43 protein-coding genes, 2 tRNA genes, 3 rRNA genes, 1 other RNA gene and 1 pseudogene (2 of these 50 running past the window's edge) are annotated in these 57,671 nt (G+C 43.2%); 38 read left to right on the top strand and 12 right to left on the bottom strand.

Annotated elements, in window-relative coordinates; all coding sequences use genetic code 11:
• From AB9N12_RS14060 to AB9N12_RS14130, 15 genes are all read left to right on the top strand, one after another.
• Positions 1 to 770, top strand: the 3' portion of a protein-coding gene (locus tag AB9N12_RS14060; RefSeq protein WP_369892643.1) for a polysaccharide biosynthesis protein. 1,159 nt of this gene lie to the left of the window's left edge; 770 of the gene's 1,929 nt are visible here — the last part of the coding sequence; its start codon lies beyond the left edge, outside the window; it ends in the stop codon at positions 768 to 770.
• Positions 771 to 787: 17 nt separating this feature from the next.
• The gene (locus AB9N12_RS14065) at positions 788 to 1,621 is read left to right on the top strand and encodes a polysaccharide biosynthesis/export family protein (RefSeq protein ID WP_369888919.1); all 834 of its coding nucleotides are present in this window, start codon (positions 788 to 790) and stop codon (positions 1,619 to 1,621) included.
• Positions 1,622 to 1,630: 9 nt separating this feature from the next.
• A complete protein-coding gene (locus tag AB9N12_RS14070; RefSeq protein ID WP_369892644.1) occupies positions 1,631 to 4,045 on the top strand; it encodes a GumC family protein in 2,415 nt (804 codons plus the stop codon).
• Between the two features lie 586 nt (positions 4,046 to 4,631).
• Entirely contained in the window at positions 4,632 to 5,606 is a 975-nt protein-coding gene (locus tag AB9N12_RS14075; RefSeq protein WP_369892645.1) for an SDR family oxidoreductase, read from the top strand.
• 18 nt (positions 5,607 to 5,624) lie between these two features.
• The gene (locus AB9N12_RS14080; protein WP_369892646.1) at positions 5,625 to 6,899 is read left to right on the top strand and encodes a nucleotide sugar dehydrogenase; all 1,275 of its coding nucleotides are present in this window, start codon (positions 5,625 to 5,627) and stop codon (positions 6,897 to 6,899) included.
• 78 nt (positions 6,900 to 6,977) lie between these two features.
• Positions 6,978 to 7,496 carry a DapH/DapD/GlmU-related protein gene (locus AB9N12_RS14085; RefSeq protein ID WP_369892647.1) on the top strand — a complete coding sequence of 173 codons (519 nt, stop codon included), beginning with the start codon at positions 6,978 to 6,980 and terminating at the stop codon, positions 7,494 to 7,496.
• A complete protein-coding gene (locus AB9N12_RS14090; RefSeq protein ID WP_369892648.1) occupies positions 7,493 to 8,875 on the top strand; it encodes a lipopolysaccharide biosynthesis protein in 1,383 nt (460 codons plus the stop codon). The genes AB9N12_RS14085 and AB9N12_RS14090 overlap by 4 nt, the downstream gene beginning before the upstream one ends.
• Positions 8,876 to 8,891: 16 nt before the next feature.
• Positions 8,892 to 10,352, top strand: a complete 1,461-nt coding sequence (gene wzy, locus AB9N12_RS14095; RefSeq protein WP_369892649.1) for an O-antigen polysaccharide polymerase Wzy — start codon at positions 8,892 to 8,894, stop codon at positions 10,350 to 10,352.
• Between the two features lie 7 nt (positions 10,353 to 10,359).
• Positions 10,360 to 11,442, top strand: coding sequence for a glycosyltransferase family 4 protein (locus AB9N12_RS14100; protein WP_369892650.1), 1,083 nt, complete (start codon positions 10,360 to 10,362; stop codon positions 11,440 to 11,442).
• A gap of 207 nt (positions 11,443 to 11,649) precedes the next feature.
• Positions 11,650 to 12,270 carry a hypothetical protein gene (locus AB9N12_RS14105; RefSeq protein WP_369892651.1) on the top strand — a complete coding sequence of 207 codons (621 nt, stop codon included), beginning with the start codon at positions 11,650 to 11,652 and terminating at the stop codon, positions 12,268 to 12,270.
• A 248-nt stretch (positions 12,271 to 12,518) separates the two neighbouring features.
• Positions 12,519 to 13,508, top strand: coding sequence for a glycosyltransferase family 2 protein (locus AB9N12_RS14110; protein ID WP_369892652.1), 990 nt, complete (start codon positions 12,519 to 12,521; stop codon positions 13,506 to 13,508).
• A gap of 552 nt (positions 13,509 to 14,060) precedes the next feature.
• A complete protein-coding gene (locus AB9N12_RS14115; protein ID WP_369892897.1) occupies positions 14,061 to 14,672 on the top strand; it encodes a sugar transferase in 612 nt (203 codons plus the stop codon).
• Positions 14,673 to 14,703: 31 nt separating this feature from the next.
• Positions 14,704 to 15,981 (top strand): DegT/DnrJ/EryC1/StrS family aminotransferase, encoded by a 1,278-nt coding sequence (locus AB9N12_RS14120; RefSeq protein ID WP_369892653.1) that lies wholly within the window; start codon positions 14,704 to 14,706, stop codon positions 15,979 to 15,981.
• A gap of 3 nt (positions 15,982 to 15,984) precedes the next feature.
• Positions 15,985 to 16,173, top strand: a complete 189-nt coding sequence (locus AB9N12_RS14125; RefSeq protein ID WP_369892654.1) for a DUF6016 domain-containing protein — start codon at positions 15,985 to 15,987, stop codon at positions 16,171 to 16,173.
• A 276-nt stretch (positions 16,174 to 16,449) separates the two neighbouring features.
• Complete coding sequence (locus AB9N12_RS14130; protein WP_369892655.1) at positions 16,450 to 17,775, top strand: ATP-binding protein; 1,326 nt, start codon at positions 16,450 to 16,452, stop codon at positions 17,773 to 17,775.
• A gap of 232 nt (positions 17,776 to 18,007) precedes the next feature.
• On the opposite strand, the pseudogene AB9N12_RS14135 reads toward AB9N12_RS14130, so the two are convergent.
• Positions 18,008 to 18,242: pseudogene (locus AB9N12_RS14135) on the bottom strand (virulence protein E); the annotation flags it as partial.
• Positions 18,243 to 18,675: 433 nt separating this feature from the next.
• Between AB9N12_RS14135 and AB9N12_RS14140 the strand changes: the two are divergent.
• Positions 18,676 to 19,050 (top strand): RidA family protein, encoded by a 375-nt coding sequence (locus AB9N12_RS14140; protein WP_004327226.1) that lies wholly within the window; start codon positions 18,676 to 18,678, stop codon positions 19,048 to 19,050.
• Here AB9N12_RS14140 and AB9N12_RS14145 read toward each other — a convergent pair.
• Positions 19,018 to 20,454, bottom strand: a complete 1,437-nt coding sequence (locus AB9N12_RS14145) for a folylpolyglutamate synthase/dihydrofolate synthase family protein (protein ID WP_369892656.1) — start codon at positions 20,452 to 20,454, stop codon at positions 19,018 to 19,020. The two genes, AB9N12_RS14140 and AB9N12_RS14145, sit on opposite strands and share 33 nt — an antisense overlap.
• A gap of 131 nt (positions 20,455 to 20,585) precedes the next feature.
• Here AB9N12_RS14145 and AB9N12_RS14150 point away from each other — a divergent pair, with 131 nt between their 5' ends.
• A complete protein-coding gene (locus AB9N12_RS14150) occupies positions 20,586 to 21,911 on the top strand; it encodes a PhoH family protein (RefSeq protein WP_369892657.1) in 1,326 nt (441 codons plus the stop codon).
• Positions 21,912 to 22,027: 116 nt separating this feature from the next.
• Here AB9N12_RS14150 and AB9N12_RS14155 read toward each other — a convergent pair whose 3' ends face one another.
• The 3 genes from AB9N12_RS14155 to AB9N12_RS14165 are packed head-to-tail and all read right to left on the bottom strand — an operon-like array spanning position 22,028 to position 24,179.
• The gene (locus AB9N12_RS14155; RefSeq protein ID WP_369892658.1) at positions 22,028 to 23,005 is read right to left on the bottom strand and encodes a dihydroorotate dehydrogenase-like protein; all 978 of its coding nucleotides are present in this window, start codon (positions 23,003 to 23,005) and stop codon (positions 22,028 to 22,030) included.
• Positions 23,006 to 23,024: 19 nt separating this feature from the next.
• Positions 23,025 to 23,693, bottom strand: coding sequence for a YggS family pyridoxal phosphate-dependent enzyme (locus tag AB9N12_RS14160; RefSeq protein ID WP_369892659.1), 669 nt, complete (start codon positions 23,691 to 23,693; stop codon positions 23,025 to 23,027).
• Between the two features lie 6 nt (positions 23,694 to 23,699).
• Entirely contained in the window at positions 23,700 to 24,179 is a 480-nt protein-coding gene (locus AB9N12_RS14165) for a DUF4494 domain-containing protein (RefSeq protein ID WP_369892660.1), read from the bottom strand.
• Positions 24,180 to 24,372: 193 nt separating this feature from the next.
• Between AB9N12_RS14165 and tpx the strand changes: the two genes are divergently transcribed.
• Positions 24,373 to 24,873 carry a thiol peroxidase gene (tpx, locus tag AB9N12_RS14170; RefSeq protein WP_369892661.1) on the top strand — a complete coding sequence of 167 codons (501 nt, stop codon included), beginning with the start codon at positions 24,373 to 24,375 and terminating at the stop codon, positions 24,871 to 24,873.
• A 21-nt stretch (positions 24,874 to 24,894) separates the two neighbouring features.
• Positions 24,895 to 25,779, top strand: coding sequence for a DUF3078 domain-containing protein (locus AB9N12_RS14175; protein WP_369892663.1), 885 nt, complete (start codon positions 24,895 to 24,897; stop codon positions 25,777 to 25,779).
• A gap of 168 nt (positions 25,780 to 25,947) precedes the next feature.
• Here the strand turns inward: AB9N12_RS14175 and AB9N12_RS14180 are convergent, their stop codons facing one another.
• From AB9N12_RS14180 to AB9N12_RS14190, 3 genes are all read right to left on the bottom strand, one after another.
• Positions 25,948 to 26,592, bottom strand: coding sequence for a DedA family protein (locus AB9N12_RS14180; protein ID WP_369892664.1), 645 nt, complete (start codon positions 26,590 to 26,592; stop codon positions 25,948 to 25,950).
• Positions 26,593 to 26,622: 30 nt separating this feature from the next.
• On the bottom strand, positions 26,623 to 28,071 hold the full coding sequence (locus tag AB9N12_RS14185; RefSeq protein WP_369892665.1) for a tetratricopeptide repeat protein: 1,449 nt from the start codon (positions 28,069 to 28,071) through the stop codon (positions 26,623 to 26,625).
• Between the two features lie 99 nt (positions 28,072 to 28,170).
• Positions 28,171 to 29,910 carry a glutamine--tRNA ligase/YqeY domain fusion protein gene (locus AB9N12_RS14190; RefSeq protein ID WP_369892666.1) on the bottom strand — a complete coding sequence of 580 codons (1,740 nt, stop codon included), beginning with the start codon at positions 29,908 to 29,910 and terminating at the stop codon, positions 28,171 to 28,173.
• A gap of 588 nt (positions 29,911 to 30,498) precedes the next feature.
• Between AB9N12_RS14190 and AB9N12_RS14195 the strand changes: the two genes are divergently transcribed.
• Positions 30,499 to 31,101, top strand: coding sequence for a riboflavin synthase (locus AB9N12_RS14195; protein WP_369892667.1), 603 nt, complete (start codon positions 30,499 to 30,501; stop codon positions 31,099 to 31,101).
• A 59-nt stretch (positions 31,102 to 31,160) separates the two neighbouring features.
• The gene (locus AB9N12_RS14200; protein WP_369892668.1) at positions 31,161 to 31,697 is read left to right on the top strand and encodes a nitroreductase family protein; all 537 of its coding nucleotides are present in this window, start codon (positions 31,161 to 31,163) and stop codon (positions 31,695 to 31,697) included.
• A gap of 81 nt (positions 31,698 to 31,778) precedes the next feature.
• Here AB9N12_RS14200 and AB9N12_RS14205 read toward each other — a convergent pair whose 3' ends face one another.
• From AB9N12_RS14205 to rnpB, 3 genes are all read right to left on the bottom strand, one after another.
• Complete coding sequence (locus AB9N12_RS14205) at positions 31,779 to 35,021, bottom strand: S41 family peptidase (protein ID WP_369892669.1); 3,243 nt, start codon at positions 35,019 to 35,021, stop codon at positions 31,779 to 31,781.
• 58 nt (positions 35,022 to 35,079) lie between these two features.
• Positions 35,080 to 36,399 carry a YihY/virulence factor BrkB family protein gene (locus AB9N12_RS14210; protein ID WP_369892670.1) on the bottom strand — a complete coding sequence of 440 codons (1,320 nt, stop codon included), beginning with the start codon at positions 36,397 to 36,399 and terminating at the stop codon, positions 35,080 to 35,082.
• A 42-nt stretch (positions 36,400 to 36,441) separates the two neighbouring features.
• Positions 36,442 to 36,828, bottom strand: an RNA gene (gene rnpB / locus AB9N12_RS14215) — RNase P RNA component class A.
• 98 nt (positions 36,829 to 36,926) lie between these two features.
• Here rnpB and AB9N12_RS14220 point away from each other — a divergent pair.
• From AB9N12_RS14220 to AB9N12_RS14240, 5 genes are all read left to right on the top strand, one after another.
• The gene (locus tag AB9N12_RS14220; protein ID WP_369892671.1) at positions 36,927 to 37,856 is read left to right on the top strand and encodes an NlpC/P60 family protein; all 930 of its coding nucleotides are present in this window, start codon (positions 36,927 to 36,929) and stop codon (positions 37,854 to 37,856) included.
• A 206-nt stretch (positions 37,857 to 38,062) separates the two neighbouring features.
• On the top strand, positions 38,063 to 39,598 hold the full coding sequence (locus tag AB9N12_RS14225; RefSeq protein WP_369892672.1) for a trypsin-like peptidase domain-containing protein: 1,536 nt from the start codon (positions 38,063 to 38,065) through the stop codon (positions 39,596 to 39,598).
• A gap of 180 nt (positions 39,599 to 39,778) precedes the next feature.
• On the top strand, positions 39,779 to 40,639 hold the full coding sequence (locus AB9N12_RS14230) for an RNA polymerase sigma factor RpoD/SigA (protein ID WP_369892673.1): 861 nt from the start codon (positions 39,779 to 39,781) through the stop codon (positions 40,637 to 40,639).
• Positions 40,640 to 40,858: 219 nt separating this feature from the next.
• Positions 40,859 to 41,260 carry a hypothetical protein gene (locus tag AB9N12_RS14235; protein WP_369892674.1) on the top strand — a complete coding sequence of 134 codons (402 nt, stop codon included), beginning with the start codon at positions 40,859 to 40,861 and terminating at the stop codon, positions 41,258 to 41,260.
• An 88-nt stretch (positions 41,261 to 41,348) separates the two neighbouring features.
• Positions 41,349 to 42,518 (top strand): clostripain-related cysteine peptidase, encoded by a 1,170-nt coding sequence (locus AB9N12_RS14240; RefSeq protein ID WP_369892675.1) that lies wholly within the window; start codon positions 41,349 to 41,351, stop codon positions 42,516 to 42,518.
• Positions 42,519 to 43,355: 837 nt separating this feature from the next.
• On the opposite strand, the gene AB9N12_RS14245 is transcribed toward AB9N12_RS14240, so the two are convergent.
• Positions 43,356 to 44,507, bottom strand: coding sequence for an IS4 family transposase (locus AB9N12_RS14245; RefSeq protein WP_369892676.1), 1,152 nt, complete (start codon positions 44,505 to 44,507; stop codon positions 43,356 to 43,358).
• A 500-nt stretch (positions 44,508 to 45,007) separates the two neighbouring features.
• Here AB9N12_RS14245 and AB9N12_RS14250 point away from each other — a divergent pair.
• The 12 genes from AB9N12_RS14250 to AB9N12_RS14305 form a co-directional block, all read left to right on the top strand.
• Positions 45,008 to 46,536, top strand: a 16S ribosomal RNA gene (locus AB9N12_RS14250).
• A gap of 221 nt (positions 46,537 to 46,757) precedes the next feature.
• A tRNA-Ile gene (locus AB9N12_RS14255) sits at positions 46,758 to 46,834 on the top strand.
• Positions 46,835 to 46,890: 56 nt separating this feature from the next.
• Positions 46,891 to 46,964 (top strand) — tRNA-Ala (locus tag AB9N12_RS14260).
• 159 nt (positions 46,965 to 47,123) lie between these two features.
• Positions 47,124 to 50,014: ribosomal RNA gene (locus AB9N12_RS14265) — 23S ribosomal RNA — on the top strand.
• Positions 50,015 to 50,090: 76 nt separating this feature from the next.
• A 5S ribosomal RNA gene (rrf, locus tag AB9N12_RS14270) occupies positions 50,091 to 50,201 on the top strand.
• The 16S, 23S and 5S rRNA genes sit together here with 2 tRNA genes alongside, the layout of an rRNA operon.
• 287 nt (positions 50,202 to 50,488) lie before the next feature.
• Positions 50,489 to 51,079, top strand: coding sequence for a hypothetical protein (locus AB9N12_RS14275; RefSeq protein WP_369892677.1), 591 nt, complete (start codon positions 50,489 to 50,491; stop codon positions 51,077 to 51,079).
• Positions 51,080 to 51,090: 11 nt separating this feature from the next.
• Positions 51,091 to 51,933, top strand: a complete 843-nt coding sequence (locus AB9N12_RS14280; RefSeq protein ID WP_369892678.1) for a DUF2764 family protein — start codon at positions 51,091 to 51,093, stop codon at positions 51,931 to 51,933.
• A gap of 15 nt (positions 51,934 to 51,948) precedes the next feature.
• Positions 51,949 to 53,709, top strand: a complete 1,761-nt coding sequence (locus AB9N12_RS14285) for a V-type ATP synthase subunit A (protein ID WP_369892679.1) — start codon at positions 51,949 to 51,951, stop codon at positions 53,707 to 53,709.
• Between the two features lie 31 nt (positions 53,710 to 53,740).
• Positions 53,741 to 55,066 carry a V-type ATP synthase subunit B gene (locus tag AB9N12_RS14290; RefSeq protein WP_369892680.1) on the top strand — a complete coding sequence of 442 codons (1,326 nt, stop codon included), beginning with the start codon at positions 53,741 to 53,743 and terminating at the stop codon, positions 55,064 to 55,066.
• A 46-nt stretch (positions 55,067 to 55,112) separates the two neighbouring features.
• Complete coding sequence (locus AB9N12_RS14295) at positions 55,113 to 55,718, top strand: V-type ATP synthase subunit D (protein WP_369892681.1); 606 nt, start codon at positions 55,113 to 55,115, stop codon at positions 55,716 to 55,718.
• Positions 55,715 to 57,532 (top strand): V-type ATP synthase subunit I, encoded by a 1,818-nt coding sequence (locus AB9N12_RS14300; protein WP_369892682.1) that lies wholly within the window; start codon positions 55,715 to 55,717, stop codon positions 57,530 to 57,532. Before AB9N12_RS14295 ends, AB9N12_RS14300 begins: the two co-directional genes overlap by 4 nt.
• Before the next feature lie 72 nt (positions 57,533 to 57,604).
• A protein-coding gene (locus tag AB9N12_RS14305) for a V-type ATP synthase subunit K (RefSeq protein ID WP_004316776.1) crosses the window boundary here: on the top strand, positions 57,605 to 57,671 show its beginning. The gene runs 398 nt beyond the window's last position; the window shows 67 of its 465 coding nt (coding positions 1-67); its start codon is at positions 57,605 to 57,607; its stop codon lies beyond the right edge, outside the window.

A 57,671-nucleotide genomic window follows, 5' to 3' on the forward strand; every position in this document is an offset into this window, starting at 1 on the left:
TGGAGGAGAATCCCTGCGAGGCTGTCCTTGTCAATGTGATAGGTTCGCGACAGGTTGCCGACATGGCGGTGGAATACGGTGCGGAGAAAATGGTCATGGTCTCCACGGATAAGGCTGTGAACCCCACGAACGTGATGGGCTGCTCCAAACGACTGGCTGAAATCTACGTGCAGAGCCTTGGCTGTGCCATCGGTGAGGGAAAGGTGAAGGGTCGTACCCGATTTATCACGACCCGCTTCGGTAATGTGCTGGGCAGTAACGGTTCGGTCATTCCCCGTTTTAAGGAACAGATCGAGAACGGCGGGCCTGTGACGGTCACCCATCCCGATATCATCCGCTTCTTCATGACCATCCCCGAAGCCTGCCGCTTGGTGATGGAGGCCGCCACGATGGGACAGGGCAATGAGATCTTTGTCTTTGAGATGGGACAGGCGGTGAAGATCGTGGACCTGGCTACTCGCATGATCGAATTGGCGGGTTACCGTCCGGGTGAGGACATCAGGATCGAGTTCACGGGTTTGCGCCCGGGAGAGAAGCTTTACGAGGAAGTGTTGAGCGACAAGGAAAATACGATTCCGACTGGGAACAAGAAGATCATGATAGCGAAGGTGAGAAGATATGAATATGCCGATATCCTTGACACGTATGAAGAGTTCGAGAATCTGTCGCGTGCGGTGAGGATCATGGATACAGTCAGACTGATGAAGAAGGTAGTTCCTGAATTTAAGTCAAAGAACTCACCGAGATTTGAGGTATTGGATAAAGAATAATAAACCAAATGTTTTTTATGAATAAATCATTTTACATGTATATGAATATGCAAAGTGTGGGACGCCATGTATTTGCCTGCCTGGTTGTGATATTATTGCTCGCTTCCTGCCAGTCATATAAGAAAGTACCTTATCTTCAGGATGCGGAAGCTGTGCAGCAGACCGTGCAACAGGAGAGTCTGTATGATGCCAAGATCATGCCCAAGGACCTGCTTACCATTGTGGTCTCATGTACCAGTCCGGAATTGGCTGTCCCTTTCAATCTGACAGTGGCCAGCCCTGCGGGTGTGGCTGCCGGTACTACCCAGCTGACTACCCAGCCTGTCCTGCAGCCTTACCTGGTGGATAATGAAGGGAAGATCAACTTTCCTGTCCTGGGTGAGTTGAGAATCGGAGGACTGACCAAAAGAGAGGCCGAACAACTGATCATAGACAAGCTGAAACCCTATATCAAGGAGACTCCGATCGTGACCGTCCGTATGGTGAACTATAAGATCTCCGTACTGGGTGAGGTCACCCGTCCCGGCACGTTTACAATCAGCAATGAGAAAGTGAACCTTCTGGAAGCCCTTGCCATGGCTGGTGACATGACTGTCTGGGGAGTCCGTGAGAATGTCAAGCTGATCCGTGAGGGTGCTGACGGTAAACAGGAGATCATAACGCTGGATCTGAACAAGGCGGAAACCATCCTTTCTCCGTACTACTGGTTACAGCAGAATGACATCGTTTATGTGACCCCGAACAAGGCGAAGGCACGCAATTCCGATATCGGTAACAGTACCAGTCTTTGGTTCTCCGCCACCTCTATCTTAGTATCACTGGCAAGTTTATTAGTAACAATCTTCAAATAATATCACTGTATGGTTGAGGAAAAGAACGAAAATCGTATGGAACAGTCTGAAGACCAGGTTAATATTCAGGAAATCCTTTTCCGCTGCCTGGTCCATTGGCCCTGGTTCGTGGTTTCGGTGATTGTGTGTATCGCTTGTGCATGGGGATACCTGCGCCTGGCAACGCCCGTTTATAATATATCCGCCACGGTCTTGATCAAGGATGACAAGAAAGGCGGCGGTACCAGCATGTCCTCCGAACTGGAAAAAATGGGACTGGACGGTTTCGTTTCTTCTTCAAGCAACGTGGACAATGAGATCGAGGTGCTGAAATCCAAGTCACTGGCAAGAGAAGTGGTCAATCATTTAGGTTTATTCGTAACTTACAAGGATGAAGACGGGTTTCCCGTCAGGGAACTTTACCGCACCTCTCCCGTGGTGGTAAGCCTGACTCCTCAGGAGGCGGACAAGCTTCCTCATCCGATGGAGGTGAATATGACCTTGCAGCCTGCCGGTTCGATGGATGTTCGGATTGCTGTAGGGGAAAAGGAATACCGGAAACAGTTTGATAAACTACCTGCCGTATTCCCTACCGATGAGGGTACGGTCGCTTTCTTTGCGAATACCGATACGCTGTCATCGGTCCGTCCGGACAGCGTGACACAGGAACGTCGTATCACCGCTTTCATCCACAGGCCTTCTTCCGTAGCGAAAGGATATGCCACTGCTCTCTCGATATCTCCCACATCGAAGATGACTTCTGTAGTGGTGATTTCATTGAAAGATTCAGAGATTCATCGTGGTAAGGATTTCATCAACAAGTTGCTCGAGATGTATAATGTGAATGCGAATAATGACAAGAATGAGGTTGCCCAGAGAACGGCGGAGTTCATCGATGAGCGTATCGGCATTATTTCCAGGGAACTTGGCAGTACGGAACAGGACCTGGAGAACTTCAAGCGTAGCGCGGGGATTACGGATCTGAGCAGTGAGGCACAAATAGCCTTGACGGGAAATGCCGAATACGAGAAGAAGCGGGTGGAGAACCAGACCCAGATCAATCTGGTGATGGATCTGCAACGCTATATGAAAGGTTCGGAATACGAAGTATTGCCCAGCAATATCGGACTGCAGGATGCCGCATTGGCGGGTGCGATAGACAGATACAATGAGATGCTTGTCGAGAGGAAACGCCTGCTCCGCACCTCTACCGAGAGCAACCCTACGATCATCAATCTGGATACGGGTATCCGTGCGATGCGTAGCAATGTTCAGGCTACGTTGGATGCGACCTTGAAAGGACTGCAGATCACCCGGGAAGACCTTGCCCGTGAGGCTAACCGCTATTCGCGTCGTATCAGTGACGCCCCTACTCAGGAACGCCGTTTCGTGAGCATCGCCCGCCAGCAGGAGATCAAGGCAGGCCTTTATCTGATGCTGCTTCAAAAACGTGAGGAGAACGCCATCACCCTGGCCGCTACCGCGAACAATGCCAAGACGATCGATGAGGCGCTGGCGGATGACGATCCGGTTTCTCCAAAGGGACTGATGGTGTACTTTATTGCTTTAATCGCAGGAGTGGGTCTTCCTGCCGGTATCATCTATCTGATCGGCTTGACCCGCTTCAAGATCGAGGGACGTTCGGATGTCGAGAAGCTGACCTCTCTTCCTGTGATCGGTGATATCCCGCTGGCGGATGAGAAGTCCGGTTCCATCGCCGTATTCGAGAATCAGAACAACCTGATGAGCGAGACCTTCCGTAATGTGCGTACGAACCTCCAGTTCATGCTTGAGAACGGAAAGAATGTGATTCTGGTGACCTCCACCATCAGCGGTGAGGGCAAATCCTTCGTCTCGTCGAATCTGGCAGTCAGCCTTTCGCTGCTGGGTAAAAAAGTGGTGATAGTGGGTCTTGACATCCGTAAACCGGGGTTGAATAAGGTTTTCAAACTTTCCACCAAGGAACGTGGCATCACCCAGTTCCTGACCAACCCGAGTATGGACCTGATGGAGCTGGTCCAACCGTCTGATGTAAACAGGAACCTGTTTATCCTTCCGGGTGGGACAGTCCCTCCCAATCCTACGGAACTGCTTGCCCGTGACGGACTGGACAAAGCCATTGAAATATTGAAGAAGAATTTTGATTATATCATATTGGATACGGCACCGGTTGGTATGGTCACCGATACATTGCTGATCGCACGTGTGGCAGATTTGTCGGTCTACGTCTGTCGTGCCGATTATACCCACAAGGCGGAATTCACATTGATCAATGAACTTTCCGAGAACAAGAAACTGCCTAATCCCGGTATCGCCATAAACGGTCTGGATTTGAATACCAGAAAATACGGGTATTACTACGGTTACGGTAAATACGGCAAGTATTACGGCTATGGCAAGCGTTACGGTTATGGCTATGGTCATGGAGAGAAGCATGCCGAGTAAACCTTCACACCCTGATGTGGGCGGAAAGATAAACTTATATTTACATTTTACCATGATAACCATAGAGAACACCGAATTGAAATCGGCCATAAAACTTTGTACCGTGCTGAATGTGCTTACAAAGGACAAGATTGTGGACTTCTGTGCCCTCCCTTGCATAAACTATCAATTTTTGTAGCAAACAACAATTCGTTCCACAGATGTAGAACTAAACAATAACAGATGTGGAACTAAAGGGAAACAACTGTGGAACTAAAGAATAACCTTGGTGGAACGAATTAATAGTAGTAATTAATCTATTAATAATCTAATATTGGGCGTGAGGAAGATTCACACAGATTGAACCCTGCATGAATGTAGGTCTCAATGCCCGTGACTATATTGCAACTACAATCAGGCTGCTGATGCACGGAAATGATAATTATGAATAGCTCGTTCCTATGTCAATGGCTGTATAAATATTATAAATCGTTAAATTTTAAAATACTCAAAAGTTCATTTTCTTGATTTCTAAGAGGGTGGACGCTGTTGAGTGCTTACCTTGATTAACGCAATTCATAAATAAAAAATACGATATTAAGAAATAATGGTAACAAAAGTATTAGTGACCGGGGGTGCTGGCTTCATCGGGTCAAACCTCTGTGAGCATCTGCTCGAAAACGGCTACACGGTGCGTTGTCTCGACAACTTCGCTACCGGTAAGTGGCAGAATATCATTCCGCTTATAAATCGCTTCCCCGAAACGTTTGAGATGCTTGTCGGCGACATCCGCAAAATCGAAGACTGTCACAAGGCTGTCGATGGTGTCGAATATGTTTTCCACGAGGCTGCCCTCGGCTCGGTGCCTCGTTCGATCAACGACCCGATTACAACCAACAATGTCAACATCGGCGGTTTCCTCAATATGATTGTCGCCGCACGCGATGCCGGCGTCAATCGTTTCATCTTTGCTGCGTCATCATCGACCTATGGCGATTCCAAGACGCTCCCCAAAGTCGAAGACGTAATCGGCAAACCTTTGTCACCATACGCTATAACCAAGTATGTTGACGAGCTTTATGCCGACGTGTTCGCACGTACCTATGGAATAGAATATATCGGTCTGCGCTACTTCAATGTGTTCGGTCGTCGTCAGGATCCGCACGGAGCATACGCCGCCGTTATTCCGTTGTTTGTCAAGAAATTCATGAATCACGAAGCACCGAATATTAACGGTGACGGTGAATACAGCCGTGACTTTACTTACATCGACAACGTCATCCAGATGAATATGTTGGCGATGACAACAACAAACCCCGAAGCGGTCAACCAAATCTATAACACCGCTTTCGGTGAGCGCACCACGCTCAATCAGCTTGTCGGGTACCTGCGCGAGTTCCTCGGTGCCAAGGATGACGCTATCAAGTCCATCGAAACGACACATGGCCCGAATCGTACTGGCGATATCCCTCACTCATTGGCTTGCATCGACAAGGCCAAGCGATTGCTTGGCTACGCACCTAAGTTTTCGATGCGCGATGGTCTTAAAGAAGCTGTCGACTGGTATTGGGATAATCTATAAACAAAATACATAACTATAATGGAAAAAGAGATTAAAATCTGCGTAATCGGTCTCGGTTACGTAGGCCTACCGCTTGCACGTCTGTTTGCAACCAAATATCCTACCGTGGGCTTCGATATGAACATCAAACGTTGCGAAGCCCTTATGGCCGGACATGATGCAACGTTGGAAGTAAGCGATGAATTGCTTCAGGATGCTATCAACAACCACGGATTCCGTTGTACTGCAAACATCGATGACATCCGCGACTGCAACTTCTACGTCGTAGCCGTGCCGACCCCTGTCGACGAGAACAAGAACCCCGACTTGCGACCACTTTGGGGTGCATCAGAAACTGTCGGAAAAGTCATTTTGAAAGGCGACATTGTAGTCTACGAATCGACCGTTTATCCCGGCGTGACTGAGGACGAATGCATTCCCGTAGTAGAGCGCGTCAGCGGCATGAAATTCAACTGCGATTTTTTCGCCGGCTACTCGCCTGAGCGCATCAATCCCGGCGATAAACTACACACTGTTGAAAAAATCAAAAAAGTTACTTCCGGTTCCACTCCCGAAGTAGGCAAACTTGTCAATGAGGTATATTCATCAGTTATTACTGCCGGGACGCACCTTGCGCCCTCAATCAAGGTTGCAGAAGCCGCAAAGGTAATCGAGAACTCGCAGCGCGACATCAACATCGCCTTTGTTAACGAATTATCGAAAATCTTTACCCTTATGGGCATCGACACTATGGACGTACTCGAAGCAGCATCAACCAAATGGAACTTTCTACCCTTCAAGCCCGGACTTGTTGGCGGACACTGCATCGGCGTTGACCCATACTACCTTGCGCAGTGCGCACAACGCTACGGCTACAACCCCGAAATTATCCTTGCCGGACGACGCATGAACGACGGCATGGGTGCATACGTAGCCAACTGCGTCATCAAACTGATGCTAAAGAAAGGTATACAAGTACTCGGTAGTCAAATTATTATCTTTGGTTTCACATTCAAGGAAAACTGTCCTGATGTGCGCAACACCAAAGTCGTTGATATCGTCAAAGCCCTTCAAGAATACAATCTTGACATTACCATCTTCGACCCTTGGGCAAACTCCGAAGCTGTCCATCGTGAATACGGTCTTAAAGTCGTCAACGAATTACCCACCGACAAGAAGTTCGATGCTGCCATAGCTGCCGTTGCCCACCATGAGTTCGACGGAATGGATATGACCGCCACCCTCAAACCCTTACATGTCATCTTTGATGTAAAGGCTACCCGCCCCATCGCAGAAATTGATGGCAGGTTGTAACATTATAATTCCACATGTGAGTTTCAAGCTCTGTTTGTCAGGAACTCACATGTGAAAATATGCCATATTATATAATTTATGAACCCGTTTAAACTCTTATCAATTATTTATTGGCGCTTTATTGCTTCTCCGCTTAAATATGCGCGACATATTGGAGTTAATATAGGAGAACATAACTTGATTGGTAAGGACCATTGGTCTTCCGAACCGTATCTAATAACAGTTGGTAGTAATTGCCAATTAACTGATTGCAAAATTTTTACACATGGGGGGGGAAATGTCCTTCGCGATAAATATCCCGATTTCGATTGTTTTGGTAAAGTAGTAATTGGAAACTATGTGTATATAGGCTCAAACGCCTTGATAATGCCGGGTGTAACCATTGGGGATAATGCCTTAATTGCTGCTGGCAGTGTGGTTACAAAATCAGTACCGCCACGTATGGTAGTAGCTGGAAATCCCGCTAAAGTTATTTGTACAATAGACGAGTATTACGAACGAAACAAGCGATTCGATGTTCATTCCAAAGGTCTTAGTTATACTAAGAAAAAAGAAGTTATCATGAATGCCTCTACCGCACATCTGATAAATAAATGAGAAACAAAAGCGCTTATATTTGGGGTATTCTCGGTAAAATCGGTCCGCAAGGGATTAATTTGATTATTAATATGATATTGGCCCGATTTTTAACTCCCGATGATTTTGGAAAAATAGGTGTTTTAGCTGTATTTATTACTGTTTCTATGACTTTGTCTGAGTCCGGACTTGGAGGTAGTTTAATTAAAGAAGATAATATTTCTAAGAAAGACTGTCAAACAGTTTTTACGTTTAATTTGGGCATTAGTATATTTTTTTACATTCTATTGTTTTTATGTGCATATCCTATCCAATATTTTTTCAATATACCGAGATTGGAAAACGTTGTGCGTTCTCTTGCATTGGTTTTTATTTTAAGTGCGATATGTATTGTGCCTAAATCTATAATGATAAGAGAGTTAAGATTTAAGGAGCTAACTATAATCTCTATAATTTCATATGTTATTGGTGGGATTGTTGCAATTACAGGCTGTCTTTTTAATTGGGGGGTATACGCTTTAGTAGCTTTTCAGTTGTCATTAGTTGCAACCACGTCCATTTTAACAAATTATTTTGCAAAGTATCATATTTCAATCGGGTTTAATTATCATTCATTTAAAAGGCTATTTTCATTTGGAGCATTCACTACGTTATGCAATATAATCGATTCTTTTTATGAAAATATTATATCTATTTTATTTGGCAAATTTGCTGGTTTGAGTATTGTTGGATATTATGACCAAGCAAAAAAAATAGAAACCGGGTCTGCTAATTCTATCGTTACAACGGTTAATTTAGTGTCATTTCCAATTTTGGCAAGACTACGAACAGATAAAATAGCTTTTAAATATGAGGCCGACTCAATCTTTAAATATCTTTTACAATATCTTGTTCCGATATTATGCATAATATCAATTTATTCTAAAGAAATCATAGTCATACTATGGGGAAGGAACTGGATTGATGCAGCTCCGATTTTGAGTATTTTGATGTTGAATGGCATAGTGTTTTTATGTGAATCTCTTGTACGAAATAATATAAAGTCATTAGGCTCTGTCAAATTCCTTGCGAATATTACCATTATAAAAAGATTCATAGGTATTGGAATCATATGTAGCTTTTTGTTTATATCCGACTTTGCATTACTTTATGGTTTGGTAGTTAGTACATTATTGGGGTTTGTGATGAATGTTTGGCTATATTGTAGAATTATGTGTATTTCATTCGTTAAACAATTATCTATGTATTTTCAGTATTTATTGCCCCCTGTTTTACTGAGTGGGGTGTGCTTTGTTATTTATAGTTATTCTCCTTATAATTTAATCTATAATATAATAATATGTGCGGTTCTTTTGTGTACATATTATGGATTTATTTATAGGTATATGAAACGAGTTTAGGTATAATTTTAACTCTATGAATATGATTTTTTCAGTTTTCGGAATAATACTTAGTCTTTTCTTGTGGCTTTTTAGCATTACAGGCAAAGATGATAGCCTTTCAGGTTTATATCCTCTTTTTCTAGTATTGATAATATGCTATATTATACTATTTTATATCTCGGATAAAAAAAATGATGGTTCATTATCCAACTGGGGGTTAAGACCTACCTATATTTGTCTTATCGGATTAATAATAGTAAATCTTCAATTCTTCTTTGACGAATCATTTTGTGCTAGAAAAATTGGCGACTTTATACCGGTAAGTTGGGCAGAACAATATTATGACAAGTGCTTTTTTGGAGGTTGCTTATTTATAGTTTTATTTTTATTAGCGAACTATCATACCAGGAATTTCCCTTCTGTAAAATGTAAGACAGGTTTATTGCCAGTTAAATCTTGGGTTTATATCCAACTTGTATTCTTCCTATTATTTGTTATTACTATTGATATAGAGTCATTTTTGACCGGCACTATATATGTAGGCTCTGGAGCTTCTAACGCTGACGGAGGACTGTCTGCTTCTTTCGAAAGATTTTACGATGCTACAAGTTTAATAGCATTAGCATTATATACTCAGAAAATGGTTCGCAGTGGTGAATGTGTATCTGTAAAAAAATATATTAAATCAATATCTATAGTATTCTGGCTTCCATTATGTGTCTATGTAATTTTGCGATTATTCAGTGGAGACCGAGGGCCGGTAATATATTCTACACTTTCGATTATTTATTCATATACTTTTGTCTCAAAAAAAATTATAAATATTAAAGTTGCAGTTCTATTCATAGCTGCTGGCGCTTTCGCAGTTACTTTACTAGGGTTTATTCGTAGTCGGTCTACTGAGTTGTCGTTTACAGAAAAGGTAGAGCAGTCACTGATAAGAATGAATGAGAAGAAGAATACCGAGATACAGTCGTTTTCTCCGTTTACCAAAGAGTTAGCCTCAAGTTTGAGATGTAACTTTGTAGCGGTGAGGGCTATTGAAGAAGGTGATGCAAATCTTTCTTTTGGAAAATTTACCATACTTAGTTCAATATCCTCATTTCCAGGTGCTCGGAAAGAATATTTTAAGCCCTTAGGCCTTTCCGATGAGGATTTTTCAAGCGCTGTATATCTAACACAGTTGTCTAATAAATCGAAAACGTATACATATGGTATTGGTTCATCTGTTTTTGCTGAGGCCTATTTAGATTTAAATATATGGGGAGTGATAATTGTGGCTATATTGCTGGGACGTATTTTCAAATGCATTGACTTGAGTTATAGATATAAAGAGCTTTCTCCGATTGTAATTATTGTTATAATAAGATTGGCAGCTATGGCTATATATGTATCGCGTGATTCATTTTCACATTGGGCATCATATATATTATCAGTCCTCATTATTTATTGGATTATTAATCCATTCCTAAAGATATTCCTAGATAAAGGTTGATTTTATTATGAAAAAAATATTGTGTTTTATAGATGAATTAGGACCTGGTGGTGCAGAACGTCAATTAGTCGGATTAGCATCTATGCTAAAAAATCATGGTTACGATGTTTCTGTCTATTGTTATCATCCTATTTATTTTTATGAACCCATACTAAGTGAAAACGAGGTTAGCTTAATTAAAGAAAATAGTTTACCCCAAAATGTATTTCAAAAACTATGGCGTTCTTTCCGGGTCTTAAAAAACGGAGGGTATGATTTTATCATTTCATTTTCTCCGGGTTCTTCTTTAGCGGCCTTAATTTGTAAGCCTTTCTTTCGGAAGACCAAATTACTGGTATCCGATAGAAATATGACTCCAGTCATTTCTCTTAAGCAAAAGGTGATATTCAATTTATATAGACTTGCAGATTATATTGTCCCAAATTCTTATACTCAAACAAAAATATTGGCGAAACATTATCCTTTCATGCAACCAAAATTGCGCACAATTACTAATTTCGTAGATTTTTCTAAATTTCAACCGAGTCTCCCAATATGTAGAAGTCGTAATGGAATTTTAAATATGATTGTTGTCGCTAGGCATGCCGTCGATAAAAATATTTCTAATTTTATTAAAGCTGTTTATATAGCTAAATCAAGGGGGCTTAGATTTAAAGTTGATTGGTACGGTAATTACAATAATCGAATTGGCGAGCAAAATTTGGGTCTTATAAAAGAATATGCAGTTGACGATATTATTCGTTTTCTTCCTCCGCATAATAATATAAAGGAATGTTACGCCAAAGCTGATGTCATGTGCTTACCCTCCGTGAGAGAGGGCTTTTCTAATGTTATTGGGGAGGCCATGTGTATGGGATTACCTGTAATTTGTGGGTGTATATCGGATAACGTAAAAATGATTGAAGATGGCGTAAACGGTTATTTATTTGATCCCACCAGTCCTGACGATATAGCCGAAGCTATTGAAAAAATGATAAATACTGACGACAACCTTTTCAAAACTTTCAGCAACAATAATTTAAAGAAAGCACATGAGATGTTATCAGCGACATCTTTTTTAAAGAAATACGTTAACATTATAGAATCTTAAATTATGAACTTATTTGTTCTAATCTCTTGTATGCACCAAACTGATTTCAGTATAGTACAACGTACTAATGTTCAAACGGACTGTGTAGTTGTTAATCAGTGTGACCACAACATGGTTGAAGAGTTTGATTTCGTAAATAAATTCGGGCAAATAAAGCATTGTACGTTTGTGTCAACCACCGAACGAGGATTGTCACGAAGTCGCAACATGGCAATAGCTTTTACTCCAGACGATGCCATTTGTAAAATCTGTGATGATGATGAAACCCTTGATGACAGTTATGAGTCTACAATAATAAACGCATATCGTGATTTAGAAGATGCAAATATAATAGCTTTCGAAGTAAAACGGAAGAATTTAAGTAGGCCATATCCTACATTAGCCAAGAAACTGAACTTCTTATGGTGCAATCGGGTGTCTTCAGTTCAAATTACTTTTAGAATAGATGATATTAGGAACAAAAACATATGTTTTGACGAACAAATAGGAAGCGGAACTGGCAATGGAGGGGGTGAAGATAACAAATTCATGGTTACTTGTTGGAGAAAGAAACTTAAATGCTATTTCTATCCACAAAATATCTCCACGCTTGCAGAAGATTCCGAAAGTCAATGGTTTAAAGGATATGACAAACGGTATTTTAAAAATTATGGATTCACTGCCCGAAGAATATATGGGTTGTTGCTGAGTTTAATGGTTATACCATATTATATATTCTCGCATTATAAAAGTATTAGTGCCAGTATTTCGGTATTAAAAGCCTTGTTCTATAGCTATTGGGGTATAATGGAGAAAAGAAATAGAAATAGGCGTCCAAGCACTAACTGAGGAATAATGATTCCTTTCGTGGCTGTAACATTCCTAATTGATTAAATATTACAGTAGCGAAGATTTTTAAAACTTATACGTCCGGATATGCTGTCACAGATGACATGACGGCTGACAATATTATGTCACTTATATCGTCACCATTCGTTCGATTTAAAAAGGCATTACGTTGGAATTGCCTGTCTGTTGCCAAGGTCGTGTTAGGAGATACATACTTTCAATAAGAACTAAACTTACAAAATAGAGCAATGCTATCCGTAATTTGTCCGATATATAACGAGGAAAAGTATATCGGGGCATGTATTGAGTCGATTTTGGCGCAGGATTACCCCAAGGATGACTTGGAGGTAATTTTTGCCGACGGGATGAGTACCGACCGTACGCGCGAGATTGTTGCCGCATACATGGCAAAATACCCTTGGATTCGTCTCATTGACAATCCCGACCGTATTGTTCCTCCGGCACTTAACAAAGCAATCGAGGCATCATGCGGTGACATTATTATGCGTCTTGATGCACATGCCTCGTATGCTGATAACTATTTTTCCGCATTAGTTAGTGGAATTGACAAATATGAAGCTGACAATATTGGTGCGGTATGTAAAACTGATGTACTGAATAAAACCCCAAGGTCATTGGCAATAAGAGCAGTGTTGGCGCATCCTCTCGGTGTTGGAAATTCGACATTCCGAACCGGAATCTCGGAAGTAAAGGAAGTTGATACTGTACCATTCGGGTGTTGGAAACGTTCTGTATTTGAACGCTTTGGTCGCTTTGATGAAAGGCTGGTCCGCAATCAGGACATTGAATTTAATAAGCGTATTCATCGGGGAGGCGGCAAAATAGTGATTATTCCCGATACATATTCGACCTATTATGCTCGCGAAACATACAGCAAACTTGCCAAGAACAACTATGGTAACGGTAAATGGAATATCCTCACCGTGTGGTACACACGACAGTTTAAGTCGCTGAGCCTTCGACATTTTATTCCATTGGTGTTTATCCTTTCCCTAATATTGCCGGTGGTTGCCGCACTATTTTGGACTCCGATGATATGGCTTGCTGTTTTCTCCCTGCTCGGTTACACTATCGTCATCTCTGCTGTCAGTTTGGATATTGCCAAAAAACAAAAACTAAGATTTATAAATCTTTTCAAAACTTTTTTTGTTTTGCATCTCTCTTACGGGTGGGGTTCTCTTTCGGGTATTATCGAAACACCATTTGTAAAAATATAACGCATGACAATAACCGAAATAGTTTATAGACTTATCTACCGTAAGAGATTTAGAGGGAGTGGTATAATCCCATATTACTGGAAATACTCTGTTTTTACGATTGTTGCTAAGCCGATAAGAAAATTTTTTTCTGCGGTGCTTATTCCGAATATCCCATTCAATGGTCTCCGAGTTCTATTTTATCGAATGTGTGGTTATAAAATAGGAAAGTCTGTTTTCATTGGAATGAAGTGCTACCTTGATGATATGTGCTATGATAAGATTGTGATTGAGGATAATGTGACAATCTCATACGGTGTCTATTTCGCTTGCCACGGAAGAAAACAAGGACATAATGCAATAGTAATAAAACAAGGTGCCTACATCGGAATGCGTGCAAGTATCATTGCACGACAAAACATCGAGATAGGCGAAGATTCCATTATTGGAGCATGTACATTCGTAAATAAATCAGTGCCTGCTTCGTTCATTTCGGTTGGTATTCCGAATAAAAATCTCCCCCCCCCCCCCCATAATCAACTGTATTTCAATTGTTTATTACATAAAAGGACTATGTGCATGAAATTCGTTTTTGACAGGCTGATGGCGACAGTCGGGCTGTTGGTCCTGTGGCCAGTGTTAGCTGTTGTGGCGGTTCTAATCCGCGTGAAGATGCCGGGTGGTCCGGTAATTTTCAAGCAGAAGCGCGTTGGGCGCGGCGGTCGGCTGTTCACGATGTACAAGTTTCGGTCGATGACTGTCGGTCATGGCGGTAGCTCGGTGTCGGTGGCTGGCGAGAGTCGCATAACGCTGCTTGGTGCAAAGTTGCGCCGCTACAAGCTTGATGAGTTGCCCGAGCTGTGGAATGTGCTTGTCGGCGACATGAGTTTTGTCGGGCCGCGACCCGATGTACCAGGCTATGCCGACAACCTCACTGGCGATGACCGTGAAGTGCTTCGCCTTCGCCCCGGCATCACTGGACCGGCTTCGCTCAAATACCGCAACGAGGAAGAACTGCTCGCGCGGCAGTCTGATCCACAGCGATATAACGATGAGATTATCTTCCCCGACAAAGTACGCATTAACCGCTATTACCTCCATCACTACAGTTTTATCAAAGATATCGAGATGATCTTCGCGACTGTCCTCGGATTTAAAGTGAAGTTTGCCGGTGAAGAAGTTTAACCGATACGATTTTCAAAATACATAACATATTATGGAAGAAAGAAAAACAATTTATCTCTGCCTTGCCCACATGAGTGAGTCAGGTCTGGAACAGAAATACGTGAAGGAAGCATTTGATACCAATTGGGTAGTGCCGCTTGGTCCGAATGTGAATGGTTTTGAGGACGACTTGAAATCATTTGTATCGAAGAATTCGGATGGCTCGGAAACTCCTCGTGAAGTTGTTGCATTGTCTGCCGGTACGGCTGCCGTACATTTGGCGTTGCTGGCATGCAGTGTAGGCAAAGGTGATGAGGTATGTGTACAGAGTTTTACGTTCTGTGCTTCTTCACATCCGATAACCTATCTTGGCGCAACTCCTGTATTCATTGATTCTGAACCTCATTCATGGAACATGGATCCGGAATTGTTGGAGAAGGCCATTCTCGATCGTAAGGCGAAGACCGGCAAATATCCGAAGGCTATTGTGCCCGTGGCGCTGTATGGTATGCCATACGACTGTGACAGGATTATGGCGATTGCCAATAAATATGGAATTCCTGTTGTTGAGGATGCAGCAGAGGGGTGTGGCTCCCGTTGGAAAGGTCAGGTACTTGGCACATTTGGCAAGTGGGGTGTGTTGTCATTCAATGGCAACAAGATGATAACGACTTCGGGTGGTGGTGCTCTTATCTGCCGTGATGCCGAAAGCAAGAACAATATCATGTGGTATGCGACACAGGCTCGCGATGCTTATCCTTATTATCAGCATACGGCAATCGGTTACAACTATCGTATGTCTAATATCTGTGCCGGTATCGGTCGTGGTCAGATGAGTGTCTTGAACGAGCATATCGATCATCATAAGCACGTACAGTCTCTTTACAAGAGGTTGCTGAAGGACGTGGATGGGGTTACTTTGCATGAGGCTCCCAATGCCGATTATGATTCAAACTATTGGCTTTGCACTGTTACGCTTGATGAGAATCTGAAGATTAAGAGTCAGGAAAATGCCTATAAAGAGGTTATAACAACTGCTGTAGGTGGTGCTGCCGGAGTGATCCATGCAGTGGATTGTCCGACTACAGATTGTCAGCCTAACAATAATGTGGAAGCGTTGCGTGTATTTATGCTTTCAAAAAAGATAGAGGCTCGTCCTGTATGGAAGCCGATGCATAAGCAGCCGGTGTATAGCGATGCTCCGGCTTATGTGAACGGGGTGTCGGAAGCAATATTCAAGGTTGGGATGTGTCTGCCTGCAGGTCCTTATGTGACGGATGAAGACGTTCGTTATATCGTTGACTGTATCAAGGAAGCTATCGTGAAGTAATATATGGAATCTGGCAGCACAGGTGGAACAGTAGTTACCCTTCACCGATATCTAAATACCAGTGAGACGCTGGTCTGTATGTGTGGTAAGATGGATGAGGTACTGTTCACGGACTTTCATCCGAAGACCAAGGTGTTTTCTGTGAGAGAAGTACGGCTGATTACCTATTACTTGGGAAAGCCGGGAGTATAAATGATATAAAGATCAAAAAGAACTACGGGAGTCGACGAAAGTGCAGGCTCCCGTAGTTTTTTTATATATTCACATACTCCCTCCTTGCGACTGTCAAAACAGGGCGGTAGGAATTGAAGTGCTTTTTTTGCCATCTCGGCTTCAAATTCTTTGCAGAAATCATCTGCAATACAAAAAAAAAATCGGTAACTTTGTTGTCGGTTGTAAAGTTTACGGTGGTAAAATTTGCTATGGTAAACTTTACAACAGTGAAATCGAATATAAAAAGATAAGGATATGAAATTCTACAATAGAGAAAAAGAGTTAGCATCATTGGAAAGGGTTCGCCGAGTATCTTTTTCTGTACATTCCCAAATGACTGTGCTTACCGGTCGGCGACGTATCGGCAAGACCAGTCTTATATTCAAGAGTTGCGAGGACACTCCTACGGTGTACTTGTTTGTCAGCCGAAGCAATGAAGCTGATCTTTGTTCACGCTTTACTTCTGAGATTCGGCAGGCACTTCATATTTATGTACCGGAATTTACCCACTTTGCAGAAATGTTTCGCTTCTTAATGGATTTGGGAACACGGATGGAATACAACCTGATTATAGACGAATTTCAGGAGTTCTATTACATAAATCAAGAGATTTACAGCTTGATGCAGGATGCTTGGGATCGGCTAAGGAAACAGAGCCATGTCAATCTTATTGTGAGTGGTTCGGTTTATACTCTTATGAATAAAATCTTCAGGGATTCAAAAGAACCGCTGTATGGCCGTGCTGACAGTATAATGAAGTTAGCTCCTTTTACTACTTCCGTATTAAAAGAAATTATGTCGGATCATAAGGCTGACTATACTAAAGATGACTTGTTGGCACTCTATGCTTTTACCGGTGGTGTTCCGAAGTATATCGAGCAGTTTATGGATAATGGATGTACGAGTATGGAAAGCATGGTCGATTTCATGTTGCAACCCGATTCATCCTTTCTGACTGAAGGACAGGCTTTGCTGATACAGGAGTTCGGAAAAAAATACGGTAATTACTTTTCTATCTTATCAGCAATCTCCAATGGAAAGAATACTCTACCGGAAATGGAAACGGTTATGGGTGGTATGAGTCTGGGCGGACAATTGAAGAGATTGGAAGAAGATTATGATCTGGTAGAGAAGAAACGGCCTATACTCTCAAAAGAGGGTTCCCAGACCGTCCGTTATGAAGTGTCGGATATGTTTCTACGTTTCTGGTTTCGGTATTTTATCAAGTATCAAAATTACATAGAGATACAGAATTTTGAACGTTTGACTGATATTATAAAAAAGGATTATCCGACTTTCTCCGGTTGGGTTTTGGAAATGTATTTCCGTCAACAGATGATGGAAAGTAAGGAATTTGCAGATATAGGTTCTTGGTGGCAAGGCAAGAATAATAGAGATCAGGATGAAATAGATATTGTCGGACTATATGCGGAAGAGAAAAAAGCTCTGGTGGCAGAGGTGAAAAGACAATCCAAAAATTTCAAGCCGGAATTGTTCGCACTCAAAGTAGAGGAATTACGGAAAAAAGTCTTGTTTAAATATGAGATAGAGAGCAGGCTTTTTTCGATGGAAGATATGTAGGTATTCATATCAGATTATCATCTCCACCAATGGCAGGAAGCGGCTCTTTATCCGAATCCGTGAAAGCTGCATGACGCGTAGTGACGCACAGAAAAAACATTAGGAGATTTGTATTGAAATATCTCAATGTTTGATTTCAATTATTGAGATGTTTTTTTCAAACCTCCCTATGTTTTTGGGGAGGCTTCAAAAGGACAAAAGGACAAAAAGGACATATGGTACTATCATTTTTTATCTTGGTATAAGAATTGTAGTATATTTTATTGATTTGTAGTTTGTTAGGCGATTTTTGCGGGCGTGTCACCTTGCGATGATTGAAATCTTATTTTGCGCCAATCCGAATCGCTTCATCTGTTGTGAAACTGTCGGGCAATTCTTGCACGAAATTACGAATAATGTACAGATTATTTTAGTGGACGGGTAGGCAGAGGCGGCATGGATGAGTGTAACAGTCGGCTGTGCTCGTAACCCAATAGGTTTCGTCATCGGCATTGGAATTTTCCATAGTACCATATGTCCTTTTGTCCTTTTGTCCTTTTGAAAGGAAGGGAAGCAGGTGGGGAGGAAATAGGTGTCTGTTCGTTAACTTGCTTATATTCAGATGATAAAACGCTTTTCAGCTCTTCAATACTGAAATCCGTGTGCTCGAAAAATGCGCTAAGTTCACGTAACATGCCTTCTTGGGGATAGTGGCGGCATGGTCTCCTTCTGTATGATATCAGCGGATGGCGCTGATAAATATTGATGCTATTGGGTATAATATAGCAGTAGTTGGATATGGGACAGGATTCTTGTAATCCTGGTTTTCTATAGCCAAGAGCTTTTTTGTTGGCTATAAACATATTATTCAGTAAATTAGTTGTATCTTTGAAACCTGATAAACAGAAAAAGAAAATAGATATGAAAAAAGTAATTTGCAGTGAGAAAGCTCCGGGGGCTATCGGCCCTTATAGTCAGGCAATAGAAGCCAATGGTATGGTATTTGTATCCGGTCAGTTGCCTATTGATGCCGCTACGGGACAGATGGCGGAAGGCATAGAAGGACAGGCGCGTCAGTCATTGGAAAATATCAAACACATTCTTGAAGAAGCAGGATTGACAATGGGAAACATTGTCAAAACTACTGTATTTCTTCAGGATATGTCTCTGTTTGCAGGGATGAACGGTGTGTATGCCACGTATTTTGACGGAGCCTTTCCGGCACGTTCGGCGGTTGCCGTAAAAGCGTTGCCGAAGGATGCGTTAGTAGAGATCGAGTGTATCGCGGTTCGCTAATAAATCTGCTACAATGAAACTGCTGCCTCCTACAAAGATCAGATCTTTGGGGGGGCAGTTCTTTTTTGCCGCCTGTACCGCTTCTACAACAGTGGGGTAGGTGGTGCCTTTCAATCCGGCTTTCTCCGCTAAGGCCAGTAGTTCGTTTTCCGGAAGTGCACGTTTCACACTTGCTTTGGTAAAATAATAGGTAGCATTTCTGGGTAAGATCTGCAGGACGCCGCTGATATCTTTGTCGTTCACCATTCCGAATATAATGTGAATATTCCGATTGAGATTTTGGTGAATAAAATCAAGTTGTTTACAGATATATTTGATTCCATCCACGTTATGTCCTGTGTCACAAATAATATCCGGATGACTGTAAACTTTCTGCCAACGTCCCATCAGGCCGGTGAGTCTGCATACATCGGAAAAGCCATTGAGACAGTCTTTGCGTTGGATCTTGTAACCTAATTTTCTCAGTTCTGTGAGGGCAGCCATGATGGTGCGACAATTCTCGAATTGGTAATAGCCGTTTAACTCCATGAAAAATCCGGTATCAATCGCCGAAAGTCTGATTTTGATAGCATCTTTTCTTTTGTCGAGTATTTTGTCCATAGCTTGTATGCTGCTCATGGGATCCGGGTGTTCGGGTGATATGGATGCGTCATGTACCATTTGTGCTAAGTCTGTTCTCTCTTTTTGAAGCATCGAATAAGAGATCCATTCTATGTAAATATGCGGAGTCTGTGTTTGAGCATATAGAATGGGGACTTGCTTTTCTTTGGCTTTCATTGTGAATACCCTTTTTACACTGCCGTTGGCTCTGCCGATGACTACGGGGACTCCTTCTTTGATAATTCCAGCTTTTTCTTTAGCTATTTTTGTCAGGGTATCTCCCAAATATTGCATGTGGTCGAAGCTGATATTGGTAATGATACATAGATCGGGATGAATGATGTTGGTGCAATCCAAACGCCCGCCCATTCCTACTTCGATAACGGCTACATCTACTTTCTGATCTGCAAAATAGCGGAATGCCATGGCGGTAGTCAGCTCAAAAAACGAAGGATGGAGCGGTTCGAAGAAAGAGCGGTGTTTTTCTACGAAGTGGACTACATACTCTTCCGGTATCATTTCTCCGTTGATACGGATACGTTCGCGGAAGTCGATTAGATGAGGGGAGGTGAATAGACCTACTCGGTAACCGGCGCACTGTAATACGGCTGCGATAGTATGCGAACAGGAACCTTTTCCGTTGGTTCCGGCGATATGTATCGTTTTGAACTGTTGATGAGGATGTCCGAAATGTTCGTCCAATTGGTGTGTGGTTGCTAACCCCGGCTTATATGCTTTGCCTCCTACTTGTTGAAACATGGGGGCACTCTCATATAAGTACTTTATAGTGTCTTGATAGTTCATATTTTATAATATTTAACATCGGTCGGTTTTTATTGCCCGCTAATTTGTTTATCTTTAAAACCGTTAATCAGACAATAAATGAAGGATTGACGAATGAGATTGCAAATATCAACATTTAATTCCAAGAAATCATGGGAAAAAAGAAAAATTTTGTGCTGGACACAAATGTGATTCTTCACGACTACAATTGCTTGAAGAATTTTCAGGAAAATGATATTTACCTCCCTCTTGTTGTGCTCGAAGAACTGGATAAGTTCAAAAAAGGAAACGAGCAGATAAATTTCAATGCTCGTGAGTTCGTGCGCGAGCTGGATGTGCTGACAAGCGATGAGCTTTTCTCCGACGGGGTGAAGCTGGGCGAAGGATTGGGACGTCTGTTTGTGGTGAAGAGCAATGTGCCGGCTACCAAAGTATGGGAATCGTTTCCTATAAAGAAACCCGACCATTTGATTTTGGCGGCAACCGAATATCTGACCGAAGAGGATCCGGACATGATGACTATCTTGGTGACCAAAGATGTGAATCTGCGTATGAAAGCCCGTTCCATCGGTCTGCTTTGCGAGGATTATATTACGGATAAGGTGGTGAATGTAGATGTGTTCGAGCAATCTAATGAGATTTTTGAAGATGTGGATCCGGCATTGATCGACCGTATTTATTCTTCCAAGGAGGGCATTGATTTGAGTGAATTCGACTTTAAGGATTTGATTCACCCCAATGAATGTTTTGTATTGAAGAGTGACCGGAATAGTGTGCTTGCACGCTACAATCCTTTTACTCATTCCATTATCCGCGTGATAAAGGGTAGGAATTATGGAATCGAACCACGGAATGCGGAACAGAGTTTTGCTTTTGAGATTTTGAATGACCCGGAAATCAAACTGGTGGCTTTGACAGGAAAAGCGGGAACAGGTAAGACTTTGCTGGCTCTGGCTGCTGCTTTGGGCAAATTGACGGACTATAAACAGATCTTGCTGGCACGTCCCATTGTGGCACTTTCCAATAAGGATATCGGTTTCCTTCCGGGAGACGCGCAGGAGAAAGTGGCTCCTTATATGCAGCCGTTATTTGATAACCTGAACGTGATAAAACGTCAGTTTGCTGCAAACTCTACCGAAGTGAAGCGTATAGAAGATATGCAGAAAAGCGGACAGCTGGTGATTGAAGCCTTGGCATTTATCCGTGGGCGTAGCTTGAGTGAAATGTATTGCATTATCGATGAAGCGCAGAATCTGACCCCGAATGAAATAAAGACAATCATCACCCGCGCAGGTGAAGGTACGAAGATGGTATTTACGGGAGATATCCAACAGATCGACCAACCTTATCTGGACAGCCAGTCCAATGGATTGGTATATATGATTGACCGTATGAAAGATCAGAATATCTTTGCACATGTCAATTTGCTGAAAGGTGAACGAAGTGAATTGAGTGAACTGGCAAGCAATCTGTTATAGCAGGTTGCTCTGCTAAGCGAGATAAATGAATAAGTGATTAAAAGTAAACGGTGAACAAATGGTGCTATTTGCAACAAGATGTCCACCGTTTCTTTATTGATTCAGTATGCTTTCCCTTATTCTTTCTTTCCGAAATATTTCAGGAATTGTGTACGTTCGAATGTATTGATACCCTGAACATCTTTACTGTTCAGTTTGCCTTTGAATTGAGCTATATTCGTGAATCCTTTGCTCTCCATCCATTCAGAGAGGAAGCGGTTGGCTTCTCCGATGAAGGCGTTGGTGTTCAGGTAGACTGCACTGCAAACTTCCACGGCTGAAGCACCGGCAAGAATAGCTTTCACTACTGATTTTGCGTTGGCAACGCCACCGGAAGCGGCATAGTCGATCTTGTCTACTACTGCAGATGAAATTCCGATCCAACGGAGCGGAGTGGCGAGGGCGGAAGCATTGCTGAATACTTCTCCTGAAATATGCTCCATCTTTTCAATGTCGATGTCCGGTTGATAGAAGCGGTTGAAGAGGACAACTGCTGATGCACCGTTGGCATATAACTGATTGATTAATGCAACGGGATTTGTCAGATTATCGCCCAGTTTCATGATTACAGGTATCTTGACCGTTTTTTTGATGTGACGGAGAATGTCGATGTGGCGTTGTTCGAATGAACCGTATGTATATTGCAATTCCGATTGCAGAGCAAGGATATTGATTTCCAATGCATCGGCACCGGCTTCTTCAATCTTCTTTGCAAAGTCAATCCATTCGGAATCAGTGTAGCAGTTGATGCTGGCAATGATGGGAATGGGGCATACCTTTTTGCTTTCTTTTATTAAAGTCAGGTATTCGGATAATTTGTGCTCCCGGATATATTCTTTAAGGTAGTCACTGGCTTCCGGATAGAAAGCCGGATCTTTCAGTTGGTCTGCTTCCAGCATGATTTGTTCTTCAAACAGTGATTTCAGAACAATCGCACCGGCACCATCTTCGGCCAATTTTTTGTTTTTGCCGGCACTGTTGGTCAGTCCCGAGCTACTGATGATGATAGGGTTTCTAAGGGAAAGCCCTGCGAAAGTAGTTTTTAAATCGGTCATAGCAATATGTTTTTAATGATCAGTAAATTCGTTCTCCGAAAATCTTGCTTCCTACTCGTACCAGCGTACTTCCTGCGGCAATGGCTTCGCAGTAGTCATGTGACATTCCCATCGATAGCTCACAGAAAGTATCGGAGTGGGGGAACCAAGTTGTTTTTATCTCGTTAAAGAGCCTGTTTAATAAACTGAATTCTCGGTTGATTTGTTCAGTACAATCGGTGTTGCTGGCCATACCCATTAATCCGCAGATGCGCACATGAGTCAGCTCTTTCCATTCTCCGGCGTTCAACATCTCCTTACATTCTTCGGGGCTGAAACCGAATTTGGTCTCTTCCTGTGCAACGTGAATCTGCAACAGGCAGTTCACAGTACGTCCTGCTTTGACAGCTTGTTTGTTGACTTCGGCCAGTAGTTTGTAACTATCAATTCCATGAATCATCGCTACGTATGGTATCATGTATTTGATTTTGTTCGTCTGCAGGTGTCCGATAAAATGCCACTCGATGTCTTTGGGCAAACTTTCGTATTTAGCTGTCATTTCCTGCACTTTGCTTTCTCCAAAAATACGCTGTCCCGCCTGATATGCTTCTTCTATCGCTTCATTGGGATGGAATTTTGAGACGGCAACCAGCCGGACTCCTTGTGGGAGGTCGGCCAGCACTTGCTTTAAATTGTCAGCAATACTCATTATTACTCATGCTTTTGACGGATCAAACTCCGGTTTGTCATTCGGTTCGGCGCTGTAAGGATATACATCCATGAGCGGAGTTTCGGATACCATACCGATCTGATAATCTGCCATGGTTCCTTTCATTCCTTCGTCCAGTTTCTTGACTGCGTCACGCAAGTCGGCAGCTTGTACCAGTACTTGAGTGGAAGTCTTTTTTTCAGCACCGGTTTTTTCATCCAGCGTGATGAAAATAAGTTTGCATTTGAACCAGCGGTCGGCACTTTCTTCGTCACTGGGGAAAAGCTCGCTATAGTTGGCACGTTTGATATCCGAAACGGTAAATTCTCCGGAGATAAACGGAGTCATCTCTTCGATAATCCGTGCTTCTGCTTCTGTAAAACTGAGTGCGTCGACCAGATAAGGTTCAGTTACTTTCTTCTGCATTCCGTTTTCCATTACTTTTTCATAACGGATTTTGCACTCAAACCATGTATGCATTGCCATAATTTTCTTTCTTTTTAATTCATTGATTGATGTAAATCGCCTGCAAATATAGGAAAAATCCTAAAGTAAGTGCCGAAAGCTTTTTATTTTCTTTCTATGCAAACTTTTTCAACTCAAATGAAAGCATGCCGTGAACATATTTGAGGGAATAGTTGTTTTCTATGCAAAAGTAAATTTTAAATATAGATGCATTATGGCAACAACAAATTTCAAAGGACAACCGGTGAAGCTGGTTGGTGAATTTATACAAGTAGGTAAGGTAGCTCCTGATTTTGAGCTGGTAAAGACTGATTTATCTTCTTTTTGTCTGAAAGATTTAAATGGTAAAAATGTGATTTTAAATATTTTCCCTAGTTTGGATACCAGCGTATGTGCCACTTCTGTACGTAAATTTAATGAGATGGCTGCCAGACTCGAAAATACGGTGGTATTGGCTATTTCTAAGGATCTTCCTTTTGCTCACAATCGTTTTTGTACAACAGAAGGTATTGAAAATGTAGTTCCATTGTCTGATTTCCGCTTCTCTGATTTCGACGAAAGTTACGGAGTGCGTATGGCAGATGGACCGTTGGCAGGACTTCTGGCGCGTGCAGTAGTCGTGATTGGTAAAGATGGTAAAATTGCATATTCGGAACTTGTTCCGGAAATCACCCAGGAGCCTGATTATGATAAAGCCTTGGCTGCTGTAAAGTAAGATGGAGTTTTAAGTAGTATCATGAACAAAATAACGATTCTATTCATCACCCTGTCGTGTATGGGTGCTGGAACCTTGTCCGCCCAAACTGCCGATAGTACACAATCCTCCCCATGGACAAGAGAAGGATTTGCCGGACTGAAACTGACGCAGGTGAGTTTGACTAATTGGGCTTCCGGAGGTGATAATTCTGTTGCCTTTGATTTGCAGGGCACTTATCAGATTAACTATAAGAAAGGAAAGCATCTGTGGAACAACCGTATTGAACTGTCTTATGGATTAAATAAGACCGGTGATGACGGGACCCGGAAAGCGAATGATAAGATCTATTTGAATACGAATTATGGCTATTCTATGGCCAAAAACTGGTATGCCAGTGCATTCGCCACTTTCCAGACACAGTTTTCTCCGGGATATGACTACTCTGTCAATAAAGAGGTTGCTATCTCCGAATTTATGTCTCCTGCCTATTTGACTACCGGTTTAGGCTTTACGTATGATCCGGGTAAGATATTTACCGTTGTATTGTCTCCGGCTGCGTGGCGCGGAACATTTGTACTCAATGACCGTCTCTCTGATCAGGGAGCTTATGGAGTTGATCCGGGCAAACATCTATTATCCAGCTTCGGTGCTAACTTGAAAGGGGAAGCCAAATATGAATTTTTGAAGAATATGACGGTATATTCACGTTTGGAACTTTATTCCGATTATCTGCATAAGCCACAGAACATAGATGTGAACTGGGAAGTACAGGTAAATATGATTATCAATAAATGGTTCTCAACCACGCTCACTACCAACCTGGTGTATGACGATGATGTGAAAATTGTGCAAAAGGACGGTACAAAAGGTGCTCGTGTGCAGTTTAAGGAGATATTGGGAGTAGGAGTGCAGTTTAATTTCTAATGAGTCCCTATCTACCGTAAAACATAAACTATAGAGGACGCAGAATACACAAAGAAGTAGGACGTTAACGGGGAATAGCCGGTTTATAGTAATAGGCACCCCGGTCACTCTAGGTCCTTGCTTTGTGTTCTCTGCGTCCTCTGTGGTCTGTGATGAGTCTTTTACTACTTATTTTCTTTTTTTCAGTCCTTTATACGCCAGAAAACCGATGACAATGACCACCACTGCTATCATGACATAGCCAATTTCGTGACTGTATTCGGTTGCCTTAACATAGACATCATTCGTTGTTTTGAGATCTGTAAAACGGTAAATCAGGTAACCGAGCAAAGCTAATATGCTGTTCCAAATGGCAGCACCGAGAGTGGTATAAAGCAGGAAAGAACCTATTTTCATGCCGGCCAATCCTGCAGGAATACTGATAAGCTGGCGTACAGCCGGAATGAGGCGACCAAAGAAAGTGGAAGTTGCACCGTGTTTTCTGAAATATTCTTCTGCATGATGTATTTTTTCTTCATCGATAAGGCATATATGTCCTAAGCGACTGTTGGCGAATTTATAAATAATAGGGCGACCCAGCCAGCGGGCCAGGTAATAATTGACCAATGCACCTATATCTGCTCCTACAGTTGCAAATAGGATAACAAGAAAGATATTCATACTGTCGTCTGCCATAGCTTTCCATGCGGCGGGTGGCACTACGGCTTCCGAAGGGAAGGGAATAAAAGAACTTTCAATAGCCATAAAAAGAGTGACTACCCAATAGTTCAAGTTTTCCAATACCCATTTAAGAAGTTCTGCTACTGATTCCATGTTTTTTGAGGATAGAATTTATAAATCGGTTTATTTTTTTCCTTTCGTATTCTTCTTCTCTTTTTTCATACGTTCCCACACTTCTTTGAGCATTCTTTTGTCTTCCTCCATGTGTTCGGGGCAATTCAATAGTTTCAGGATCGTATCTTCTTCCAGTGGCTGTTCACATTCTTTGTTATATTTGAAGAAGTTGTCGATTTCACCATACATGAGGCTAAGCACGCTCAATTTCTTCGTCACATCTTCGTATTTCGGATTCATCCGATACACTTTTTCAAAGTATTCTTTCGCTTCGGGCAGATAGTCATTTTCCGAATAAGCAGAGGCAACCATATACCACATTTCTATGTCAGGGGCGGTCTTTATCGCTTTGTCGAAAGAGATGGCTGCTTCGTCTTCCAGTCCTTCTGTGAGGTACAGTTTCCCCTCTGTCAGATAAATCAATCCCTCATTCGGGTTTATCTCTTTGGCTTTTTCGCATGATTCATGTGCTTCTTCATACCTTGACAGACGGGACAGGGCGAAAGCTTTGCTGGTATAGGTGTCTATTAATAAAATAGACAGTTTGTCTCCTGCTTCTTCAAAACATGCGATCACTTTATCGTAATACTCATTGGCTTTCTGCCATTCTTCTTTATTGCCGTAGGATATTCCCATAAACATATAGCCCAATTCGGGGGGGATAGCTTTGAACTCAATCGCTTTCTGGTAATTCTTGATGGCATCATCCGGATTGTTCAGATAGAAAAAACAATGCGCCTTGTAAGCGTAAGCTTCTCCGTACTGATCGTCGGCTGCCAATGCAAAATCACAGGCTTCGATGGCTTTGTCTATTTGTTCCTGAATAAAGTAGCATCTCACCAGCCCCAACCAGTAGGAGGGGTTGAACGGAGATTGGTCGATGAGTTTGTTGTAATAGGTGATGGCCGGTTCCATCTGATGGGTCGATGTCAGATAATCGGCTGTGAGAGCCATGTATTCTTCATTTTCGGCATAACGGGATTTTCCCCTGTCGATCCATTCTTTGGCCGCTTCCGGATATCCCGTGTCCAGATAGAGAAAGACGACATCAGTGATTGTTGCCAGTTCGTCGGCATCCTCTATGGTATTTAATAGCCATTGAGCTTCTTCCAGTTTCCCTTCATTCAGCAATAGTTCGGCTTTCAGCAGTTTCACTTCGGAATCAAAATCTTCGGTAATGGAATCTGCCACTTTCTTTGCTTTTTGCGGTTTTTGGGTGTCCAGATAAAGATAGGCTTGTTCGATGAGCAGATCTGTATTTCCCGGATGTATTTTAAGTCCGTACGTGATCACTTCTTGCGCTTCTTCAAATTTTCGTCTGAAGGCATACCAGTCGGCGATGTCGGCCAATTGATCGGCGTCCAGATAAAGTTGGCGGTTTTCTGCTTTTGCTTCTTCGTAGTGTGTGATGAGTGTAGCTAGTTTCTTTTTGGCTGATGGTGAATTTTTTCTGCCCATTTTTCTGTTGGATTTTTAATTACTAAGATGGGGCTGTTGCAAAAGTTTGATGATGACCCTTTTGACACAGCCCCCCAAAAGTTAAGCTTGAAAGCTTCGTTATTTATTAATCTTGCTCCATGTGTCTTTCAACCCTACTGTGCGGTTGAAGATTAGTTTTTCAGGGGTTGATTCTTTATCGATATTAAAGTAACCGATCCGTTGGAACTGCAGGTAAGAGAGTGTAGGCAGGGTTGCTGCGAACTTTTCTATGTAGCAGTTAGGCAGAATTTTCAATGAGTCCGGATTCATGATTTCTTTCATGGCTTCCAGTGCTTCGCATTTTTTGGCTTCGCGGATGGCGGCCAGTTCGTCACGTGGATTTTCTACTTTCCACAGACGGTCGTACAAACGTATTTCTGCTTGCAGGCAGTGCTTGCAGCTTACCCAATGGAGTGTACCTTTCACCTTGCGGTTGGCATCCGGCATACCGCTACGGGTATTTGCGTCATATTCGCAATATACTTCTGTGATTACACCGTTTTCATCTTTCTTGCAACCGGTACATTTCACGATATAAGCATTTTTGAGGCGTACTTCCTGTCCCGGTGTCATGCGGAAGTATTTTTTAGGAGCGTCTTCCATGAAGTCTTCTCGTTCCATCCACAATTCGCGGCTGAATTCGATGAGGTGACTTCCTGCTTCCGGATCTTCCGGGTTGTTGATTGCTTCCAGTTCTTCAACCTGTCCTTCCGGATAGTTGGTGATGATCAGTTTTACGGGGTTGATCACTGCGGATACACGGGTAGCACGGCTGTTCAAATCTTCCCGGACAGAGCTTTCCAACAGGGCGATGTCGTTCAGGGCATCGTAGGTGGTATATCCGATTTTATCAATAAACTTATGAATGGACTCCGGTGAATAACCGCGACGGCGGAAACCGCAGATAGTCGGCATACGGGGGTCGTCCCATCCGTTTACCAACCCTTCTTTCACCAGCGTGAGTAAGTTACGTTTGCTCATCAGCGTGTAGCTTAGGTTCAGTTTGTTGAATTCGGTCTGACGGGGACGGTGGTCGTTCAGGTCTTTTCCTTCTTTCAACCAATCGATGAAGAGGTCGTAAAGCGGGCGGTGTACCACAAATTCAAGTGTACACAGAGAATGAGTCACTCCTTCGAAGAAGTCGCTCTGTCCGTGAGCGAAGTCGTACATCGGATAAGCTTTCCAGGTAGTGCCCGTACGGTGGTGCGGATGTTTCACTACACGGTAAATAATCGGATCGCGGAAGTGCATATTCGGATTAGCCATGTCAATTTTGGCACGGAGCACCATGGCGCCCTCTTCGATCTCACCGCTATTCATTTTCTTAAAAAGTTCGAGGCTCTCTTCGATGGGACGGTTCCGATAAGGGCTTTCCACTCCCGGTTGGGTAGGAGTCCCTTTCTGCTGTGCGATCAGCTCGGAGCTTTGTTCATCGATATATGCTTTTCCCTCCTGTATCAGGCGGATAGCGAAATCCCATAATTGCTGGAAATAGTCGGAAGCATAATATTCATTTCCCCACTGGTAGCCAAGCCATCGGATATCTTCTTTAATGGCTTCTACATATTCCACATCTTCCTTGGTCGGGTTTGTGTCGTCGAAACGAAGGTTACATACACCGCCGTGTTTTTTTGCGATGCCGAAATCAAGGCAAATAGCTTTGGCATGGCCGATGTGAAGGTAACCGTTGGGCTCGGGTGGGAAACGTGTCTGTACCTTTCCATCATTTTTGCCTTCTTTCAAGTCTTTCTCTACAGCCTGTTCAATAAAGTTCAAGCTCTTCTTTTCACCTGTTTCTTCGTTTTTGATATCTGTCATAACGGTTAATGTTATCTGTATTTAGGCTACAAAAGTAGGATATTTTTTTTATTAAATCGGAATATAACCGTTCTTTTTTACAATGTCTTGTCCGTGGAATGAAAGAATAAACTGAATCAGGGGATGGGGTGCTCCTTAATCATTGATGCGGAAATGTTAAGGTATGGCGGAAAAACGGATGAAAATGATCTGGGAAAGTGATTTGCTGCGGATTTTTAAACAGAAATTAGGGCTCCTTTAAAAAAATATCTTATATTTGTCTCCTGTAGCGGACAAGTTACAGGAGATTTTGCTTCAAATGATAATAAATCCAAAGAATTTTCAAAAAGATGTTATATGACATGTTTTATAATTTGGATAGTATCGGTAAAAGCGCCTATATTTGCACCGTTATCCTGAAAACAATCTTTTTACCTTAAAAAAAAACTAATACCTATTGAGAACTGAAAAATGGGGCTTTGTGAAAAGCCCTATTTTTTTTGTTCTTATTTTCGCTCTTATTTTCTAAGTTGCTTCCTTATTCGTATCTTTGACCCTTGCATGAAGAGAGTACTTTCAATTGTAAAATCGTAAATAGTAAATAGAATTATGTTTTCTGGAATCGTAGAAGAATATGCTACTTTGGTAGCACTGGTGAAAGACCAGGAGAATATACACTTTACATTTAAGTGTTCGTTTGTGAATGAGTTGGAAATCGACCAGAGTATTTCTCACAATGGTGTGTGCCTGACGGTGGTGGCTCTGACGGATGATACGTATACGGTGACTGCCATGAAAGAAACGTTGGAACGTTCTAACCTCGGCCTGCTGAAAGTGGGGGATAAGGTGAACGTTGAACGTAGCATGATGATGAACGGTCGGCTGGACGGACATATCGTTCAGGGACATGTGGATCAGACTGCCACTTGTATCGATATTAAAGATGCGGAAGGTAGCTGGTATTTTACATTCCGATATGCGTTTGACAAGGAGATGGCACAACGCGGATATATCACTGTGGACAAAGGTTCGGTGACTGTGAACGGTGTCAGCCTGACCGTATGTAATCCGACAGATGATACTTTCCAGGTAGCTATCATTCCTTATACGTATGAGCATACAAACTTCCATACGTTTGAGATCGGCAGTGTGGTTAATATCGAATTCGATATTATCGGTAAGTATATCAGCCGGATGATTCAGTATAAATAGTCGGTGGTCGCGAAAGCGAATTTCGATTGTAATTTGTAAAACATAAAATCGCAAATCTGATGGATTTTCTTCAATTGGTGCAGGATCGTCAGAGTGACCGTTCGTATGATAAGGAGCGTCCGGTGGAGCCGGAAAAGTTGGAACGGATACTTGAAGCTGCCCGTTTGGCGCCTTCGGCTTGTAATGCACAGCCTTGGAGGTTTGTAGTCATCACGGATAAGGAACTGGCTCAAAAAGCGGGGAAAGCTGCTGCCGGTTTGGGAATGAATAAGTTTGCCAAAGAGGCTCCCGTGCATATTTTGGTGGTAGAGGAATCTGCCAATATTACTTCGTTGCTTGGTGGAAAGGTAAAAGACAAGCATTTCCCATTGATCGACATTGGAATAGTTGCTGCCCATATTGCTTTGGCGGCTGAAGCCGAAGGACTGGGCTCTTGTATTCTGGGTTGGTTTGATGAGAAAGAGATGAAACTGCTTGCCGGTGTTCCGGCTTCCAAACGTTTGTTGCTGGATATTGTCATTGGTTATCCGACAAAGGAAAAACGCAAGAAGAGGAGGAAGCCCCAAGAGAAAGTGATTTCGTACAACCGTTATTGATTGAGAAAGGAAATACTCTAAAGTGTTGATATCTAATTGATCATTAATGCCGCTGGATAAGCGGCATTAATGATGCGGTACTTATTTCTTTTTTGACAAATCTTTCAATAGGTAGTCTACTGCTGCTTTCAGTTGGGCGTCTTCTCCTTTCAGACTGGCTTCGGGTTCATTATAGATAAGAATATCAGGTTGCAAAGTCTGATTTTCGAGATAGTTGCCTTGCATATCCATGCAACCGACCTGCGGAATACCGAATACAATAGACGGGTCTATCTGGCGTTCCCACCATACGGCTGTCATGGTTCCTGCAACCGGAGCACCTATCAGTTTGCCGATACCCAGCGTCTTATATACGTATGGAGTGCCATGTGCATTGCTGTAATTATCTTCGCAAGTAAGCATACAGGAAGGTTTCAACCATTTGTTGAAAGGGTCGCTACCGATATATTGCCCGCGCGGCACGAAGCGTTGATATTCCTTTCCGCTAAGTAAGGTGACCACATCATCATGCAACCATCCGCCACCATTATGACGAGTGTCTACCACTACGGCTTCTTTATTGCGATAGCGGCCGAGCAGTTCGGAATAAGTCTTACGGAAGCTGGGGCTGTCCATTCCTTTGATATGTACATAGGCAATGCGTCCACCGGAAAGCTCTTCAACTTTCTTGGCACAGCGTTCCACCCAACGTTTATAAAGCAGTTCGTTTTGAGTTCCATAGCTGATTGCCTTTACCGTTTCCTCAAAACGTTTTTTAGTAGCAGGATCGTATATGGTCAGTACTACTTTGCGGCCGACTTTGCCTTCAAATAGCGGGAAGTAATCGGCACCGGCTTCAATCGTTGTGCCGTCTATTTTTTCAATGATGCATCCTGCCTTCACCTCTGTCTTCTTCCGGGTGAAAGGACTTTGCTTCATGATTTCCTTGATTTTTAACCCGGCACCGTCGTATGACTCGTCATAAAAGACTCCCAGAGTAGCGGTAGGCATTGCGCTGCCTGCTGCTGCAAATCGGGCTCCGGTATGGGAACCGTTCAGTTCGCCGAGCAATTCACTTAACATTTCCGTGAAATCATAATTGTTGCTGATGTGAGGCAGGAAGCGTGCATATGCTTTTTGGTATCCTTTCCAGTCCACTCCATGCAGGTCGGTAACATAGAACTTGTCTTTTATTTGTTGGCAAACGTGGTCAAAGATGTATGCGCGTTCATCGTAAGGGCGGTAATCAAAGAATGCCTCAAATTCTATCGGTGTAATTTTGCTACCGGCAATCTCTATTTTCTTCAACCTGCCACCTGTGCACATAAAAATATTCTTTCCTTCCTTATCCGGTATGAGTGAGCCACCGCCCACGCCTTTCAATAATATTTTAGTTGTATTTTCTTTTAATTTATGTTCCCAAAGGTCATAGCCTCCTTCAAAAGCTGCCAGGTAATAAAGGACATCACCTTTCGGACTCATGACGGCATCACCTAAGCGGGAGGAATTAACTGTTAAGCGGACAATACGGTCAAAACGATTCTCCAAATCGAATGTAAGAGGCTTCACTCTCGTGCTGTCTTTTTTCGCATCCTTATGGGGGAGTGTTTTCTTCTTGGCTTTCTCTTTTTCCGCTTTCTCGGCCTTTTCCGCCTCTTCAAGTAAGGCTATGTCTTCTTTGCTCATCAGGAAGCGGTTGTAGGCATCGACGTCGAAAAACATAATATAGGCATCGCTTTCACTTCCCCAACTGCCATGGCTACGGTATCCGGCGCGGTCGCTGTTCCAGATCATTGCTTTTCCACCCAACACCCATTTGGCTTTGCCGTCGCTGTATCCGCTTTCGGTAAGATTGACCATTTCGCCTTTTCCGTCGGCTTTCAGTAGAACGACGTCTTTATTGTTCCACCCTCCTATGCCAATGAAATCTGATAAAATCCATTTGCTGTCAGGACTCCATTGAAACCATTGGTCACCATCGGCGTAAGAATACTGATATTTGGCATCCATTACGGTGCGTACAGCCTTACTTTTCAGATTGATGACGCGGATAGCGGTACGGTTCTCAAGGAAAGCGACTTCCTTGCCGTCAGGACTGAATTGTGGTTGGAAAGAAGCCACTTTGGAGTGGGTCAGACGCTCTTCTTTCAATTCTGTGGCATAGGTGAATTGTTTTTCTTCTTTACGTACGATGGTGGAAGTGTAAAGCTGCCACAATCCGTTGCGTTCGGAAGAATAGACGAGTGTACGTCCGTCAGGTGCAAAACTGATGTTACGTTCCTGATCGGGGGTGTTGGTGATTTGTTTGGTTGTTTGGTAGTCAATGGAGGTTACGTAGACATCACCGCGCATAACGAATGCGACTTCTTTTCCTTTGGGAGACACGGCAATATCGGTAGCTCCGCTGGATTTGATTTGGCGGATTATATCTTTGTCATTCTTGTCAGCCAAGATACTGATGTTCACTTTTTGGGGTTGTTTGCCGGGGACAATTGTATAAATCTCACCGTCATAACCATAACAGAGCGTTCCGGCAGTCGATATGCTTAGAAAGCGTACGGGATGCTTTGTGTGGAAAGTGATTTGTCGGGAGGTAGTGGTTCCGGGAGTACGTTGGAATACGTTGAAGGAGCCTTTCTCTTCACTTAAATAATAGAATGATCGGCCGTCGGGACTCCATACCGGTTCGCGGTCTTCACCTTCGAAAGTCGTTTGTTTTTGATAGACCGGTGTCTTTCCCGGAGTATATGTCCAGATGTCACGGGCAATAGGGGATATCTGATGCTTGCGCCAATAGTCTTCGTATCCTTTTTTATCCTGATAGAGCATCCTGCCGTCCTTATGGATGGAGATACATTCCATCGGCATGGACGAGAACATCGTAGGACGTCCTCCCGTTACGGCTACCTCGTAGACTTGCTGGAACTGACCGGAAGGAAATCCGGCATCTTCGGCAGAGGGAGCAATATGGGCGGTGAATAAGATATGTTTGTCATCTTTATAGGCAATAGGCTTTTCACTGCCTGAATGAGTGGTCAGTCGCTGGGGTACTCCTCCTTCACTGGAGACAACGAAAACGTCGAGACTTCCCATGCGGTCTGATGCAAAAGCAATCTGTTTGCTGTCGGGACTCCACACCGGTTCCGTATCAAAAGCCGGATTGGTAGTGATTTGTGTGGCACGTCCTCCGGTTGACGGTACCGTGTAGATGTCTCCTTTGTAGGTAAATGCAATGGTGGTTCCGTCAGGAGAAAGAGCGCAGTGGCGCATCCATAAAGGAGATTCTTGTGCAACACTTGTTCCGGCTAAACAGATGATAAATGCACTTAGCAGTAGCTTTTTCATTTTTTTTCTAATCTAATTGTATTATGTTTATTTTCGCGATTTATTAAGTGGGAGCTTCCTACAAATCCTTCAGTAATACTTTACTTGCTTTTTTATAGTATTCTTCTCTGGAGTCGGTCAGCACTTTCCATTCATCGTTGAATTCTTCGTCTTTGTCAATCTTGAAATTCTCGGAGCCGTATGTGTCCAAACGGTCCAGCAGGATAGCCACATTCAATTGATTGATATCCATGGAAGGCAGGTAACCGATTTCTTCGCTTTTTTCATCGGTAACCACCTCGTGAATCAGTGCTATTTCCTGTAACTGATAAAGTACCTGATTGGTCAGACGGATAGGGATCTGGTGTTCTTCCGATATTTTTGCTGCCGTATAGGGAGGCTTGTTCTTCTCGAATCGTTTGGCTATGAGTGACATAATCAGGATGGATATAAAATCTCGGTATCGTCTGCTGATGTTACGGGTGTCCTGCTCAAAGCTGAAACTGCGGATATTTTGCCCGGCATACGTCAGTTCGGCTCCAAACAAACAGATGGTCCAGGATGTCTGCAGCCAAAGCAGAAATAGGGGGAGTGCGGCAAAACTACCATAAATGGCATTGTATTTTGACACCCACAACTGGCTGTTGATATACAGGAACTGAAAAGCTTGATAAGCAGACCCGGCCAGAATACCTGCGATGAGAGCATGTTTGAATTTCACTTTTGTATTCGGCATAAAGATATACAGCCCGGTGAACATCAGCCATGTCAGGACGAAAGGAATAAGCTGTATCATGAATTTCATGACAGGAGCGAGCAGAACGAAATCATCCATCTGTTTGAGAATGGTACTCATAAACAGGGAAAGTCCTCCGGATACCACGATCAGAATCGGCATCAGCAGGAACATGGAGAAATAGTCCGTAATTTTGCGATACATGGATCGTGCCTTTTTCACTTCCCAGATATGGTTGAATGTGATTTCAATATTGCCGACCAGATTGATAACCGTCCATAACAACATTACCAGACCGACTCCGATGAAAACACCTCCTTTGGTTTGTGAAAGGTAGGAATTGACAAATGAGAGAATGGCCTCCGTTGTTTCTCTATTTCCTCCGAAGCCGTTGCGGAACTGATATTCCATCAGGTTATCAAATCCGAAACCGCGTGCTATGGCAAACAGGATGGCTAGTATCGGTACAATGGCAAGCAGGGTGCTATAGGTCAGTGCGGAAGCTTTATTGACCATCTGGTCTTTGGTAAACCGGTTGATGCAAAGATAGACGGTTTTTATAATATTATAGAGTGAGAACTTGGTCCGGGTCACTTCATCTTCCGTAACGCGCCAGATGTCATACGTAAGAAACTTCCATATATCGGTGATTTTTTTCTTCATAGTTCTTTTAGTCATTGGTAGTTAAATGAATAATTAAAAGAAAAAAGCAGTCAGCCTATAAGCCGAGTTCTGTATCCCGTATAATTATTAATCTTGGATCTTTAATTATATCAGGTGCCTGTCATTTATCTGAGTGACGTGTCACCACGACACTTTAGCGGTCTACCCTCCGACATCGAGCGAGCAGCTCTCATAACGCCGGTTTACATGACCTTACAACTCCTAAGACGTACAGCACGCATGTTGCCATGCGACTGGTGGGCTCTTACCCCACCTTCTCACCCTTACCTCTCCCCGAAAGGAGTGGCGGTTATTTTCTTCTACGTTACTCTACCCTCACGGACAGCTTTCTGTTAGGAAGTAGGATGCTCTATGTTGCCCGGACTTTCCTCCTGCACGAAACATGCACGCGACAGACCGGCCAACTGCTTTAGGTTGCAAAAATACGTCATTTATTTTGTTTTAGCTAAAGAATGTGTCACAAATAGAAATAATTTCTACCTTTGCTATTATAAAAATGTAATAGCATGAAGAATATACTCCTTTTATATTGTTTACTGGCGGTTGCAGCAGTGAGTCTGAAAGCCCGGGAAATACGCCCCATGCCAGCTGATTCGGCCTATGGCGTAGTACATATTTCTGTTTGCAATTTGCGCGAGGAAGGCAAATTTACTTCCGGCATGAGTACGCAGGCATTGTTGGGAATGCCGGTCAAGGTGCTTCAGTATAACGGTTGGTACGAGATACAAACACCGGATGATTATACCGGATGGGTGCACCGGATGGTAATTACTCCCATGTCGAAGGAGAGGTATGATGAATGGAACCGGACGGAAAAGATTGTGGTTACTTCACATTATGGATTTGCATTTGAAAAACCGGATGAAAGTTCCCGCCCCGTCTCCGATGTGGTTGCAGGCAATCGTTTGAAGTGGGAGGGTAGCCAAGGGCATTTTTATCAGGTTGCTTATCCCGACGGTCGGAAAGCATATATTCCGAAATCCATTTCGCGACCGGAAACGGAATGGAGAGCTTCACTGAAACAAGATGTTGAAAGTATCATTGAGACAGCTTACTCAATGAGGGGGATTCCTTACTTATGGGGAGGAACCTCTTCCAAAGGAGTGGATTGTAGCGGATTCGTCCGAACCGTACTTTTTATGCATGATATTATGATTCCGAGAGATGCATCTCAGCAGGCTTATGTGGGCGAACGCATTGATATTACTCCTGACTTTTCCAATGTCAAACGGGGGGATCTGGTGTTTTTCGGCCGGAAAGCGGCTGCGGAACATAAAGAAGACATTTCTCACGTTGGTATTTACCTCGGAAACAAGCAATTTATCCACGCATTGGGGGATGTACACGTCAGCAGCATGAATCCTGCAGATCCAAACTATGATGAATTCAATACGAAGCGTTTACTCTTTGCTGTCCGTTTCTTATTTACTGAATGAATGTCAGAGTATTAATGTCATCTGACATACAACGAATGTAAATTTGTCAGGTTCTGCCGTTAACCGCTGTTAAGCTCCAAATAGTCTCTGTTAAAAGTGAACAAAAAAGAGTGACAAGTAGAATAAGTGAACGATATTTGTTGTTATTTTAACATCGTAAAAGTTAAAACAATGTCGAATATTAACAATTTAAAGAATTATAAATCATGAAACAGACAACAAAGAACATTCTGGGAGTAGGAGCAATCGTGCTTCTTAGCTCAGGAGTTGCAGGATTGACAACTTATAAATTGTTGCAATCTAACGAACCTGTGAAAGAGACATCTTTCTATGAGATGTTCAAGCAGAATCCCAATGTGAAATTGGCTGCTTTTGATGCTGTGAATGCTCAACCTGTTGATTTGACTCAGGCTGCGGAGAATTCGCTTCATGCTGTCGTACATATAAGGTCTACTCAAGAAGCTAAAACAAGAACGGTTCAGCAAGCGCCGGACATTTTCGATTTCTTTTTTGGTGATGGACGCGGACAGCAGCGGCAGGTACAGTCTCAACCTCGTGTAGGGTTTGGTTCGGGTGTCATCATCTCGAAGGATGGATATATCGTAACGAATAATCACGTGATTGAAGGTGCGGATGAAATTAGTGTGAAACTGAATGATAACCGTGAGTTTAAAGGACGGGTGATTGGTACTGATCCCAGCACTGACCTTGCATTGGTGAAAATAGAAGGTGATGATCTGCCGACTATTCCGGTAGGAGACTCCGAAGCGTTGAAAGTAGGGGAGTGGGTATTGGCGGTAGGTAACCCGTTCAATCTGAATTCTACCGTAACTGCCGGTATCGTAAGTGCAAAAGCCCGTTCTCTGGGTGTATATAATGGGGGTATAGAATCATTCATTCAAACAGATGCTGCTATCAACCAGGGTAATAGTGGTGGTGCGCTGGTAAATGCCAAAGGTGAACTGGTCGGTATCAACTCGGTGCTTTCTTCTCCGACAGGTGCTTATGCCGGATATGGTTTCGCTATCCCGACCAGTATTATGACGAAGGTAATTGCCGACCTGAAACAATATGGAACAGTACAACGTGCATTGCTTGGTATTCGTGGAGGTTCTATCGGTAGCAGTTTGATGGACGATCGTCAGCCGATTGACGAGTCCGGTAAGACATTGGCGGATAAGGCTAAGGAACTGGGTGTAGTAGAAGGTGTATGGGTTTCTGAAATTGTGGAAAATGGTTCTGCAGCAGGTGCTGACATCAAAGTGGATGACGTGATTATCGGTTTGGATAATAAGAAGGTATCTAATATGGCCGACTTGCAGGAAGCACTTGCTAAACATCGTCCGGGTGATAAAGTGAAAGTGAAACTGATGCGCGGTAAGAAGGAAAAGACCGTTGAAGTAACGTTGAAGAACGAGCAAGGTACCACCAAGATTGTGAAGGATGCAGGTATGGAAATCCTGGGAGCTGCTTTCAAAGAGTTGTCGGGTGACTTGAAAAAACAATTGAATCTGGGCTATGGGCTGCAAGTAACGGGAGTCTCTTCCGGTAAGATGTCAGAGGCAGGAGTTCGTAAAGGTTTCATTATTCTGAAAGCGAACGACCAGCCGATGCGCAAAGTGAGCGATCTGGAAGAAGTTATGAAAGCTGCCGTTAAGTCTCCGAACCAGGTATTGTTCCTGACCGGTGTGTTCCCATCAGGTAAACGCGGATATTTCGCAGTCGATCTGACTCAAGAGTAATATATATAAAGTAAGAAGATTGCAGGATAAGCTAATGAAATTGAAAAAGGGTGCCGACAATGAACTTGTCGGCATCTCTTTTTGTTTTATGGGTAAAAAATATAGTGTAAAAGTTACTTAATTTTATATGTGGACAAATTATTTGTCGTAACTTTGCACACCAAATCTGTTTTTAATAGAATGAGACAACTAAAGATTACCAAAAGTATCACTAACAGAGAGAGCGCTTCTCTTGATAAGTATTTGCAGGAAATCGGCCGTGAAGATCTGATTACTGTCGAAGAAGAAGTGGAACTCGCTCAACGCATTCGTAAGGGTGACCGTGTAGCATTGGAAAAGTTGACACGTGCCAATCTTCGTTTCGTCGTATCTGTGGCCAAACAGTACCAGAACCAGGGTTTGAGTTTGCCGGACTTGATTAATGAAGGCAATTTAGGACTGATTAAGGCTGCCGAGAAATTTGATGAGACACGTGGATTCAAGTTCATTAGTTATGCTGTATGGTGGATTCGCCAGTCTATTCTGCAAGCATTGGCAGAGCAGTCGCGTATTGTTCGTCTCCCGCTGAATCAGGTAGGTTCGCTGAATAAGATCAGTAAGGCCTTCTCGAAGTTCGAACAGGAGAACGAGCGGCGTCCGTCTCCCGAGGAGTTGGCAGACGAACTGGAAATCCCGGTTGATAAAATCTCCGATACGCTGAAGGTGTCCGGGCGTCATATTTCGGTGGATGCGCCTTTTGTGGAAGGAGAGGATAACAGCTTGTTGGATGTGTTGGTTAACGATGATTCGCCAATGGCGGACCGCTCTCTGGTTAATGAGTCTCTTGCGAAGGAAATTGATAGAGCTCTTTCTACGTTAACCGATAGGGAAAAAGAAATCATTCAGATGTTTTTCGGTATCGGACAGCAAGAAATGACATTAGAAGAAATCGGCGATAAGTTTGGTCTCACACGTGAGCGCGTTCGTCAGATTAAAGAAAAAGCAATTAGAAGACTAAGACAAAGTAATCGTAGTAAATTGCTCAAGGCTTACTTGGGATAAGTAAGAAATATCAGTTTCTGAAAGAAAAAAAGAATTTGAGTCGCATAAGTCGCACTTTTCATATCGAAGAATGTACTTATGCGGCTTTTTTACATGAGATCCGTTCTATCACTCAATCTTGTACTGTGTGAGTTTTATGAAGAAGGTTGTTTTTATTTGAGATAAATAGAGGTAATCTCCTCTTTTTTGTTATCTTTGCGAAGTTAAAAATTATATGATATGAAATACGTAAAAATACTATTTGCAATTGCACTTGTGTTTACCATGTGCTCCGCTTTTTCCTTGAAAAAAGACCATTCTAAACCAATTTATGCTTTTGGAATTTCTGCCTCATTTACGGATACGGTAGTCTATTTCACGGACATTCAGATATTGGATAGTGCGAAGGTTAGCAAGGAAGGCTTCTTGCTTCATCGCGAATTATATAGTTATCAGTTGAAGAATTATTTGGAAGATAATCAATTGCAGCAGAATAGTACTTGTATGATTTACTTCTCGGGAAACAGAAAAAAGTTGGAAAAAGAAGCAACGAAAATTCTGAATAAATACAAGAAAAATAATGGAATGCTAGTATCGCGGGTTGATCCGGATAAATTCCGTTTTATGAAGCCGGAAGAGTAAGATGTGATAGTTAAATTGTTAATATAGTAAGAGATGCAGGTTTGCATCTCTTATTTTTTTATCTTTGTCCCCGTTATTAATGAGGAATATGATGAAAAAGATTAAAATATTATCACTTTTGTTCAGTGTTGCAATGTTGTTGGCAGCTTGTCACGATGAAGAAGATGTTTCTGTCCCGGTAACAGCTAAAACAGTTTTGATGTATCTTGTTGGAGATAATGATATAGGTGATGATATATATAGTAATATAGCATCGGTTGAGCAAGGGTTGAGTGAAGTTGCATCTCCCGGTACATTTGTGATCTATTGGGATGGTGGAAGTGGGAAGAGTGAATTTCCTGTTCCAACTTTATTTAAATATGAAGTTGACGGTAAAGGTACAGTGGGCAAAAGAGAGATAATTAAAACCTACAATAGTCAGAATTCGGTATCAAGTGAAATTATAAATAAGGTATTGAAGGATGTGGAATTTTATTGTCCAGCTGAAAAATATGGCTTGATTTTTGGCTCTCACGCTACTGGATGGTTACCTGTTAATCATAGTAAAAGCCGCTCTTTCGGAGATGATGATGGGGCTAAAATAGATATACCTGACTTGGTAGGAGCCCTCTCTCGATCTGGCATTCATTTTGATTATATACTGTTTGATGCTTGTTTAATGTCACAAGTGGAAGTTGCTTATGAATTAAGAAATGTCGCTGATTATCTGATTCTTTCTCCGGCAGAAGTGTTAAGTAAGGGATTCCCTTATTTTGAAATGACAAAGTATTTGTTAGCTCTGGATGATACAGAACAGAATATGATAGATGCTGCAAAAGCTTTTATTGATTACTATAAAAATTCTTGGGCTACAATTGCGGTGATAAAAACTGCTGAAATGCAAGGCTTGGCGAATATAACTCACTCTATTCTGGGACAGTATAAGGATAACTTGGTCAAATTTGATGAGAATAAAATAAATTATTTTCAAACGCATTATGGGTATGGTAGGGCTTCTTTGAATTATTCAACGTATGATTTTCGTGCTTTTATACGTGAACTGACTGATAATAATATTCCTTCTGATCTTGAAAATCAATTGGCAAGAATTGTTGTGTATAAAGATTATGTAGATAAGTTAAGTTTGGTGAGTATAGATTCTGAGATATATTCGGGTATCGGGTGTTATATACCGGATGTTAGATATTCCAGATGGAATGCTTATTTTAGGAGTCTGGGCTGGTATTCCGCTGCCGGATGGAATGAGGTCGGTTGGTAAATGAGGGTGGGGAGTTTGTCAGATGCTCATGTGTGTAGGATTCTCCTTGGTAAAGAACAAGTTATGAACAGCTCGGTGAAGGGGGATTGGGGTCAGTGGGGACACTTTTTCCGATTCGCTCACACACACGCACATACACGCACACACACGTGCGCGCGTAACCAAAGATTTATCCCTTTTTATTTATATATCTCCCCCTTGCTCCTTGTCCCCGGTTGGTATTCCGTTCGTTACTTCATCGGTTCGGTTTTGCAGATAAGTCATGTCCCGTTTGCATTTCTGATGTTTGCGGCATCCCCCATGCGTGATCATTTTCTACACCTATAGTATACGCGCACGCGTGTGTGTGAGTGAATCGGGACAAGTGTCCCCACTGTCCCCGCCCTTTATAAACAAAGAATCCGGTCCGGTTTCTAAAGCTACGCTTTCCGGTTGCTAAAGCTATGCTTTCCGGTTTCTAAAGCTACGCTTTCCGGTTGCTAAAGCTATGCTTTCCGGTTGCTAAAGCTGTGCTTTACGAGTGCTAAAGCTGTGCTTTACGTTCTCTAAAACGCCGCTTTGCCGGAGTATGAGTGAATCCCCTTGAGCATGCGTGAATCCGCTTTATACTTTACCTGTCCTGTTGCTAAATTGCTCCGCTCTTCTTCCGATTCTTTACCGGACAGCTTCACAAAGTAGAAAAAATATGTTCTACAACATCGTTGTCAATCAGCGTGTTAGTATAAATATGCAAAAAAAGTTCAGAAAAAAGAGCAATATTGTCCTAAATAAATTTTGAGCATGAGCTAACTGACTATACTGTTAAGTATAGCCTCGAGAGTTCAAAATCAATCCCCCCTAATCGTTTTCGATGGTTTCGGGAGGTGGTGTAAATGGTTGATCAAGCCATTTTTGGAGGTCGATTTTGGTAAATGTGTTCAGCCGGAGCGTGACCACAAGGTTAGCCAATGCCCATTTGTATCTTGCGATGTGCTTTAGCCATGTCAGAATCAGCATTGTAGTCATAGCAGTCCATATTTGGGTCTCTACGGCATTGCGGGATGTGCCGATAAAGCTCTTGATGCGTAGCAGTTGCTTGAGGTTGCGAAAGAAGATTTCTATGTTCCACCGAGCCTTGTACAGAGCCGCTATGCTTGATGCTGCCAATGTGAAGTTGTTTGTGAGTAACTCAATTTCAAAACCGTGTTCATCGTTCCATACTGCGATGCGACGTAAACGTTTGGGATATTTGGATTTGGCCGCCGAGAGTTCGAACTCGATTATTTCGTCAATAAGTACATTCTGAGCGTGTTTTTCAGGCAAAGGCAACTCCTCTATGGCTTTGTACCGGATATTGTCTTTATGACGCACTACAAAGAACACGTTGCTGCTGTCCCAATTATTCAGCAATGAGTAGTCACAGTAGCCTCGGTCGGCTACTACAATACTATACGGATGTAACTCAATATCAAAAGCAGCTTTGTTGTCGGTGGTTTTGCCATCGGTGATATTCACGAACTCCGGCAAAAGACTGTCATAGTCCAATAGCGTGTGCATCTTGACCGCCCCCTTGGTGGTAGTGTAATGTGCCCAGTCATATATTGACAGAGTCAATGACACCAATGTGGAGTCGAGCAGTTTTATCGGCATCTTGAAACGGAACTTTCTTCGTTGCCATAGGGCTTGCTGTCCGAAATACTGAAACAACGAGTAGAATATGCCGCGAAAAACCGAACTGTCTCGGTTGGCGTTCTGATATGCTACCGTTGACTTGGATGGTGCACGGTTGATTCCCAAATGATTGAGGTTGCCGGTGGCTGATTTCAGCCCGTTTGAGATATCTCTGACTGAATCACATCCTGAGAATTGGCTGAAAATCATGCTAACAAACTGACTCCATGTATTGTAGCCCTTGCAATGCTTGTCTGACCCCGAAGATTTTATGATTTTCTTGATATTTTCTTTCGGGAGATGTGATATTACCTGTGCGAAAAGTGTTATATTTGCCATAGGAAGTAGATGAGTTGGTAGCTTGCTACTAAGGTAGTCATTTTACCTTAGTTCTACTTCCTTTTTATTTGTTCCCCCCAATTTATTTAGGACAATATTGAAAAAAGAGTCGAATATATTTGGATTGTAAATTAAAAGGTGGTACTTTTGCACCCGCTTTCCGAGGGAGGACAGCCTGACAGGTTTGACATGATGCTTGCCGCATAAGGCACCTTGAAAATAAAGACAAAAAAACTTTGAAAAAAGTTTGGAGTTAATACATAAAAGTCCTTATCTTTGCATCCGCTTTCTAAAAGAAAGCACGTGTTTCTGACACGTCAGTTCTTTGAAATGTTGATAAACAATACAAGTAGTACAAGTAAAGAAATAGAACCGTCAATACTTGTCTGGTATATATGAATATATGTACAGGCACAGGTATTGTAATAAAGGTCAATGAAATTACGGCGTCCTGAACAGAGCGATATGATATCCTTGATTGGATATTCAATGATATTTTTACAATGAAGAGTTTGATCCTGGCTCAGGATGAACGCTAGCTACAGGCTTAACACATGCAAGTCGAGGGGCATCATGAAGGTTTGCTTGCAAACCTTTGATGGCGACCGGCGCACGGGTGAGTAACACGTATCCAACCTTCCGTTAACTCGGGGATAGCCTTTCGAAAGAAAGATTAATACCCGATGCCATATCATCCCCGCATGGGGATGCTGTGAAAGGAATCCGGTTATCGATGGGGATGCGTTCCATTAGTTAGTTGGCGGGGTAACGGCCCACCAAGACAACGATGGATAGGGGTTCTGAGAGGAAGGTCCCCCACATTGGAACTGAGACACGGTCCAAACTCCTACGGGAGGCAGCAGTGAGGAATATTGGTCAATGGACGGAAGTCTGAACCAGCCAAGTAGCGTGAAGGATGACTGCCCTATGGGTTGTAAACTTCTTTTATACGGGAATAACCGGTCCCACGTGTGGGACTCTGCATGTACCGTATGAATAAGGATCGGCTAACTCCGTGCCAGCAGCCGCGGTAATACGGAGGATCCGAGCGTTATCCGGATTTATTGGGTTTAAAGGGAGCGTAGGTGGGCTGTTAAGTCAGTTGTGAAAGTTTGCGGCTCAACCGTAAAATTGCAGTTGAAACTGGCAGTCTTGAGTACAGTAGAGGTGGGCGGAATTCGTGGTGTAGCGGTGAAATGCTTAGATATCACGAAGAACTCCGATTGCGCAGGCAGCTCACTGGACTGTCACTGACACTGATGCTCGAAAGTGTGGGTATCAAACAGGATTAGATACCCTGGTAGTCCACACAGTAAACGATGAATACTCGCTGTTTGCGATATACAGTAAGCGGCCAAGCGAAAGCATTAAGTATTCCACCTGGGGAGTACGCCGGCAACGGTGAAACTCAAAGGAATTGACGGGGGCCCGCACAAGCGGAGGAACATGTGGTTTAATTCGATGATACGCGAGGAACCTTACCCGGGCTTAAATTGCAAATGAATGATCAGGAGACTGGTCCGCCGCAAGGCATTTGTGAAGGTGCTGCATGGTTGTCGTCAGCTCGTGCCGTGAGGTGTCGGCTTAAGTGCCATAACGAGCGCAACCCTTATCTTCAGTTACTAACAGGTGATGCTGAGGACTCTGAAGAGACTGCCGTCGTAAGATGTGAGGAAGGTGGGGATGACGTCAAATCAGCACGGCCCTTACGTCCGGGGCTACACACGTGTTACAATGGGGGGTACAGAAGGCCGCTACCTGGCGACAGGATGCCAATCCTCAAAACCTCTCTCAGTTCGGATCGAAGTCTGCAACCCGACTTCGTGAAGCTGGATTCGCTAGTAATCGCGCATCAGCCATGGCGCGGTGAATACGTTCCCGGGCCTTGTACACACCGCCCGTCAAGCCATGAAAGCCGGGGGTACCTGAAGTACGTAACCGCGAGGAGCGTCCTAGGGTAAAACCGGTAATTGGGGCTAAGTCGTAACAAGGTAGCCGTACCGGAAGGTGCGGCTGGAACACCTCCTTTCTGGAGTGATGCCGTAGTGGTGGATGTCCTTATCGTATGTTTAATATGTATCGTATGTAAGGTCCATCTCCACCCGGATACCTTTCAAGGTTCTGTTTTTTTTGTACTACTGGTACTTGTTTATTTATGATATAGATCAACCATCTATAGAAGTATAGATATAGATCAACACGAGAGAAAACAGAAGCCGAGTCTAACATACAGGTAGACAAGGTTGAACTAGTCCTATAGCTCAGTTGGTTAGAGCGCTACACTGATAATGTAGAGGTCGGCAGTTCAACTCTGCCTGGGACTACCAAGCTCAAGATATGTCCATGTGCGCGAGCCTTGACCGATATTCTTGAATCACTTCTTGGGGGATTAGCTCAGCTGGCTAGAGCATCTGCTTTGCACGCAGAGGGTCAACGGTTCGAATCCGTTATTCTCCACAGTCTCAGCAATGAGAAACGATCTTTGACATGATGTACAAAAAGTAAAATTTTAGTAAGAGCTAAAAGTATATATCAAACCGTACGTGTCCGCGTATGCAATATTGATAAATGGAAGCAATTCCAATGTCAATACCGGTACACGGACAAGACGTTTGAAAGAAAGTAAATAAGGGCGCATGGCGGATGCCTTGGCTCTCGGAGGCGATGAAGGACGTGATAAGCTGCGATAAGCTTCGGGAAGGTGCAAATAACCTTTGATCCGGAGATTTCCGAATGGGACAACCCGGTGTTCTGAAGGAACACCATCCATTTTCAGATGGAGGCAAACGCAGGGAACTGAAACATCTTAGTACCTGTAGGAAGAGAAAATAATAATGATTCCCCAAGTAGTGGCGAGCGAACGGGGATTAGCCCAAACCGGTATTGTTACGGCAATACCGGGGTTGTAGGACCACGATATCGCATGAAATTCGGTGAGAAGAATTCTTTGGAAAATGAAACCATAGACGGTGATAGTCCGGTATTCGAAGCCGAATGAAGCGTAGTGGTATCCTGAGTAGCGCGGGACACGGGAAATCTTGCGTGAATCCGCCGGGACCATCCGGTAAGGCTAAATACTCCCGAGAGACCGATAGCGAACCAGTACCGTGAGGGAAAGGTGAAAAGCACTTCGAACAGAAGAGTGAAATAGTCCCTGAAACCGTGCGCCTACAAGCGGTCGGAGCTGCTTGATGCAGTGACGGCGTGCCTTTTGCATAATGAACCTACGAGTTACTTTTTCCGGCGAGGTTAAGTGTCTTGAGACATGCAGCCGAAGCGAAAGCGAGTCTTAACAGGGCGGTTAGTCGGAAGGAGTAGACGCGAAACCAAGTGATCTACCCTTGGCCAGGTTGAAGGTTAGGTAACACTAACTGGAGGACCGAACCGATAAGCGTTGAAAAGCTTCCGGATGAGCTGAGGGTGGGGGTGAAAGGCTAATCAAACTTGGAGATAGCTCGTACTCCCCGAAATGCATTTAGGTGCAGCCTTGTGGGTTACTAATGTGAGGTAGAGCGACTGATAAGATGCGAGGGCTTCACCGCCTATCAAGTCTTGATAAACTCCGAATGCGCATTAGTTTGATCACAGGAGTGAGGGCATGGGTGCTAAGGTCCATGTCCTAAAGGAGAAGAATCCGGACCATCAGCTAAGGTCCCGAAATAATTGCTAAGTTGAACTAACGAAGTCAGATTGCTAAGACAGCTAGGATGTTGGCTTGGAAGCAGCCATTCATTTAAAGAGTGCGTAACAGCTCACTAGTCGAGGAGTTTGGCGTGGATAATAATCGGGCATAAAGCAATTTACCGAAGCTATGGGATGTCAGTATTGAATTGACATCGGTAGGGGAGCATTCCACTCAGCGTCGAAGGTGGGGCGTGAGCCTTGCTGGAGCGTGTGGAAACGCAAATGTAGGTATAAGTAACGATAAAGGGGGTGGGAAACCCCCTCGCCGCAAGACTAAGGTTTCCTGATCAACGCTAATCGGATCAGGGTTAGTCGGGTCCTAAGGCTCAGCCGAATGGTGATGCCGATGGCAGAACAGGTTAATATTCCTGTACTACCTTATGGAGTGACGTGGAGACGGAGTCGTGACAACGCCGCGGACTGACGGAATAGTCCGTTGAAGGGTGTAGATGTTGATCTTTGCAGGCAAATCCACAAAGAGAGTCGAACCTGATAGTATGGAGCGTTCCTCGGAACAATCCAATAGCGCGTGTAACCATACTCCCGAGAAAATCCGCTAAACTTAATCCCTAAGGTACCCGTACCGCAAACGGACACACGTAGTCGGGTTGAATATACTCAGGCGCTTGAGTGAATCACGGTTAAGGAACTAGGCAAACTGACCCTGTAACTTCGGGATAAAGGGTCCCAACGTGAGTTGGGCGCAGAGAATAGGTCCAGGCAACTGTTTAACAAAAACACAGGGCTGTGCAAAATTGAAAGATCATGTATACAGCCTGACACCTGCCCGGTGCTGGAAGGTTAAGAGGAGACGTCATCGCAAGAGAAGCGTTGAATTGAAGCCCCAGTAAACGGCGGCCGTAACTATAACGGTCCTAAGGTAGCGAAATTCCTTGTCGGGTAAGTTCCGACCTGCACGAATGGTGTAATGATCTGGACACTGTCTCAACCGTGAGCTCAGTGAAATTGTAGTATCGGTGAAGATGCCGATTACCCGCGATGGGACGAAAAGACCCCGTGAACCTTTACTATAGCTTAACATTGAATTTGGGTAATTGATGTGTAGGATAGGCCGGAGACAATGAAGTGGGTACGCCAGTATCTGTGGAGTCGCTGTTGAAATACGGCCCTTTGATTATTTGAGTTCTAACTCCTTTACTGGAGGACACTGTTTGGTGGGTAGTTTGACTGGGGTGGTCGCCTCCAAAAGCGTAACGGAGGCTTCTAAAGGTGCCCTCAGGACGATTGGTAACCGTCCGCAGAGTGTAATGGCATAAGGGCGCTTGACTGGGAGACTTACAAGTCGATCAGGTAGGAAACTAGAGCATAGTGATCCGGTGTTTCCGTATGGAAGGGACATCGCTCAAAGGATAAAAGGTACTCCGGGGATAACAGGCTGATCCCTCCCAAGAGCTCATATCGACGGAGGGGTTTGGCACCTCGATGTCGGCTCGTCACATCCTGGGGCTGGAGAAGGTCCCAAGGGTTGGGCTGTTCGCCCATTAAAGTGGCACGCGAGCTGGGTTCAGAACGTCGTGAGACAGTTCGGTCTCTATCTATCGTGGGCGTATGAAATTTGCGTGGCTCTGACACTAGTACGAGAGGACCGTGTTGGACTGACCTCTGGTTTACCGGTTGTGCCGCCAGGTGCATTGCCGGGTATCTAAGTCGGGATTGGATAAGTGCTGAAAGCATCTAAGTACGAAGCCAGCCACAAGATTAGATTTCTCAGGGTCGTCAAAGACGATGACGTTGATAGGATGCAGGTGTAAAGGTGGTAACATCAAAGCCGAGCATTACTAATTGCCCGTCGACTTTCTTTCGGAGATGTATCGGTTGGTTGTATACGTTTAGCTTGTAATAACTGAATTTTTACTTTTCATCATGTCATGACTTTATTCAGGTGGTTATAGCACGAGGGTTCCACCTCTTCCCATTCCGAACAGAGAAGTTAAGCCTCGTCACGCCGATGGTACTGCGTAACAGTGGGAGAGTAGGTAGCCGCCGTTTTTGAAGGAGCCCCTTGATTCTGAAGTGAGTCAAGGGGCTTGCTGTGTTTGGTCACTTCGTATTGAGGAATATTTTTTTCGCTTTCAGATTATTTAATATCTACTGATCCTTACTTTTAGATTCTCGATATTTCCTCTTTCGGCTTAATAAAATCAGAAAAAGTGGCATTTGGTTATTATTTCTTTTCCTCTTTCTCTTTTTTATCAAATTGATTTTTGTAAATTTGGCGAGAATCTGACAAAGGAGACATAGTTAATATAGTAATAATACTAAATACTTCTGTTTATATGGAAAACAAAATTCAAGAGTTGACCGATAAGATTTATCGTGAAGGCGTGGAAAAAGGAAATGAAGAAGCGCAGAGACTTATCGCGAATGCTCAGGAAGAAGCTAAGAAAATCATTGAGGATGCCCGCAAGGAGGCAGAATCAATTGTAAACTCCTCTCGTAAATCTGCTGATGAATGGGCAGAGAATACTAAATCAGAGTTAAAACTATTTGCCGGTCAGGCTGTGAATGCACTCAAATCTGAGGTGGCTACGATGGTTACTGATAAGTTGATAGCGGATTCCGTGAAAAATTTCGCTCAGGACAAAGATTATTTGAATGCGTTTATCGTAGCATTGGCATCCAAATGGAGTGTAGACGAACCTATCGTTATCTCAACAGCTGATGCGGAATCTTTGAAAAAGTATTTTGCAGCTCATGCAAAAGCGTTGTTAGATCAGGGAGTGACCATTCAGCAAGTAAATGGCATCAAAACTCTGTTCACAGTTTCTCCGGCGGACGGTTCGTATAAAGTGAATTTCGGAGAAGAAGAATTCATGAATTACTTCAAGGCATTCTTGCGTCCTCAGTTAGTAGAAATGCTATTCTAAAAGAAGCGACTATGAGTAGTAAGTACTATTACTTGGTAGCAGGGTTGCCGGAACTTTCGCTGGAAGACGGCAAGTTGAGCTATACAGTAGCCGATTTTAAAACAGAAATCTACAACGGATTATCTGCTTCAGACCGGAAGTTGATTGATTTGTTTTATCTGAAATTTGATAATGCAAATGTACTGAAACTTCTCAAGGATAAGGAAGCGGAAATCGACAAACGGGGAAACTACTCTGCTGAAGAACTCACTGAATATATTTCTATTCTGAGAGAAGGCGGAGAAATCAGTCCTAAAGAATTTCCCGTCTATCTATCTACATTTATAACTGATTGTTTGAATACTCCGGCTGAAAGTACGGTTTTGCACGAAGATCATCTGGCAGCTTTATATTATGAATATGCCATGAATTGTGGAAACAAGTTTGTTTCTGCCTGGTTTGAATTCAACTTGAACATCAATAATATTCTGGTTGCATTTACTAGCCGTAAATTCAAATGGGATATTGCTTCCAATGTGGTGGGAAATACGGAAGTATGCGAAGCATTGTGTACATCGAGTGCCCGCGATTTCGGACTGTCCGGTGAAGTGGATGTTTTTGAATCGTTAGTAAAGATCAGTGAGATTACAGAATTAGTGGAGCGTGAGAAGAAGTTGGATGCCCTGAGGTGGAACTGGATAGAGGATGCTATTTTCTTCGACTATTTCACTATTGAACGTATTTTCGCTTTTTTGCTGAAGCTGGAGATGATTGAACGGTGGGTCTCACTGGATAGAGAAAGAGGTAATCAGTTGTTTAGAAGCATTATTGAATCGCTGAAGAACGAAGTGCAGATTCCTGCAGAATTCAGATAATAAAATAAAAAATATATGGCAACAAAAGGAACTGTTAGTGGCGTTATTGCCAACATGGTGACCCTCGTCGTTGACGGACCGGTAGCTCAGAATGAGATTTGTTATATCTCGACCGGTGGCGATAAGTTGATGGCGGAGGTGATTAAGGTGGTAGGTTCACACGTGTATGTCCAGGTGTTTGAAAGTACACGTGGACTGAAAGTGGGTGCCGAAGCCGAATTTACGGGACACATGCTTGAGGTGACATTAGGTCCGGGTATGTTATCGAAAAATTATGATGGTCTGCAAAATGACCTTGACAAGATGGAAGGAGTTTTCCTGAAAAGGGGACAATATACGTATCCGTTGGATAAAGAGCGTGTATGGCACTTTGTACCCTTGGTGAATGTGGGTGATAAGGTGCAGGCTTCCGCATGGTTGGGACAGGTGGATGAGAATTTCCAGCCACTGAAAATAATGGCTCCGTTCACTATGAAGGGGATGGCTATCGTAAAAACAATCATGCCGGAAGGGGATTATAAGATAGAAGATACCATCGCGATCCTGACAGATGAAGACGGTAATGATATTCCTGTGAATATGATTCAAAAATGGCCCGTGAAGCGTGCGATGACGAATTATAAAGAAAAACCGCGTCCTTTCAAATTATTGGAGACCGGTGTACGTGTGATTGATACGCTGAATCCGATTGTGGAAGGTGGTACAGGATTTATCCCCGGTCCGTTCGGTACGGGTAAGACAGTGCTTCAGCACGCTATCTCTAAGCAGGCGGAAGCGGATATCGTTATCATTGCAGCTTGCGGTGAACGTGCGAATGAGGTGGTGGAAATCTTTACCGAGTTCCCCGAATTGGTAGACCCGCACACAGGACGCAAGCTGATGGAGCGTACTATTATTATAGCCAATACTTCTAACATGCCGGTGGCTGCCCGTGAAGCATCTGTATATACAGCAATGACACTGGCGGAATATTACCGTTCCATGGGATTGAAAGTTTTGTTGATGGCTGACTCCACTTCCCGTTGGGCACAGGCTTTGCGTGAGATGTCTAACCGGATGGAAGAGTTGCCCGGACCGGATGCTTTCCCGATGGATATTTCGGCTATTATCTCTAACTTCTACGGTCGCGCGGGATATGTAAAACTAAGTAACGGTGAAACGGGGTCTATTACTTTTATCGGTACGGTATCTCCTGCGGGGGGTAACTTGAAGGAGCCGGTGACTGAAAACACGAAGAAGGTAGCTCGTTGTTTCTATGCTTTGGAGCAGGACCGTGCTGATAAGAAGCGTTATCCGGCAGTGAATCCGATCGATTCTTATTCTAAATATATCGAATACCCGGAATTTGAAGAGTATATCAAAGAGCATATCAACGATAAATGGATTGGAAAGGTTAATGAACTGAAAACCCGTTTGCAGCGCGGTAAGGAAATTGCCGAACAGATCAATATCCTCGGTGACGATGGTGTACCGGTAGAATATCATGTTATCTTCTGGAAATCTGAATTGATTGACTTCGTTATCTTGCAACAGGATGCTTTTGATGAAATTGATGCGGTAACTCCGATGGAACGTCAGGAAGACATTCTGAATATGGTAATCGACATTTGTCATACGGAATTTGATTTTGATAATTTCAACGAAGTAATGGGTTACTTCAAGAAGGTGATTAATATCTGTAAGCAGATGAACTACTCGAAGTTCAAATCTGAGCAGTATGAGGGATTCCGGAAACAACTGAAGGAATTGATTGCCGAAAGAAGCAGCGATTTATAATCTTTAAATTTATAATTTTTAATTATCAAAGATGGCAACAAAAGCTTTTCAAAAGATATATACCAAGATTACTCAGATTACCAAGGCTACTTGTTCGCTGAAAGCGACAGGAGTAGGGTATGATGAGCTTGCCACTGTGGACGGTAAGTTGGCACAGGTGGTTAAGATTGCCGGTGACGATGTCACTTTGCAGGTATTTGAAGGTACGGAGGGGATTCCGACCAATGCCGAAGTAGTATTCCTCGGCAAATCGCCTACATTAAAAGTGAGCGAACAACTGGCCGGACGTTTCTTCAACGCTTTCGGTGATCCGATTGATGGCGGTCCGGATATTGAAGGACAGGAGGTGGAAATCGGTGGCCCGTCTGTAAATCCGGTTCGCCGTAAACAGCCGTCGGAACTGATTGCAACAGGTATTGCCGGTATCGACTTGAACAATACGCTGGTATCCGGTCAGAAGATTCCGTTCTTTGCCGATCCTGATCAACCTTTTAATCAGGTAATGGCAAACGTAGCTTTACGTGCTGAAACGGATAAGATTATCCTTGGCGGTATGGGTATGACGAATGACGACTACCTGTACTTTAAGAATGTGTTCTCTAATGCAGGTGCGCTCGACCGTATCGTGAGTTTCATGAATACGACCGAAAACCCGCCGGTAGAACGTTTGTTGATTCCGGACATGGCACTGACTGCTGCAGAGTATTTTGCAGTAAATAATAACGAAAAAGTGCTGGTACTGTTGACGGATATGACGAGCTATGCGGATGCACTGGCAATTGTATCTAACCGTATGGACCAGATTCCTTCGAAAGATTCTATGCCGGGATCGCTTTACTCGGATTTGGCGAAGATTTACGAAAAGGCGGTGCAGTTCCCTTCCGGTGGTTCAATCACTATTATTGCGGTGACTACTTTGTCCGGTGGAGATATTACGCACGCTGTGCCGGATAATACAGGTTATATTACAGAAGGTCAGTTATTCTTGCGTCGTGATAGTGATATTGGTAAAGTTATTGTAGACCCGTTCCGTTCATTATCCCGTTTGAAACAGTTGGTAACTGGTAAGAAAACGCGTAAGGACCATCCGCAGGTGATGAATGCTGCCGTACGTCTGTATGCCGATGCTGCCAATGCCAAGACGAAGATGGAAAATGGTTTCGACCTGACCAACTACGATGAACGTACGTTGGCTTTTGCGAAGGATTATTCGAATCAGTTATTGGCTATCGATGTCAATCTTGATACTACTGAAATGCTGGACGTTGCCTGGGGCTTGTTCGGTAAATATTTCCGTCCGGAAGAAGTGAATATTAAGAAAGAACTGGTAGATCAATACTGGCCCAAAGGCGAATAATAATAATAAACTTGTGATTAATAATTTATAATTAGTAGTTAACAACGTGGCTATAAAGTTTCAATATAACAAGACCTCTCTTCAGCAGCTTGAAAAACAACTGAAAGTGCGGGTGCGTACGCTTCCTATCATTAAAAATAAGGAAAGCGCCCTCCGTATGGAAGTGAAACGCTGTAAAACGGAAGCTGCCGATCTGGAGGATAGGCTCGAACGACAAATTCAAGCCTATGAAGCCATGTTCGCCCTTTGGAATGAGTTTGATGCTTCATTAATAAAGGTGAATGATGTTCATCTTGGCGTGAAAAAGATTGCGGGTGTACGTGTACCGTTGCTCGAAAATGTAGACTTCGAGATACGTCCGTATAGTATGTTTAATGCTCCCAAGTGGTATGCCGATGGTATCCATCTGTTGGAGAAATTGGCTCATACGGCTATTGAACGTGAATTTATGCTCGCCAAGCTGAACTTGTTAGAACATGCAAGGAAAAAGACCACTCAGAAGGTGAACCTTTTTGAGAAGGTGCAGATACCGGGCTATCAGGATGCATTGCGAAAGATCAAGCGGTTCATGGAAGATGAAGAAAACTTGTCGAAATCTTCGCAAAAGATCATGAAGTCCCATCAAGAAAAAAGGAAGGAGGCAGAGGCATGATTACAAAGATGAAGAAACTCACATTTCTGGTTTATTACAAAGAGTATGAAGAATTCCTGAACAGTCTGCGTGAACTTGGGGTAGTCCATATTGTGGAGAAACAACAGGGAGCTGCCGATAACACGGAGTTGCAAGAGAATATTCGCCTCTCCAATCGCTTGGCAGCTACATTGAAGTTGCTCCAAAATCAGAAGCATGAAAAGAATGCCGTGATTGCTACGGAAGGCGGAACGGCAGCTCGTGGTATGCAAGTAGTGGATGAAGTGGATGCCTTACAGACGGAGCATGGAAAGTTGTCGCAGCAGTTGCAAAGCTATGCCAAAGAGAAAGAGGCATTGGAAGTTTGGGGTAACTTTGAGCCGGCCAATATCCGGAAGTTGAAAGATGCCGGTTATGTAATTGGTTTCTATAGCTGTTCGGAGGGAAATTACAAGGAAGAGTGGGAAACTGAGTATAATGCAATGATTGTGAATCGCATCTCTTCTAAAGTGTTCTTCGTGACTGTGACGAAAGAGGGGCAGGAAGTGGATTTGGATGTGGAGCAGGCGAAATTGCCCGCATACTCTTTGGCACGTCTTGAAGCACTTTATGATACGACCGGACAGGCAATTGAGGAGAACGAAAAGAAGATCATCGCACTTTCTGAGACGGATATTCCTTCGCTGAAGGCGGCTTTGAAAGAGCTGCAGAGTCAGATTGAATTCTCTAAGGTCGTGTTAAGTTCCGAACAGACTGCGGGAGACAAACTGATGTTGATCGAAGGGTGGGCGCCTGCCTTCAGTCAAGTGGAGATAGAAGCTTACCTGAATGACACACATGTATATTATGAGATTACTGATCCGATGCCGGGTGATAATGTTCCTATTCGGTTGAATAATAAGGGATTTTTTGCCTGGTTTGAGCCGATCTGTAAGTTATATATGCTTCCGAAGTATAACGAATTGGACTTGACACCTTTCTTTGCTCCGTTCTTTATGATTTTCTTCGGACTGTGTCTGGGGGATTCCGGATATGGTTTATTCCTGTTTCTGGGAGCTACGGCGTATCGGTTGATTGCGAAGAAAGTGACTCCGTCAATGAAATCAATCATATCATTGATACAGGTATTGGCAGCTTCAACGTTCTTCTGTGGTTTGCTGACGGGTACGTTCTTCGGAGCGAATATCTACGATTTGAACTGGCCGATTGTTCAACGTCTGAAACATGCCGTCCTGATGGATAACAATGATATGTTCCAATTATCGTTGATATTAGGGGTTATCCAAATTCTATTCGGCATGATATTGAAGGCGGTGAATCAGACCATTCAGTTTGGTTTCAAATATGCAGTGGCAACTATCGGATGGATCATCCTGTTGGTTTCCATGGCAGTTTCGGCTTTGTTGCCGGATGTAATGCCGATGGGAGGCACAGTACATTTGGTTATTCTGTGTGTGTCGGCTGCCATGATCTTCCTTTATAACAGTCCGGGAAAGAATATTTTCCTGAATATCGGACTCGGGTTGTGGGATTCATACAACATGGTTACCGGTTTGCTCGGAGATGTTTTGTCTTACGTCCGTTTGTTTGCTCTCGGACTTTCCGGAGGTATTCTGGCGGGAGTGTTCAACAGTTTGGCCGTAGGTATGAGTCCGGATAATGTAATAGCAGGTCCTATTGTGATGGTTCTGATTTTCGTTATCGGTCATGCAATCAATATTTTTATGAATGTGCTGGGGGCTATGGTTCACCCGATGCGTCTGACGTTCGTTGAGTTCTTCAAGAATTCCGGATACGAAGGGGGTGGAAAAGAGTACAAACCGTTCAGAATTTAAAAACAGAAGATTAAAAATAGAAATAGAGAATTAATATTTTGAGAATTAAACAATAAAAAATAGAATAAGATTATGGAAATGAATTTGTTTATCGCCTACATTGGCATCGCGATTATGGTTGGTTTGTCGGGTATCGGTA

It is taken from the genome of Bacteroides sp. AN502(2024) (assembly GCF_041227145.1).
GTDB lineage: Bacteria > Bacteroidota > Bacteroidia > Bacteroidales > Bacteroidaceae > Bacteroides.

Bases quoted from the DNA above. Each gene is read 5' to 3' on its own strand.
- AB9N12_RS14065 (WP_369888919.1), top strand. From the start codon at position 788: ATGAATAAATCATTTTACATGTATATGAATATGCAAAGTGTGGGACGC.
- AB9N12_RS14070 (WP_369892644.1), top strand. From the start codon at position 1,631: ATGGTTGAGGAAAAGAACGAAAATCGTATGGAACAGTCTGAAGACCAG.
- AB9N12_RS14075 (WP_369892645.1), top strand. From the start codon at position 4,632: ATGGTAACAAAAGTATTAGTGACCGGGGGTGCTGGCTTCATCGGGTCA.
- AB9N12_RS14080 (WP_369892646.1), top strand. From the start codon at position 5,625: ATGGAAAAAGAGATTAAAATCTGCGTAATCGGTCTCGGTTACGTAGGC.
- AB9N12_RS14085 (WP_369892647.1), top strand. From the start codon at position 6,978: ATGAACCCGTTTAAACTCTTATCAATTATTTATTGGCGCTTTATTGCT.
- AB9N12_RS14090 (WP_369892648.1), top strand. From the start codon at position 7,493: ATGAGAAACAAAAGCGCTTATATTTGGGGTATTCTCGGTAAAATCGGT.
- wzy (WP_369892649.1), top strand. From the start codon at position 8,892: ATGAATATGATTTTTTCAGTTTTCGGAATAATACTTAGTCTTTTCTTG.
- AB9N12_RS14100 (WP_369892650.1), top strand. From the start codon at position 10,360: ATGAAAAAAATATTGTGTTTTATAGATGAATTAGGACCTGGTGGTGCA.
- AB9N12_RS14105 (WP_369892651.1), top strand. From the start codon at position 11,650: ATGGCAATAGCTTTTACTCCAGACGATGCCATTTGTAAAATCTGTGAT.
- AB9N12_RS14110 (WP_369892652.1), top strand. From the start codon at position 12,519: ATGCTATCCGTAATTTGTCCGATATATAACGAGGAAAAGTATATCGGG.
- AB9N12_RS14115 (WP_369892897.1), top strand. From the start codon at position 14,061: ATGTGCATGAAATTCGTTTTTGACAGGCTGATGGCGACAGTCGGGCTG.
- AB9N12_RS14120 (WP_369892653.1), top strand. From the start codon at position 14,704: ATGGAAGAAAGAAAAACAATTTATCTCTGCCTTGCCCACATGAGTGAG.
- AB9N12_RS14125 (WP_369892654.1), top strand. From the start codon at position 15,985: ATGGAATCTGGCAGCACAGGTGGAACAGTAGTTACCCTTCACCGATAT.
- AB9N12_RS14130 (WP_369892655.1), top strand. From the start codon at position 16,450: ATGAAATTCTACAATAGAGAAAAAGAGTTAGCATCATTGGAAAGGGTT.
- AB9N12_RS14140 (WP_004327226.1), top strand. From the start codon at position 18,676: ATGAAAAAAGTAATTTGCAGTGAGAAAGCTCCGGGGGCTATCGGCCCT.
- AB9N12_RS14145 (WP_369892656.1), bottom strand. From the start codon at position 20,454: ATGAACTATCAAGACACTATAAAGTACTTATATGAGAGTGCCCCCATG.
- AB9N12_RS14150 (WP_369892657.1), top strand. From the start codon at position 20,586: ATGGGAAAAAAGAAAAATTTTGTGCTGGACACAAATGTGATTCTTCAC.
- AB9N12_RS14155 (WP_369892658.1), bottom strand. From the start codon at position 23,005: ATGACCGATTTAAAAACTACTTTCGCAGGGCTTTCCCTTAGAAACCCT.
- AB9N12_RS14160 (WP_369892659.1), bottom strand. From the start codon at position 23,693: ATGAGTATTGCTGACAATTTAAAGCAAGTGCTGGCCGACCTCCCACAA.
- AB9N12_RS14165 (WP_369892660.1), bottom strand. From the start codon at position 24,179: ATGGCAATGCATACATGGTTTGAGTGCAAAATCCGTTATGAAAAAGTA.
- tpx (WP_369892661.1), top strand. From the start codon at position 24,373: ATGGCAACAACAAATTTCAAAGGACAACCGGTGAAGCTGGTTGGTGAA.
- AB9N12_RS14175 (WP_369892663.1), top strand. From the start codon at position 24,895: ATGAACAAAATAACGATTCTATTCATCACCCTGTCGTGTATGGGTGCT.
- AB9N12_RS14180 (WP_369892664.1), bottom strand. From the start codon at position 26,592: ATGGAATCAGTAGCAGAACTTCTTAAATGGGTATTGGAAAACTTGAAC.
- AB9N12_RS14185 (WP_369892665.1), bottom strand. From the start codon at position 28,071: ATGGGCAGAAAAAATTCACCATCAGCCAAAAAGAAACTAGCTACACTC.
- AB9N12_RS14190 (WP_369892666.1), bottom strand. From the start codon at position 29,910: ATGACAGATATCAAAAACGAAGAAACAGGTGAAAAGAAGAGCTTGAAC.
- AB9N12_RS14195 (WP_369892667.1), top strand. From the start codon at position 30,499: ATGTTTTCTGGAATCGTAGAAGAATATGCTACTTTGGTAGCACTGGTG.
- AB9N12_RS14200 (WP_369892668.1), top strand. From the start codon at position 31,161: ATGGATTTTCTTCAATTGGTGCAGGATCGTCAGAGTGACCGTTCGTAT.
- AB9N12_RS14205 (WP_369892669.1), bottom strand. From the start codon at position 35,021: ATGAAAAAGCTACTGCTAAGTGCATTTATCATCTGTTTAGCCGGAACA.
- AB9N12_RS14210 (WP_369892670.1), bottom strand. From the start codon at position 36,399: ATGAAGAAAAAAATCACCGATATATGGAAGTTTCTTACGTATGACATC.
- AB9N12_RS14220 (WP_369892671.1), top strand. From the start codon at position 36,927: ATGAAGAATATACTCCTTTTATATTGTTTACTGGCGGTTGCAGCAGTG.
- AB9N12_RS14225 (WP_369892672.1), top strand. From the start codon at position 38,063: ATGAAACAGACAACAAAGAACATTCTGGGAGTAGGAGCAATCGTGCTT.
- AB9N12_RS14230 (WP_369892673.1), top strand. From the start codon at position 39,779: ATGAGACAACTAAAGATTACCAAAAGTATCACTAACAGAGAGAGCGCT.
- AB9N12_RS14235 (WP_369892674.1), top strand. From the start codon at position 40,859: ATGAAATACGTAAAAATACTATTTGCAATTGCACTTGTGTTTACCATG.
- AB9N12_RS14240 (WP_369892675.1), top strand. From the start codon at position 41,349: ATGATGAAAAAGATTAAAATATTATCACTTTTGTTCAGTGTTGCAATG.
- AB9N12_RS14245 (WP_369892676.1), bottom strand. From the start codon at position 44,507: ATGGCAAATATAACACTTTTCGCACAGGTAATATCACATCTCCCGAAA.
- AB9N12_RS14275 (WP_369892677.1), top strand. From the start codon at position 50,489: ATGGAAAACAAAATTCAAGAGTTGACCGATAAGATTTATCGTGAAGGC.
- AB9N12_RS14280 (WP_369892678.1), top strand. From the start codon at position 51,091: ATGAGTAGTAAGTACTATTACTTGGTAGCAGGGTTGCCGGAACTTTCG.
- AB9N12_RS14285 (WP_369892679.1), top strand. From the start codon at position 51,949: ATGGCAACAAAAGGAACTGTTAGTGGCGTTATTGCCAACATGGTGACC.
- AB9N12_RS14290 (WP_369892680.1), top strand. From the start codon at position 53,741: ATGGCAACAAAAGCTTTTCAAAAGATATATACCAAGATTACTCAGATT.
- AB9N12_RS14300 (WP_369892682.1), top strand. From the start codon at position 55,715: ATGATTACAAAGATGAAGAAACTCACATTTCTGGTTTATTACAAAGAG.